The sequence below is a fragment of the Klebsiella sp. 141153 genome (assembly GCF_032601995.1).
Lineage (GTDB): Bacteria > Pseudomonadota > Gammaproteobacteria > Enterobacterales > Enterobacteriaceae > Klebsiella > Klebsiella aerogenes.
The window spans coordinates 171,371-227,494 of the sequence record NZ_JAQIRJ010000009.1; the positions used below are offsets into that span (position 1 = coordinate 171,371).

At 56.4% G+C, this 56,124-nt stretch carries 52 protein-coding genes, 1 other RNA gene and 3 pseudogenes (1 of these 56 running past the window's edge); 34 read left to right on the top strand and 22 right to left on the bottom strand.

The genetic code is table 11. The features are described from left to right. The 3 genes in view from PGS10_RS18025 to PGS10_RS18035 are tightly spaced (at most 38 nt apart) and all read right to left on the bottom strand, a layout consistent with a single transcriptional unit that may run on beyond the window. On the bottom strand, positions 1–269 hold the 5' portion of the coding sequence (locus PGS10_RS18025) for a RidA family protein (protein ID WP_072251454.1). 85 nt of this gene lie to the left of the window's left edge; 269 of the gene's 354 nt are visible here — the first part of the coding sequence; its start codon is at positions 267–269; the stop codon falls past the left edge of the window. Beyond that, a complete protein-coding gene (locus PGS10_RS18030) occupies positions 266–1,531 on the bottom strand; it encodes a D-amino acid dehydrogenase (RefSeq protein WP_323133878.1) in 1,266 nt (421 codons plus the stop codon). Before PGS10_RS18030 ends, PGS10_RS18025 begins: the two co-directional genes overlap by 4 nt. A 38-nt stretch (positions 1,532–1,569) precedes the next feature. Beyond that, a complete protein-coding gene (locus PGS10_RS18035; protein ID WP_045396052.1) occupies positions 1,570–2,484 on the bottom strand; it encodes a LysR family transcriptional regulator in 915 nt (304 codons plus the stop codon). A 277-nt stretch (positions 2,485–2,761) separates the two neighbouring features. On the opposite strand from PGS10_RS18035, the gene PGS10_RS18040 reads away from it, so the two are divergent. Both PGS10_RS18040 and btuC read left to right on the top strand, forming a co-directional pair. Beyond that, entirely contained in the window at positions 2,762–4,195 is a 1,434-nt protein-coding gene (locus tag PGS10_RS18040; RefSeq protein ID WP_045396055.1) for a gluconate:proton symporter, read from the top strand. A gap of 127 nt (positions 4,196–4,322) precedes the next feature. Then, complete coding sequence (btuC, locus tag PGS10_RS18045) at positions 4,323–5,309, top strand: vitamin B12 ABC transporter permease BtuC (protein WP_045362716.1); 987 nt, start codon at positions 4,323–4,325, stop codon at positions 5,307–5,309. A gap of 36 nt (positions 5,310–5,345) precedes the next feature. On the opposite strand, the gene PGS10_RS18050 is transcribed toward btuC, so the two are convergent. Next, positions 5,346–6,146 carry a MetQ/NlpA family ABC transporter substrate-binding protein gene (locus PGS10_RS18050; protein ID WP_045362713.1) on the bottom strand — a complete coding sequence of 267 codons (801 nt, stop codon included), beginning with the start codon at positions 6,144–6,146 and terminating at the stop codon, positions 5,346–5,348. A 231-nt stretch (positions 6,147–6,377) separates the two neighbouring features. Here PGS10_RS18050 and PGS10_RS18055 point away from each other — a divergent pair, with 231 nt between their 5' ends. The 4 genes from PGS10_RS18055 (at position 6,378) to selO (ending at position 9,780) form a co-directional block, all read left to right on the top strand. Then, positions 6,378–6,929 carry a glutathione peroxidase gene (locus tag PGS10_RS18055; protein WP_316423312.1) on the top strand — a complete coding sequence of 184 codons (552 nt, stop codon included), beginning with the start codon at positions 6,378–6,380 and terminating at the stop codon, positions 6,927–6,929. Further along, entirely contained in the window at positions 6,929–7,678 is a 750-nt protein-coding gene (btuD, locus tag PGS10_RS18060; protein WP_316423313.1) for a vitamin B12 ABC transporter ATP-binding protein BtuD, read from the top strand. Before PGS10_RS18055 ends, btuD begins: the two co-directional genes overlap by 1 nt. Positions 7,679–7,759: 81 nt before the next feature. Next, positions 7,760–8,224: an NlpC/P60 family protein gene (locus PGS10_RS18065; RefSeq protein WP_045396070.1), complete on the top strand. Its 465-nt coding sequence runs from the start codon at positions 7,760–7,762 to the stop codon at positions 8,222–8,224. Between the two features lie 113 nt (positions 8,225–8,337). Beyond that, positions 8,338–9,780 carry a protein adenylyltransferase SelO gene (gene selO / locus PGS10_RS18070; protein WP_316423314.1) on the top strand — a complete coding sequence of 481 codons (1,443 nt, stop codon included), beginning with the start codon at positions 8,338–8,340 and terminating at the stop codon, positions 9,778–9,780. 28 nt (positions 9,781–9,808) lie between these two features. On the opposite strand, the gene hemP is transcribed toward selO, so the two are convergent. The 3 genes from hemP to ppsR form a co-directional block, all read right to left on the bottom strand. Next, entirely contained in the window at positions 9,809–9,988 is a 180-nt protein-coding gene (gene hemP / locus PGS10_RS18075; protein WP_161799839.1) for a hemin uptake protein HemP, read from the bottom strand. Positions 9,989–10,158: 170 nt separating this feature from the next. Then, positions 10,159–11,205 carry a 3-deoxy-7-phosphoheptulonate synthase AroH gene (aroH, locus tag PGS10_RS18080; protein ID WP_316423315.1) on the bottom strand — a complete coding sequence of 349 codons (1,047 nt, stop codon included), beginning with the start codon at positions 11,203–11,205 and terminating at the stop codon, positions 10,159–10,161. A gap of 154 nt (positions 11,206–11,359) precedes the next feature. Further along, positions 11,360–12,193, bottom strand: coding sequence for a posphoenolpyruvate synthetase regulatory kinase/phosphorylase PpsR (gene ppsR, locus PGS10_RS18085; RefSeq protein WP_015367027.1), 834 nt, complete (start codon positions 12,191–12,193; stop codon positions 11,360–11,362). 330 nt (positions 12,194–12,523) lie between these two features. On the opposite strand from ppsR, the gene ppsA reads away from it, so the two are divergent. Then, entirely contained in the window at positions 12,524–14,902 is a 2,379-nt protein-coding gene (gene ppsA / locus PGS10_RS18090; RefSeq protein ID WP_047078779.1) for a phosphoenolpyruvate synthase, read from the top strand. An 82-nt stretch (positions 14,903–14,984) separates the two neighbouring features. Here the strand turns inward: ppsA and rprA are convergent. Beyond that, positions 14,985–15,092, bottom strand: an RNA gene (rprA, locus tag PGS10_RS18095) — antisense sRNA RprA. A gap of 170 nt (positions 15,093–15,262) precedes the next feature. Then, positions 15,263–16,387: an AI-2E family transporter YdiK gene (ydiK, locus tag PGS10_RS18100; protein ID WP_015367025.1), complete on the bottom strand. Its 1,125-nt coding sequence runs from the start codon at positions 16,385–16,387 to the stop codon at positions 15,263–15,265. Positions 16,388–16,605: 218 nt separating this feature from the next. On the opposite strand from ydiK, the gene ydiJ reads away from it, so the two are divergent. Both ydiJ and menI read left to right on the top strand, forming a co-directional pair. After that, positions 16,606–19,662, top strand: coding sequence for a D-2-hydroxyglutarate dehydrogenase YdiJ (ydiJ, locus tag PGS10_RS18105; RefSeq protein WP_316423316.1), 3,057 nt, complete (start codon positions 16,606–16,608; stop codon positions 19,660–19,662). Continuing rightward, on the top strand, positions 19,659–20,069 hold the full coding sequence (menI, locus tag PGS10_RS18110; RefSeq protein WP_045396082.1) for a 1,4-dihydroxy-2-naphthoyl-CoA hydrolase: 411 nt from the start codon (positions 19,659–19,661) through the stop codon (positions 20,067–20,069). The genes ydiJ and menI overlap by 4 nt, the downstream gene beginning before the upstream one ends. Positions 20,070–20,115: 46 nt before the next feature. On the opposite strand, the gene PGS10_RS18115 is transcribed toward menI, so the two are convergent. Then, entirely contained in the window at positions 20,116–20,304 is a 189-nt protein-coding gene (locus PGS10_RS18115; protein ID WP_045396087.1) for a YegP family protein, read from the bottom strand. Between the two features lie 167 nt (positions 20,305–20,471). Between PGS10_RS18115 and PGS10_RS18120 the strand changes: the two genes are divergently transcribed. Then, entirely contained in the window at positions 20,472–20,720 is a 249-nt protein-coding gene (locus PGS10_RS18120) for a GlsB/YeaQ/YmgE family stress response membrane protein (RefSeq protein WP_020079088.1), read from the top strand. A 522-nt stretch (positions 20,721–21,242) separates the two neighbouring features. Here PGS10_RS18120 and PGS10_RS18125 read toward each other — a convergent pair. Further along, positions 21,243–21,839 (bottom strand): hypothetical protein, encoded by a 597-nt coding sequence (locus tag PGS10_RS18125; protein ID WP_047046943.1) that lies wholly within the window; start codon positions 21,837–21,839, stop codon positions 21,243–21,245. Between the two features lie 177 nt (positions 21,840–22,016). Here PGS10_RS18125 and PGS10_RS18130 point away from each other — a divergent pair. Continuing rightward, a pseudogene (locus PGS10_RS18130) lies at positions 22,017–22,825 on the top strand (MBL fold metallo-hydrolase). A 93-nt stretch (positions 22,826–22,918) separates the two neighbouring features. Continuing rightward, positions 22,919–23,092 (top strand): hypothetical protein, encoded by a 174-nt coding sequence (locus PGS10_RS18135; protein WP_155958895.1) that lies wholly within the window; start codon positions 22,919–22,921, stop codon positions 23,090–23,092. Between the two features lie 148 nt (positions 23,093–23,240). Here the strand turns inward: PGS10_RS18135 and PGS10_RS18140 are convergent, their stop codons facing one another. Then, positions 23,241–23,360, bottom strand: coding sequence for a small membrane protein (locus PGS10_RS18140; protein WP_152906392.1), 120 nt, complete (start codon positions 23,358–23,360; stop codon positions 23,241–23,243). Between the two features lie 553 nt (positions 23,361–23,913). Between PGS10_RS18140 and sufA the strand changes: the two genes are divergently transcribed. The 7 genes from sufA (at position 23,914) to ldtE (ending at position 30,522) form a co-directional block, all read left to right on the top strand. Continuing rightward, positions 23,914–24,291 (top strand): Fe-S cluster assembly scaffold SufA, encoded by a 378-nt coding sequence (gene sufA / locus PGS10_RS18145; protein ID WP_045396094.1) that lies wholly within the window; start codon positions 23,914–23,916, stop codon positions 24,289–24,291. 2 nt (positions 24,292–24,293) lie between these two features. Further along, entirely contained in the window at positions 24,294–25,781 is a 1,488-nt protein-coding gene (gene sufB, locus PGS10_RS18150; protein ID WP_045396097.1) for a Fe-S cluster assembly protein SufB, read from the top strand. Between the two features lie 16 nt (positions 25,782–25,797). Next, positions 25,798–26,544, top strand: a complete 747-nt coding sequence (gene sufC, locus PGS10_RS18155) for a Fe-S cluster assembly ATPase SufC (RefSeq protein ID WP_045396098.1) — start codon at positions 25,798–25,800, stop codon at positions 26,542–26,544. Then, positions 26,519–27,790 (top strand): Fe-S cluster assembly protein SufD, encoded by a 1,272-nt coding sequence (gene sufD / locus PGS10_RS18160; RefSeq protein WP_045396101.1) that lies wholly within the window; start codon positions 26,519–26,521, stop codon positions 27,788–27,790. Before sufC ends, sufD begins: the two co-directional genes overlap by 26 nt. Next, entirely contained in the window at positions 27,787–29,007 is a 1,221-nt protein-coding gene (gene sufS, locus PGS10_RS18165; protein ID WP_047050186.1) for a cysteine desulfurase SufS, read from the top strand. The genes sufD and sufS overlap by 4 nt, the downstream gene beginning before the upstream one ends. Positions 29,008–29,018: 11 nt before the next feature. Beyond that, a complete protein-coding gene (gene sufE, locus PGS10_RS18170) occupies positions 29,019–29,435 on the top strand; it encodes a cysteine desulfuration protein SufE (protein ID WP_047046681.1) in 417 nt (138 codons plus the stop codon). 100 nt (positions 29,436–29,535) lie between these two features. Then, on the top strand, positions 29,536–30,522 hold the full coding sequence (gene ldtE, locus PGS10_RS18175) for a L,D-transpeptidase LdtE (RefSeq protein WP_315710114.1): 987 nt from the start codon (positions 29,536–29,538) through the stop codon (positions 30,520–30,522). Positions 30,523–30,582: 60 nt separating this feature from the next. On the opposite strand, the gene PGS10_RS18180 is transcribed toward ldtE, so the two are convergent. The 3 genes and pseudogenes from PGS10_RS18180 to PGS10_RS25195 all read right to left on the bottom strand — a co-directional run. Further along, the gene (locus PGS10_RS18180) at positions 30,583–30,819 is read right to left on the bottom strand and encodes a major outer membrane lipoprotein (protein WP_002908860.1); all 237 of its coding nucleotides are present in this window, start codon (positions 30,817–30,819) and stop codon (positions 30,583–30,585) included. A 311-nt stretch (positions 30,820–31,130) separates the two neighbouring features. Next, the gene (gene pykF / locus PGS10_RS18185; RefSeq protein ID WP_045396113.1) at positions 31,131–32,543 is read right to left on the bottom strand and encodes a pyruvate kinase PykF; all 1,413 of its coding nucleotides are present in this window, start codon (positions 32,541–32,543) and stop codon (positions 31,131–31,133) included. Between the two features lie 7 nt (positions 32,544–32,550). Next, positions 32,551–32,685 (bottom strand): annotated as a pseudogene (locus PGS10_RS25195) (hypothetical protein); the annotation flags it as partial. On the opposite strand from PGS10_RS25195, the gene PGS10_RS18190 reads away from it, so the two are divergent. Then, positions 32,681–32,812 carry a hypothetical protein gene (locus PGS10_RS18190; RefSeq protein WP_161801916.1) on the top strand — a complete coding sequence of 44 codons (132 nt, stop codon included), beginning with the start codon at positions 32,681–32,683 and terminating at the stop codon, positions 32,810–32,812. The pseudogene PGS10_RS25195 and the gene PGS10_RS18190 sit on opposite strands and share 5 nt — an antisense overlap. A gap of 234 nt (positions 32,813–33,046) precedes the next feature. Continuing rightward, entirely contained in the window at positions 33,047–33,259 is a 213-nt protein-coding gene (fumD, locus tag PGS10_RS18195) for a fumarate hydratase FumD (protein ID WP_045396115.1), read from the top strand. Positions 33,260–33,285: 26 nt separating this feature from the next. On the opposite strand, the gene PGS10_RS18200 is transcribed toward fumD, so the two are convergent. After that, a complete protein-coding gene (locus PGS10_RS18200) occupies positions 33,286–33,924 on the bottom strand; it encodes a TetR family transcriptional regulator (RefSeq protein ID WP_045396118.1) in 639 nt (212 codons plus the stop codon). A 127-nt stretch (positions 33,925–34,051) separates the two neighbouring features. Between PGS10_RS18200 and PGS10_RS18205 the strand changes: the two genes are divergently transcribed. From PGS10_RS18205 to PGS10_RS18220, 4 genes are all read left to right on the top strand, one after another. After that, entirely contained in the window at positions 34,052–35,902 is a 1,851-nt protein-coding gene (locus tag PGS10_RS18205; protein ID WP_063415812.1) for a bifunctional sugar phosphate isomerase/epimerase/4-hydroxyphenylpyruvate dioxygenase family protein, read from the top strand. Positions 35,903–35,978: 76 nt separating this feature from the next. Further along, on the top strand, positions 35,979–37,301 hold the full coding sequence (locus tag PGS10_RS18210; protein ID WP_047046674.1) for an MFS transporter: 1,323 nt from the start codon (positions 35,979–35,981) through the stop codon (positions 37,299–37,301). 15 nt (positions 37,302–37,316) lie between these two features. Next, complete coding sequence (locus PGS10_RS18215) at positions 37,317–38,153, top strand: shikimate dehydrogenase family protein (protein ID WP_316423319.1); 837 nt, start codon at positions 37,317–37,319, stop codon at positions 38,151–38,153. Between the two features lie 55 nt (positions 38,154–38,208). Further along, positions 38,209–38,952, top strand: a complete 744-nt coding sequence (locus tag PGS10_RS18220) for a substrate-binding domain-containing protein (protein WP_316423320.1) — start codon at positions 38,209–38,211, stop codon at positions 38,950–38,952. On the opposite strand, the gene PGS10_RS18225 is transcribed toward PGS10_RS18220, so the two are convergent. The 3 genes from PGS10_RS18225 to PGS10_RS18235 are packed head-to-tail and all read right to left on the bottom strand — an operon-like array spanning position 38,936 to position 41,737. Then, positions 38,936–39,685: an ABC transporter ATP-binding protein gene (locus tag PGS10_RS18225; RefSeq protein WP_047046668.1), complete on the bottom strand. Its 750-nt coding sequence runs from the start codon at positions 39,683–39,685 to the stop codon at positions 38,936–38,938. The genes PGS10_RS18220 and PGS10_RS18225 overlap by 17 nt on opposite strands. Next, positions 39,682–40,689, bottom strand: a complete 1,008-nt coding sequence (locus tag PGS10_RS18230; protein WP_063415807.1) for a FecCD family ABC transporter permease — start codon at positions 40,687–40,689, stop codon at positions 39,682–39,684. Before PGS10_RS18230 ends, PGS10_RS18225 begins: the two co-directional genes overlap by 4 nt. Then, positions 40,679–41,737, bottom strand: a complete 1,059-nt coding sequence (locus PGS10_RS18235) for an ABC transporter substrate-binding protein (RefSeq protein ID WP_316423321.1) — start codon at positions 41,735–41,737, stop codon at positions 40,679–40,681. Before PGS10_RS18235 ends, PGS10_RS18230 begins: the two co-directional genes overlap by 11 nt. Before the next feature lie 198 nt (positions 41,738–41,935). Between PGS10_RS18235 and PGS10_RS18240 the strand changes: the two genes are divergently transcribed. Beyond that, positions 41,936–42,655, top strand: coding sequence for a polyphenol oxidase family protein (locus PGS10_RS18240; protein WP_316423322.1), 720 nt, complete (start codon positions 41,936–41,938; stop codon positions 42,653–42,655). Between the two features lie 80 nt (positions 42,656–42,735). Then, positions 42,736–44,139, top strand: a complete 1,404-nt coding sequence (locus PGS10_RS18245) for a DUF7594 domain-containing protein (protein ID WP_316423323.1) — start codon at positions 42,736–42,738, stop codon at positions 44,137–44,139. A 53-nt stretch (positions 44,140–44,192) separates the two neighbouring features. On the opposite strand, the gene PGS10_RS18250 is transcribed toward PGS10_RS18245, so the two are convergent. Together PGS10_RS18250 and PGS10_RS18255 are read right to left on the bottom strand one after the other, a co-directional pair. Continuing rightward, a complete protein-coding gene (locus PGS10_RS18250) occupies positions 44,193–45,773 on the bottom strand; it encodes a rhodanese homology domain-containing protein (RefSeq protein WP_316423324.1) in 1,581 nt (526 codons plus the stop codon). Continuing rightward, positions 45,766–46,371: a cysteine dioxygenase gene (locus PGS10_RS18255; protein WP_045396149.1), complete on the bottom strand. Its 606-nt coding sequence runs from the start codon at positions 46,369–46,371 to the stop codon at positions 45,766–45,768. Before PGS10_RS18255 ends, PGS10_RS18250 begins: the two co-directional genes overlap by 8 nt. 107 nt (positions 46,372–46,478) lie before the next feature. Here PGS10_RS18255 and PGS10_RS18260 point away from each other — a divergent pair, with 107 nt between their 5' ends. The 7 genes and pseudogenes from PGS10_RS18260 (at position 46,479) to PGS10_RS18290 (ending at position 53,511) form a co-directional block, all read left to right on the top strand. Next, a complete protein-coding gene (locus tag PGS10_RS18260) occupies positions 46,479–47,372 on the top strand; it encodes a LysR family transcriptional regulator (RefSeq protein WP_045396152.1) in 894 nt (297 codons plus the stop codon). A 145-nt stretch (positions 47,373–47,517) separates the two neighbouring features. Next, positions 47,518–48,622, top strand: a pseudogene (locus PGS10_RS18265) (LLM class flavin-dependent oxidoreductase). Next, on the top strand, positions 48,600–49,751 hold the full coding sequence (locus PGS10_RS18270; protein ID WP_316423325.1) for an acyl-CoA dehydrogenase family protein: 1,152 nt from the start codon (positions 48,600–48,602) through the stop codon (positions 49,749–49,751). The pseudogene PGS10_RS18265 and the gene PGS10_RS18270 overlap by 23 nt, the downstream one beginning before the upstream one ends. A 5-nt stretch (positions 49,752–49,756) precedes the next feature. Continuing rightward, positions 49,757–50,731, top strand: a complete 975-nt coding sequence (locus PGS10_RS18275) for an ABC transporter substrate-binding protein (RefSeq protein ID WP_047046645.1) — start codon at positions 49,757–49,759, stop codon at positions 50,729–50,731. Next, a complete protein-coding gene (locus tag PGS10_RS18280) occupies positions 50,728–51,765 on the top strand; it encodes an ABC transporter substrate-binding protein (protein WP_316423326.1) in 1,038 nt (345 codons plus the stop codon). The genes PGS10_RS18275 and PGS10_RS18280 overlap by 4 nt, the downstream gene beginning before the upstream one ends. Continuing rightward, positions 51,746–52,741: an ABC transporter permease gene (locus tag PGS10_RS18285; RefSeq protein WP_316423327.1), complete on the top strand. Its 996-nt coding sequence runs from the start codon at positions 51,746–51,748 to the stop codon at positions 52,739–52,741. Before PGS10_RS18280 ends, PGS10_RS18285 begins: the two co-directional genes overlap by 20 nt. After that, positions 52,735–53,511 (top strand): ABC transporter ATP-binding protein, encoded by a 777-nt coding sequence (locus PGS10_RS18290; RefSeq protein ID WP_047046636.1) that lies wholly within the window; start codon positions 52,735–52,737, stop codon positions 53,509–53,511. The genes PGS10_RS18285 and PGS10_RS18290 overlap by 7 nt, the downstream gene beginning before the upstream one ends. Before the next feature lie 95 nt (positions 53,512–53,606). Here PGS10_RS18290 and PGS10_RS18295 read toward each other — a convergent pair whose 3' ends face one another. Then, positions 53,607–55,679, bottom strand: a complete 2,073-nt coding sequence (locus tag PGS10_RS18295; protein ID WP_316423328.1) for a TonB-dependent siderophore receptor — start codon at positions 55,677–55,679, stop codon at positions 53,607–53,609. Positions 55,680–56,124: the final 445 nt, after the last annotated feature.

Sequence of the window (56,124 nt, forward strand, 5' to 3'; positions counted from 1 at the left end):
TGGCCTTCCGGCATCCACTTCACCCAGACCTCATTAAACGCCGCAAAATCGCGTGAGATATCTTTAAGCCAGATTTGTGCGGAAAGGATGTGCTGCTTGTCGCTATCGGCCGCGGCCAGCAGGGCGTCGATCTTCTCCAGTACTTCGCGGGTTTGCAGCGCAATATCATCAGTGCTGCTTTTCGGCGTTTGGCCGGAGAGGAACACCAGATTGCCATATTCGACGCTGGCGGAAAGTCGGGGTTGCGGATTATTACGAATAATTGTCATGCGGATTGTTTCCATGTCAGACCATCTAAAGAAATTGCCGGCGCTTCGCCGTCGAGGAGCGCTCCCAGCACCACGGCGCTGCCGGCCGCGAGCGTAAAACCAAGGCTACCCTGGCCGAGATTCATCCACAGATTCTGGTATCCGGCGCGCCCCAGCATCGGTGGGCCCGCGGGCGTCGACGGACGCATACCGGTCCAGGCCTCGGCCTCATCCAGCCCCTGCAGATCGGGAAAGCTGCTAGCGACGATTTTCTTCAGCGCCTGAACGCGGCTATCACGTAGTTCATCCCCGTCGTAGCCGATATCCACCATCGCCGCGATACGCAACTGTTCTCCCAGGCGGGCGTAAACGATTTTATGTCCGTAGTCGGTCACGCTGATATCCGGCGCGATCCCGGCCTCTTTAGGGTAGGGAAGGGTCAGGCTGTATCCCTTGAGTGCGCATAGCGGCACGCGCACGCCCAGATGACCCAGCAGCGGGCCGCTACCGTTTCCGGCGGCGACGACATAATCATCGCCGGTTATCGTACCGCGGCTGGTCTCAAGCGAACTGATGCGCCCGTCGCGTTTATTGAGCTTGAGCACCTCGCAGTGGGTGAGCAGGCTGAAGTTGCTGCTGGCATTGAGTTTGTCGAGCAGGGCGAGACAGAATTTATGGCAGTCTGCCGTTTCATCTCCCGGTGAATAAATCCCGCCCTGTAGCGAATGGCTGATGTGTTTCAGCGCCGGTTCCAGCTGCAGGCAGGCCTCGGCGCTTAGCGCATGCTGGTACTGCGGATTCATTCCTTTCGCCGCTTTATGAAAGTCATATTCCCGGCGATGGATAATAAGTTTGCCGCTACGCCGCCAGTGAAAATCGGCAAGATTATCTTCATCAAGCCACGACTGCATGACCTGACGACTGAGCAGGGATAAGCGCAAAATATGATCGCCGTTAATTTTGTTGCTTTGGCTATTGCAGGCACGCAGAAACTGCAACAGCCAGCGCCACTGCTGGAAAGACATTTGCAGGCGCATATTCAGCGGCGAATCGGCTTTGCCCATCCATTTAATTCCCTGCAGGGGGACGCCGCGGTCGGCAAGCGGCGCGACGTAGCGGTAGCTTAGCTGCCCGCCGTTGGCAAAGCTGGTGGCGCTGCCCGGCTCGGCGTTGCGCTCCAGCAGTTGAACCTGGTGTCCGCTCTTAATTAATACCCAGGCGGTGGCCAGTCCCACCACGCCGCCGCCGATAATCACAATGCGTTTTTTCATAACCTGATATATCCACCGCTGATAAATATCTTGCGGTTATGTCAAAGCATTTACCCTTGCGGCGCAATTGACTTTTTATGGTCAGGGTATAACTGCAGGTTAATTTCTTTGAGCTGTTGACGCAGCTGTCGACACAGAAAATCGACAAATTTCTGCGTGATTGGGCTGAGCGAAACATCGGCGCGACGCAGCAGGCAAAGGTTAATTTTCATCGGCGGCGTAATGGGGTGAATCATTTCCGGCGACAGATTATGCCGCGCCGAGAAAATATCGGTAATGCTGCAGCCGATGCCGCGCTTCACGAACTCGGTGGCCATGTAATAGGTCTGCACGTTAAGCCGGGTGGTGGAAAAGTCACGGCGAGTGGCGATGGCGGCAGAGAGCGAATGCGGCCCCGGCGAGATCCAGCGCTGCTGATCGATCTCCTTGATGTCCACCGCGCCTTGCCGGTAGTCGCGGTCGATATAGACCAGCGGCACTTCGGCAATCAGGGTGGTGATGATCTCCCCCTGCTGGACCGGCTGCAGCGTCAGCGCTAAATCTATTTCGCGTAGATCCAATTTCTTGACCAACGTCTCAGTATGCTCGGTGGTTAAGGTCATCACCAGATTACTGTTTTGCTGATAAAAATCGGTCACCAGCTCTGGCACCAGGCTTAATCCGAGGCTTGGTAAACAGCCTAAGGCGATCTTGGCGCGCGGGTCGCGGGCCAGATTATCGGCCAGCAGGCGCAGGTTATCGAGATCCTGATAAATGCTCTGCGCCTTTTCAAAAAGTGTGAGCGCTTCGCTACTCGGCAGCAGCTTGCCTCGTACCCGCTGAAACAGCTTAAAGCCGAGCTTAAGCTCGGCGTTTTTTAACGCTTTACTGGCGGCCGGCTGGGAGATATTCAGCGATTCCGCCGCGCGTGAGAGAGAGCCGCAAGTCATCACGGCGTAGAAGATTTCCAGATGGCGCAGTTTCATGAACAGTTAACTCAGGGTTATAGCTTGCCGATAAAAAGTCATTTTCTACTAACACTAAATTAACATAAATTTAATCGCCAATCAGCGCTTCGGTTACATATTGCGCTGCTGGTACCGTCTTCAGGCGGTCTTTTACGTTCTCAGAACCATTCCCTTTGTACCCTGCAAACCCTCAGGCCATGAAGCCAATAATGATAACGAGGGGGGATATTTTCTGAGCAGGCCCGAATACGCCAACCTGCAATTGTGGTCGGTTTTAATGGCTTTAAGGAGTTATATGAGTGACTCAACGCTCGCTGGCAATACCCTCGCCAGACGAAATATCACGAGAAAAAACGTTGTTATTGGCCTGTTATTGGTGCTTTTTGTGTTAACCGCGTGGTGGTGCCATGGCCGCCCGAGCAGTGAACTCGGCCTGTTGGGCTTTACGCCATTAGTGGCGTTAGCGGTGCTGTCGCTGGTCGGCGTCGATATTGTGTTGGCGGTGATTTCTTCGATTATCATCGCCATGATTATGACCTCGACCGGGTTGCCGGAAATGGGCACCATGCTGGCGAAATCCACCGGTTCGTTTATTGCCACCGTCGGGTTAATTATTATGCTCGGCGCCGGCGTGGGTGAAGTCGCCACCCGTACCGGCGCCGCGGTTGAGTTAGTGAAATTTGTGGTTCACCGCATCGGCCTTTCCAGCCAGACGCGGGTGAAGTTCGGCATCGTTGTATCTTCGATTTTAATCTGCGGCTCGCTGGGCACAATGGCCGGTGGTAACGCGATTATCGTCGCGGTGATCATCCCGGTGGCGGCTGCGGTACGCTTAACGCCGCCGACGGTGGCTGCGCTGATGATGACCGCCGGTTCGGTGGGGTTGTTTACCGGGCCGTTTACGCCCAGTACCGTCACCATCCTGAGCCTCGGCGGATTGAGCTATCCTGATTATCTGCTGTACGTTGGCCTGCCGATGAGCGCAGTCACGTTATTGGCCGGCTGGGTGATGGCGGGGCGGATCCAGAAGATGACCGAAGGTAAACTGCGCTATGAAGTCGATCTCACGGAGAAGCCAACAGAAGCACTGAGCGCCGCGCAGCTGCGTCGGCGTAAGCTTAGCGCGCTGGCTTTCGCGGCAACGATTATTGTAATGGCGGTCATTGGCGTGGTGATCAAAGCCGGATTCAGCTTTGCGATTATCGTGATGCTGCTGGTGGCCCTGATTACCGGGCTGGTGGGCGGCCTGCGCCCGACGCAGATCCTGCAGGCGCTGTACCACGGTTGTGGCCGTCTGGTGTGGATGTTTATTCTCTACTGGCTGTATAACCCGATCCTGGAGCTGATGGATGGCCTTCATGCCTATCAGGGGCTGCTCGACTATACCCAGCCGCTGCTGGAAGGCATTTCGCCTGCCTGGCTGTGCTTTTGCATCTTCGCTTTCAATATTATTGGTCACGTACCGGGGGCGGCGGTGGCGCAGATGACCTTCACCCACAAAATTTTCGGCCCGATGCTGATGGCCGCCGGCGTACCGCCGCAGGGAACCACTGCGGTGCTGCTGGCCTCTTCGCAGGTCGACTGGTTTGGCCCATTCCCCTCTTCGGATATGTTCGGTCAGATGGGGCTGGCGCAGTCTACCCATCTGAAATACATGCTGTATAACGGCTGGGCGATTGTGGTGGCGAATATCATTCTCTTCGCGCTACTGTTCCAGATACTGGTGTAACTTCCGTTTTCACGCAGGCGTCCTGGCGAGCACTGACGTCTGCGTGAAGATTGCTCTGCGTTTTTCCTTTTCTCCCCGCCATCGCCACCGTAAAATCAATCACCTCGCTCACTTGCCTCCGGGACTTATGCAGACCTTCGTCGATATTCAACAGCGCCATAACCGTCGTTGGCTAACCGCCTTAACGCTGATTCTGCTCGTCACATTGACTATTAGCCTGTGCGCCGGTGACCAATGGATCCCGCCGCAGGAGTGGTTTAGCGCCAAAGGCGAGCTGTTTATCTGGCAAATCCGCCTGCCGCGCACGCTGGCGGTGCTATTAGTGGGGGCGGCGCTGGCGCTTTCCGGGTCGATCATGCAGGCGCTGTTTGAAAACCCGTTGGCGGAGCCGGGTCTGCTGGGCGTTTCTAACGGTGCGGGCGTTGGGCTGATTGCCGCCGTGCTGTTAGGCCACGGCGTGTTACCCATGTGGGCGCTGGGGCTGTGCGCCATTGCCGGCGCGCTGCTGATTACCTTTATTCTGCTCCGTTTCGCCCGGCGCCACCTGTCCACCAGCCGTCTGCTGCTGGCGGGCGTGGCGCTCGGCATTATTTGTAGCGCGTTGATGACCTGGGCGGTCTATTTCTCAACCTCTTTTGACCTGCGCCAGCTGATGTACTGGATGATGGGGGGTTTTGGCGGCGTCGACTGGCAGCAGCTGTGGCTGATGCTGGCGCTAATACCGGTGCTGCTGTGGGTATGCTGGCAGTCGCAGCCGCTGAACCTACTGGCGTTGGGCGAAGTCTCGGCGCGTCAGCTCGGCCTGCCGCTGTGGTTATGGCGAAAACTACTGGTGGTGGCCACCGGCTGGCTGGTCGGCGTCAGCGTGGCGCTGGCGGGGGCGATTGGCTTTATTGGTCTGGTGATCCCGCATATTTTGCGCCTGTGCGGCCTGAGCGATCATCGGGTGCTGCTTCCCGCCTGCCTGTTAGCTGGCGCCAGCGCGCTGCTCGGCGCCGATATCATCGCCCGTCTGGCGTTATCGGCGGCGGAATTACCGATCGGCGTGGTGACGGCGACGCTGGGGGCGCCGGTGTTCATCTGGTTGCTGCTGCGTTCGGGGCGACGGGGGTAGGGAGACGCCGTCATAGTGGACGGCGTCGGGTGACGATTACCAGCCTTTGATGGCATCGCCTTTATAGACTTCCTGCGCTTTATCGGCGACTTCCCTGGTCTGGAAGGCCTCTTTCAGCTCCTGAATTTTCTTGCTGTCTTTATTATCCTCGCGCGAGACGATCGCATTCACATAAGGTGAATCCGGGCCTTCCATAAACAGGCCATCGCGGGCGGCGGATAAACCGACCTGCGCCGAGAAATTAGTGTTGATGATGGCAAGCGTAACGTTCGGATCGTCGAGCGTGCGGGTCAGCTGCGGAGTATCGACTTCAACAATCTTCAGATGCTTCGGATTATCGATGATATCCAGCGTGGTGGGCAGATAGCCGACGCCATCTTTCAGCTTGATTAATCCTTGTGCCTGTAACAGCAGCAGGCTGCGGCCGAGGGTGGTGGTTTCGTTAGAGATAGAGACGGTCGCGCCGTCAGGCAGTTCGCTGATATTTTTGATTTTGCGCGAATAGGCGGCAATCGGGAAGACGAACGTTTTACCGACGATAGCGAATTTATAGCCGCGCTCTTTCGACTGCGCCTCGAGATAGGGCAGCGTCTGGAAGGCGTTAGCATCGACATCTTTATTATTTAACGCTTCATTCGGCAACACGTAATCATTGAAAGAGATAACTTCAACGTCAAGGTTATATTTGTCTTTTGCTACCTGCTCCACGACTTTCCAGATAGCTTCATCCGGGCCGGTATTGATCGCGACTTTAACCTTATTGTTATCGTCCGGAGAGCAGGCGGATAACAGCGCCACCGATGTGGCGATTAACACCGAGCTTAATAACTTCTTCATCTCTAAAAACTCTCATAAATTAACAAGTAACGAAACACTATTACATACTTTTCACACTGTACACTGATTTGTCCGCTGCGGATATTGAGAGGAATTCATGTTGTCGTCGGCAAGCGCAGCGCTGTCACATCAAGCGACATTTGCCCGCGAATCAAAGTAGAATCAAGCGCGTTGAATCCGCTACAGTAGATAGGGATCTCCTTAACCTGCATTATTGACTGAGGGAAGGCTATGCAACACGACATTCTTAATACCGAAGTGACGACCATCGATGGCGAAAAAACCACCCTGGCGGCGTACGCCGGAAAGGTGCTGCTGATCGTCAACGTGGCCTCAAAATGCGGCCTCACGCCGCAGTATGAGCAACTGGAAGCGCTGCAAGAAGAGTTTGCCCCGCAGGGATTTAGCGTCCTTGGCTTCCCTTGTAACCAGTTTCTCGGCCAGGAGCCGGGCAGCGAAGAAGAGATTAAAACGTTCTGCAGCGTGACCTACGGCGTCACCTTCCCGCTGTTCAGTAAAATTGACGTCAACGGCGAAGATCGCGCGCCGCTGTATCAAAAATTGATTGCCGCCGCGCCGAAGGCCGTCGCGCCGGAAGGGAGCGGTTTTTATGAGCGGATGGCCAGTAAAGGCCGCGCGCCGCTGTACGTTGACGATATCCTGTGGAACTTTGAAAAATTCCTCGTGGGCCGCGATGGTCAGGTGATTCAGCGTTTCTCGCCGGATATGACGCCGGACGACCCGCAACTGCTGGCTGCGGTAAAAGGAGCGCTAGCGCAATAATGCCGTTTTTGATGCAGCTACAGGATGTAGCGGAAGCGGGGCGGCTGTCGCCGTTTACCGCTGACGTTCGGCCCGGAGAGATAGTCCATCTGGTAGGGCCGAACGGCGCGGGCAAAAGTACCCTGCTGGCGCGGATGGCCGGGCTGACCGCCGGCCCTGGTCTGATTACGCTTAACCAGCGGGCGCTGGAACAGTGGCCCGCGGCGGAACTTGCCCGCCATCGCGCCTATTTGAATCAGCAGCAGCTCCCGCCCTTTGCGATGCCGGTCTGGCACTATCTGTCATTACATATGCAAGACAGCGCCCCGCAGGAGTTGCTCAACGAGATAGCCGGGCAACTGGGGTTAAGCGATAAGCTGGGGCGCCAGGTCAACCAGATCTCCGGCGGCGAGTGGCAGCGGGTGCGTCTGGCGGCGGTGATCCTGCAGATTCACCGCCGCGCGAATCCTGCCGGGCAGCTGTTATTGTTAGATGAACCGATGAACAGCCTCGATGTCGCGCAGCAGGCGGCGCTGGATAGCGTGCTGGCGTCGCTGAGCGCGCTGGGGATCGCTATCGTGATGAGCAGCCACGATCTCAACCATACGCTGCGTCATGCGCAGAGGGCGTGGCTCATTTGTGAGGGGCGGATGATTTCCTGCGGGGAAACGTATGAGGTGTTAAGTGAAGAGAATTTGACCGCCGCTTATCATATCGCGTTTCAGCGGGTGGAAGTCGCTGGTCATCTAATGCTCGTGGCGTCACAGTAGCGGTTAAGGATCTTGCCTGTAAGCCGCTAAACAGGCTAAATTATTTCAATAACAGGACAGGGAACAGAGGAATCGTCTGAGATGCGTGTGTGGTTCATTTTTATTGCGGCGATGGTGCTGGCAGGCTGTAGCAGCCACCGGGCGCCGCCGCCGAATCCACGGCTGGCTGATTCCATTACCGTGGTAGCGAATCTCAATGAGCAATTGCGTAACTGGCGTGGGGCGCCGTACCGCTATGGCGGCATGACGCCGCGCGGCGTCGACTGCTCTGGCTTTGTGGTACGCACGTTCCGCGATAAATTCGCCATGCAGCTGCCGCGGGAAACTCGTGAGCAGGCGGAAATCGGCACCCGCATTGATAAAAGCGATCTGTTGCCCGGCGATCTGGTGTTCTTCAAAACCGGCTCCGGCGAAAGCGGCCTGCACGTCGGTATCTATGATACCGACAATCAATTTATTCACGCCTCCACCAGCCAGGGCGTTACCCGCTCGTCGCTGGACAACGTCTACTGGAACAAGAAATTCTGGCAGGCGAGGCGCATTTAACCCGCATTCGGCGAAAAAAGGGAGCGATGGCTCCCTTTTTTAATTGCCATAACCCTGCAGTTCGCCCGTGTTAATCCCCTGTTTAAGGCACTACACTGGCGGCAGGAGGAACCATGACCCTGTCTTTTACTACTCACTGGCGCGATCGGCTGCCGGGTTTTTACACATCGCTGGCGCCCACGCCGCTGGATAACGCGCGTCTCATCTGGCGCAACACCGCTTTAGCGCAAACGCTGGGCGTCCCGGAGACGTTATTTAAACCGCAACATGGGGCGGGCGTCTGGGGCGGCGAAGCGTTGCTGCCGGGAATGTCGCCGCTGGCGCAGGTCTATAGCGGCCATCAGTTCGGCGCCTGGGCCGGCCAGCTTGGCGATGGACGCGGCATTTTGCTTGGCGAGCAGCAGTTGCCGAATGGTCAACGTTTTGACTGGCATCTTAAAGGCGCGGGTTTGACGCCCTATTCGAGAATGGGCGATGGCCGGGCGGTATTGCGCTCGACTATCCGCGAAAGCCTTGCCAGTGAAGCAATGCATGCGCTGGGCATTCCCACTACCCGCGCGCTGGCGATGGTGACCAGCGACACGCCGGTTTACCGCGAACGCGAAGAACGCGGCACGATGCTGATGCGTATCGCCGAAAGCCACGTACGCTTTGGCCATTTCGAACATTTTTATTATCGTCGCGAAGCGGAAAAAGTGCAGCAGCTGGCAGATTATGTGATTGACCACCACTGGCCGCAGCTGCAGCAGGAGGCGGAAAAGTATATTCTCTGGTTCCGTGACGTTGTCACGCGCACCGCGGAGATGATAGCCAGTTGGCAGACCGTTGGCTTTGCCCACGGGGTGATGAATACCGATAATATGTCGATTCTTGGCCTGACCATGGATTATGGTCCGTATGGTTTCCTCGATGATTTCCAGCCCGGGTTTATCTGTAACCACTCTGATTACCAGGGGCGCTACAGCTTTGATAACCAACCGGCGGTAGGGTTGTGGAACCTGCAGCGTCTGGCCCAGTCGCTCTCGCCGTTTATCAGCGCCGACTCGCTGAACGCGGTGCTGGATGACTATCAGCATGCCTTATTGACCGCCTACGGCCGCCGCATGCGCGACAAACTCGGCTTCTATACTCAGCAAACCGGCGATAACACACTGCTTGATGGACTGTTCAGCCTGATGGAGCGTGAAGGGAGTGACTACACCCGTACCTTCCGGATGCTGAGCCAAAGCGAGCAGCACAGCGCGGCATCGCCGCTGCGCGATGAATTTATCGACCGCGCGGCGTTTGATAGCTGGTTTGCCGACTACCGGGCGCGGCTGCGCGATGAACAGATCGACGATAGCGAACGCCAGCAGCGGATGCAGGGCGTCAACCCGGCGGTGGTGCTACGTAACTGGCTGGCGCAGCGGGCGATAGAACAGGCCGAAGCTGGCGATATGCGCGAGCTGGAACGTCTGCATGAAGCCCTCGCGCAGCCGTTCGCCGATCGTACTGATGATTACGCCAGCCGCCCGCCTGATTGGGGAAAACATCTGGAAGTGAGCTGCTCCAGCTAACCGTAAAGCCTCGCCATCGCGCGGGGTTTTATTTGGTCAAAATTAGCTTACCGGCGTGGGTCTGGCGCAGCAGATAGCGCTGGCCGTCATGTTCGATCACCACGCGTCCTTCCGGGCCTAACAGCGTCCGGCTGCTGATTTGGCGATCGCTGGCAATAGGATAGGGAGCATTGTCTTTTGTTTTCTCTGCTGTGGCAGTGTTATCCATACGCGTCATAGCACCAAAATAAAAATAAAAGAAACAATGATAATCATTATCAGTAATGTTAATTTTCACGGCAAGCCTTTTTTGTCGTGGCTTACCATTTCAGGTAGCTATTGCGCAGAGGATGAACGGCGAGCGGTGAAAACCCGCCGCGAGCGCGGCGGGGGAAGGGATTACAACCGTGTAGCGGTGGCTGCAGCCAGTTCAGCGAGCATTTTTTCGCTATCTTCCCAGCTCAGGCACGGGTCGGTAATCGACTGGCCCCAGGTCAGCGGCTGACCTGGGATCACTTTTTGCGTTCCTTCGGCGAGGAAGCTCTCCGCCATGATCCCGGCAATGGCGGTGGATCCATCGCGGATCTGCTGGCAGATATTGGCGCACACTTCCAACTGACGGCGATGCTGCTTCTGACAATTGCCGTGGCTGAAGTCGACGACCAGTTGCTCAGGGAGATCGAATTCCCGTAGCGCTTCACCGGCGGCGGCGATATCCGCTGCATGATAATTCGGCCGTTTACCGCCGCGCATAATGATATGGCCGTACGGGTTACCGCTGGTCTGGTAGATGGTCATCTGGCCCTGTTTATCCGGCGACAGGAACATATGGCTGGCGCGCGAGGCGCGTATCGCGTCGACCGCGATGCGGGTGTTGCCATCGGTACCGTTTTTAAAACCAACCGGGCAGGAGAGCGCCGAGGCCATCTCGCGGTGAATTTGGCTTTCGGTGGTGCGCGCGCCGATGGCGCCCCAGCTAATCAGATCGGCAATAAACTGCCCGGTCACCATATCCAGAAATTCGGTGGCGGTGGGGATACCCAGCTCGTTGACCTGCAGCAGCAGACGACGCGCCAGTTCAATGCCGTGGTTGACCCGGTACCTGCCGTTGAGGTCAGGGTCGGAAATGAGTCCTTTCCAGCCCACGACGGTGCGCGGTTTTTCGAAATAGGTGCGCATGACAATTTCCAGCTGCGGCTGGTAACGTTCGCGCATGCCCTGCAGGCGGCGCGCATATTCCAGCGCCGCTTCGGGGTCGTGAATGGAGCAGGGGCCGATAATCACCAGCAGGCGGCGGTCTTCGCCGTTGAGGATCTTTTCAATCCGCCGGCGGGAAGCGGAGACGTGGGCGGCAACCTCGGCCGACACGGGATGGCGCTGCGCCAGTTCCGCGGGCGTTACCAGGCTTTCAATGCGCGCGGTACGCAATTCGTCTGTTTTATTCATTGGGGTCTCAAAAATCTGTTTCTTCCGCGGCGAAAATGCCGGGAAGTGATGCGCATCACGATAAACCAATCCCTGCTTATTGCAAGAGCAGGGCATGATCCTGTATAGGCCACGAGCGATAGCATAAACAAATTTTCAATAATGTACTAGTGTATTAGTACATTCTGCGATTCAGCCCCATGATATCCATGATTTTGGTGGCAATTTCCTCTACCGAATAGTTGGTACTGTTAAGGCAGGGGATCTTGTTTTTGCGATATAGCGCTTCGACTTCAGTTACTTCCATGCGGCATTGGCGCAATGAGGCGTAGCGGCTGTTTTCGCGGCGCTCTTCGCGGATTGCCGCCAGGCGCTCCGGGTTAATCGTCAGGCCGAACATCTTGTGCTGCAGCGGCTTTAACGAGGCCGGGAGAACCAGATTGTCCATATCGTCGGCGATAAAAGGGTAGTTAGCTGCGCGAATACCATACTGCATGGCCAGGTACAGGCTGGTCGGTGTTTTACCGCAGCGCGAAACGCCGAGCAGGATCACCTGCGCCTGATCGAGATTACGCAGCGAAATGCCGTCGTCATGGGCGAGCGTGTAATCGATGGCGGCGATACGCGCATCATATTTAATCAGGTTACCGGGATTCAGGCCGTGGGTGCGGTGAGCCACCGGCGTGGGATCCAGATGTAATTCTTGCTGCAGCGGGGCTACCAGCGCCTGCACGATATCCTGACAAAAACCCTCGCTTTGCAAAATTATGTCGCGAATTTCGGGGATAACGATGGAATAGAAGACCAGCGGACGGATGCCGGTTTGTTGAAAAATGGCATCGATTTGCTCTTTTACCGCCCGGGCGCGACTGACATTTTCGACGAACGGCAATGTCACGCTACTGATGGCCACCGGGAATTGCGACATTACCGCATGGCCTAAAACTTCCGCCGTAATAGCGGTACCGTCAGAAATATAAAATACGTGGCGATCTACAGCACTGTCCATTTTGACCATCCGGTATAATTATCTAAAAGCAGAGTAAATTTAAGCACAGAGCTTTAACCTTTGTCTCACTTAAAAAAATGAAACGCTATTTTTGTTTTTAATGAAATGGCAGGTTCAGTTTCTGTTTTTGCACACTATTTGTATCAAATATCAATAGAATCCATTTTAATCATATAGTTAGGGAATTCCGGAAAACAATCCTAAAAACAGAAAATTAATTTGCTTGAACGATTCACCGTTTTTTTCAGCGGCATAAATATGTCAGGATGAATACCGTAGTCGATCGTGTGTTTTCTATAATTTGTATTAAATCACAAAAGGATTGTCTCGATGTCCAACAATGGCTCGTCACCGCTGGTGCTTTGGTATAACCAACTCGGCATGAATGATGTAGACAGAGTTGGGGGCAAAAATGCCTCCCTTGGTGAAATGATTACTAACCTGTCCGGTATGGGTGTCTCCGTGCCAAACGGGTTCGCCACCACCGCTGATGCTTTCGATCAGTTCCTGGACCAAAGCGGCGTTAACCAGCGCATTTATGCACTGCTGGATGAAACCGACATTGACGACGTTTCCGCATTAGCGAAAGCGGGCGCGCAGATCCGTCAGTGGATCATCGACACCCCCTTCCAGAGCGAACTGGAAAACGCGATTCGCGAAGCTTATGACCTGCTGTCCGCCGATGACGCCGAGGCCTCGTTTGCCGTGCGTTCTTCGGCGACGGCGGAAGATATGCCGGATGCCTCCTTCGCCGGCCAACAAGAGACATTCCTCAACGTGCAGGGCTTTGACGCCGTGCTCGTTGCCGTGAAGCACGTATTTGCTTCACTGTTTAACGATCGCGCGATCTCCTATCGCGTGCATCAGGGTTACGATCACCGCGGCGTGGCGCTATCCGCCGGGGTGCAGAGGATGGTGCGCTCCGACCTGGCCTCCTCCGGCGTGATGTTCTCCATCGATACCGAGTCCGGTTTCGACCAGGTGGTGTTTATCACCTCGGCGTGGGGGCTTGGCGAGATGGTGGTGCAGGGCGCGGTGAACCCGGACGAATTTTACGTTCACAAACCGACCCTGGCGGCTAACCGCCCGGCTATCGTGCGCCGTACCATGGGGTCGAAAAAAATCCGCATGGTGTACGCGCCGACTCAGGAACACGGCAAGCAGGTGCGGATTGAAGATGTGCCCCAGACGCAGCGCGATGTTTTCTCGTTAACCAACGAGGAAGTGGAAGAGCTGGCGAAGCAGGCGGTGCAGATCGAGAAGCATTACGGCCGTCCGATGGATATCGAGTGGGCGAAAGATGGCCACACCGGTAAGTTGTTTATCGTCCAGGCGCGCCCGGAAACCGTCCGTTCGCGCGGTCAGGTGATGGAGCGTTATACCCTGCATGCCCAGGGGCAGATCATCGCCGAAGGTCGAGCTATCGGCCACCGTATCGGCGCCGGCCCGGTCAAGGTTATCCACGATATCAGTGAGATGAACCGCATCGAGCCCGGCGACGTGCTGGTCACCGACATGACCGACCCGGATTGGGAACCGATCATGAAGAAAGCCTCGGCGATCGTCACCAACCGCGGCGGACGTACCTGTCACGCGGCGATTATCGCCCGTGAGCTGGGGATCCCGGCGGTGGTCGGCTGCGGCGATGCGACCGACCGTATCCAGGAAAACCAGAATGTCACCGTTTCCTGCGCCGAAGGCGACACCGGCTACGTCTACGCAGAGTTACTGGACTTCAGCGTGAAGAGCTCCAGCGTCGGCGAGATGCCGAACCTGCCGCTGAAGGTGATGATGAACGTCGGCAACCCGGATCGCGCCTTTGACTTCGCCTGCCTGCCGAATGAAGGCGTGGGGCTGGCGCGTCTGGAATTTATCATTAACCGCATGATTGGCGTTCACCCGCGCGCGCTGCTGGAGTTTGACGACCAGGAACCGGGCCTGCAGAACGAAATCCGCGAGCTGATGAAAGGCTACGACTCACCGAGAGAGTTCTACGTTGGCCGCCTGACCGAAGGGATCGCTACCCTTGGCGCCGCCTTCTACCCGAAACGCGTCATCGTGCGTTTGTCCGACTTTAAATCTAACGAATACGCCAACCTGGTGGGCGGCGAGCGTTACGAGCCGGAAGAAGAGAACCCGATGCTTGGCTTCCGCGGCGCCGGACGCTACGTTTCAGAAAGCTTCCGCGATTGCTTCGCGCTGGAGTGTGAAGCGATGAAACGCGTGCGTAACGACATGGGGCTGACCAACGTGGAAGTGATGGTGCCGTTCGTACGTACCGTCGCGCAGGCGAAAGCGGTGGTCGAAGAGCTGGAGCGTCAGGGGCTCAAGCGCGGCGAAAACGGGCTGAAGATCATCATGATGTGTGAAATCCCGTCGAACGCGCTGCTGGCGGAGCAGTTCCTCGAGTACTTCGATGGCTTCTCGATCGGTTCGAACGATATGACGCAACTGGCGCTGGGCCTTGACCGCGACTCCGGCGTCGTGTCTGAGCTGTTTGATGAGCGCAACGACGCGGTGAAAGCGCTGCTGTCGATGGCCATCCGCGCGGCGAAAAAACAGGGCAAATACGTGGGCATCTGCGGCCAGGGGCCGTCCGACCATGAAGACTTTGCCGCCTGGCTGATGGAAGAGGGGATCGATAGCCTGTCCCTGAACCCGGATACCGTGGTGCAAACCTGGTTAGGTCTGGCTGAACTGAATAAATAAGTTCAACGCGGCTAGCACAATCCCTGGCAGAGTGCCGGGGATTTTTTTTGCCTTCAGCAACGTTTCGCTATTTGATTTTGACGTAAAAAAAAGCCCATCGTGGGAGATGGGCAAAGACTACACACAGCAATTCGTTGTTTCACTCAGGGGATTTCCATGCTTATAAATCAATATCTTGATCTATAACCGTGGGCTAATAGTAGGCATCAGGGCTGTTGGCGTCGATCGGATTCTTCTCAATAGTTAAATCAGTGTGAAGAATATGAGAGGTAAATATCGAGCTGGAACATGAATATGCCGGAAGTGGCGAGGGATTGATAAATTTAGCTTAAGTTTAAGGCGGGTTTCCCCGCCTTTCTGTTACTTTTCGCTTTTGTTATGGCTGGCATTAAGCTCGGCGAGTTCCGCCAGAACCAGATCGGGGTCCAGCGGCGGCGGCGGTACTTCTTGCACCCAGGCGTCGTAAAGACGCCAGGAGACGGCCAGCAGCACCGGGCCGATAAACAGGCCAATCATGCCGAAGGCGATCAGGCCGCCGATAACGCCGGAGAGGATCAGAATCATCGGCAGGTCGGCGCCCATGCGAATTAGCACCGGGCGAATCACGTTATCCATCGTACCCACCACGCAGCTCCACACCAGCAACACCGTGCCCCAGGTCGTATCGCCGGTCCAGTACAGCCAGATAATCGAGGGCACCAGCACGATAAGCGGCCCCAGTTGTACCAGACAGGTGAAAATCATCACCACGGTCAACAGCGCGGCGTAAGGTACGCCGCTTATCGCCAGCCCGATACCGCCGAGAACCGCCTGCGCCAGCGCGGTGACAACCACGCCCAGCGCCACGGCGCGTACCGCCTGTCCGGCAAGGACCACCGCAGCATCGCCACGCTTTGAGGCCAGACGGGTAGCGAAGTAGCGGAAACCATAGGCGACGCGCTCGCCGCGCCAGTAAAGCAGGGCGCTGAACAACAGCATCAGTCCGCAGTAAACCAGCAGTTTACCAATATGCGCCGCCTGGCCGACAAACCAGGTGGTGGTGGCGCCGATATAAGGGCGAACCTTAGCCATAATCGCCGCGCCGCCCATCTCCAGCAGGCTATGCCAGGCGGAATAGAGTTTATCGCCGATCAGCGGAATCGAGTTCAGCCAGGCGAAATCCGGCAGCGTTACCTGGCCGGTGCTGACGATTTTGATCAGCGGGGCGCTATTATCGACCAGGCTATTCACCAGTAAGGCGATAGGAATAACGAACAGTAAAAACAGCAGCAGCGTCATCACCAGCACCGCCAGCGAGCGCTTGCCAAACAGCAGCTTTTGCAGACGCAGCAGCACCGGCCAGGTGGCGATGACCACGGTGCCGGCCCAGGCAAAAGAGAGAATAAATGGTTGCACAACCCACAGGCAGGAAATAATTATCAGGGACAAAAACAGCACCGACAGCAGAATTTGCGGTATGTCCCGGGGCTGATGTTGGTTAATCATAGAGAAAATTTACCTTTCCAGTCGCGTCTCAATGCTGACGCAGCGTAATTCCATGTACAGATAATAATATCAATAATTTCGCGCGCCTGATTTTGCCCGTAAATCTCGTGGGCGGATATGAAAAAAATGTGATAAAAAGTTGAGTGCGCCACGCAAACGTTTAATTTGCGCATTATTACATCATCTAAACACAACATATTCAGGCAGGGTCAAGCGTCATGATCCCACAGATTTCTCAAGCGCCGGGCGTCGTTCAACTGGTGCTGAATTTTTTGCAGGTACTGGAGCAACAAGGATTCACCGGCGATACCGCCACCAGCTATGCCGACCGGCTCACCATGGCGACCGATAACAGCGTCTATCAGCTGTTGCCGGACGCCATTCTGTTTCCCCGTTCCACCGCGGACGTCGCTTTACTGGCGCGGCTGGCGGCGGAACCGCGCTTTCAATCGCTGATTTTTACCCCACGCGGCGGCGGTACCGGCACCAATGGTCAAGCGCTGAATGCGGGGATCATCGTCGATATGTCGCGCTATATGAACCGTATTATCGAAATCAATCCTGAAGAGGGGTGGGTGCGGGTCGAAGCCGGGGTAATCAAAGACCAGCTCAACCAGTTTCTTAAGCCCTACGGCTACTTCTTCGCGCCGGAACTGTCGACCAGTAACCGCGCGACGCTCGGCGGAATGATCAATACCGATGCTTCCGGACAGGGTTCATTGGTTTACGGTAAAACCTCCGATCATGTGCTTGGGGTGCGATCGGTACTGATGGGCGGCGATATCCTTGATACCTTGCCTATTCCCGCCGCGCTGGCGGAAACGCTGGGGCGAGAGCAGTCAGCGATTGGCCGCATCTATCGTACCGTCTATCAGCGCTGTAAAGCGCAGCGTCAGCTGATCATCGATAAATTCCCGAAATTGAACCGCTTCCTGACCGGCTACGATCTGCGTCATGTCTTTAATGATGAGATGAGCGAGTTCGACCTGACGCGCATTCTGACCGGCTCCGAAGGCACGCTGGCATTTATCACCGAAGCGCGGCTCGATATTACGCGTCTGCCGAAAGTGCGCCGCTTGGTCAACGTCAAGTATGACTCCTTTGATTCGGCGCTGCGTAACGCGCCCTTTATGGTTGAAGCGAAGGCGCTGTCGGTGGAGACCGTCGACTCGAAGGTGCTTAATCTGGCCCGCGAAGATATCGTCTGGCACTCGGTAAGCGAACTGATCGCCGATGTGCCGGATAAAGAGATGCTGGGTCTCAATATCGTTGAGTTTGCCGGGGATGATGCTGAATTAATCGACGGCCAGGTAACCACCCTGTGTCAGCGTCTTGATGAACTCATGTCGCAGGGCGCCGCGGGAGTCATTGGCTGGCAGGTCTGTCATGAACTGGATGGCGTCGAGCGCATCTATGCCATGCGTAAAAAGGCGGTTGGTCTGCTGGGCAACGCTAAAGGCGCAGCTAAACCGATTCCTTTTGCTGAAGATACCTGCGTGCCGCCGGAGCATTTGGCGGATTACATCACCGAGTTTCGTGCTTTACTCGACGGGCATGGCCTGAGCTACGGCATGTTTGGACACGTCGATGCCGGGGTGCTGCACGTTCGTCCGGCGTTGGATATGTGCGACCCGCAGCAGGAGGTGCTGATGAAGCAGATCTCCGATGAGGTGGTGGCGCTGACGGCCAAATATGGCGGCCTGCTGTGGGGCGAACATGGTAAAGGGTTCCGCGCCGAGTACAGTCCGGCCTTTTTTGGCGAGGAGTTATATAACGAACTGCGTAAAGTGAAAACGGCATTTGATCCGGACAACCGATTGAATCCGGGGAAAATTTGCCCACCGGAAGGCGTCGATGCGCCGATGATGAAAGTCGATGCGGTAAAGCGCGGCACCTACGATCGTCAAATTCCCATTGCCGTGCGTAGCGCCTGGCGTGGCGCGATGGAGTGTAACGGTAACGGTCTGTGCTTTAACTTCGATGTAAAAAGCCCGATGTGTCCGTCAATGAAGGTCAGTAATCAGCGCATTCATTCGCCGAAAGGCCGCGCGACGCTGGTGCGTGAATGGTTACGTCTGCTGGCCGACCGCGGGATAGACCCGAACAAACTGGAGCAAGAACTTCCGGAAAAAGGTGTGAGCCTGCGCGCCCTGATCGAGCGTACCCGCAATAGCTGGCATGCGCGTAAAGGCGAATATGATTTCTCGCATGAAGTGAAAGAGGCGATGTCCGGCTGCCTGGCCTGTAAGGCCTGTTCAACCCAGTGCCCGATTAAGATCGACGTGCCGGAATTCCGCTCCCGCTTCCTGCAGCTGTATCACAGCCGCTACCTGCGCCCGGTACGCGATCATCTGGTGGCGACGGTCGAATCGTACGCGCCGCTGATGGCCCAGGCGCCGAAAACATTCAACTTCTTTATCAATCAGCCATGGATGCGCAAGCTGTCGGAAAAACACATCGGCATGGTCGATCTGCCGCTGCTCTCCGTACCGTCGCTCAAGCAGCAGCTGGCAGGCCATCGCTCCGCCAATACCACGCTTGAGGATCTGGAAGCAATGAGCGTCGAACAGCGTGCGAAGAGAGTGCTGGTGGTGCAGGATCCGTTTACCAGCTACTACGAAGCGCAGGTGGTGGCTGACTTTGTCCGCCTGATTGAAAAAGTCGGCTATCAGCCGGTACTGTTGCCGTTCTCACCGAACGGTAAAGCGCAGCATATCAAGGGGTTCCTGACGCGCTTCGCGCGCACGGCGCAGAAAACCGCTGATTTCCTCAACCGCGTAGCGCAGCTGGATATACCGATGGTTGGCGTCGACCCGGCGCTGGTGCTTTGCTATCGCGATGAATATAACCAGACGCTGGGCGAGAAACGCGGCGATTTTCGCGTGATGCTGGTGCATGAATGGCTGACCGAGGCGATAGCGCCTTCAGCCGGGAGGGACAACAGCGGCGAACCCTGGTACCTGTTTGGCCATTGCACCGAAGTGACGGCGCTACCGGCCGCGCCCAAACAGTGGGCAGAGATCTTTGCCCGTTGCGGGGCGAAAATGGAGTACATCAGTACGGGTTGCTGCGGCATGGCTGGCACCTACGGCCACGAAGTGAAAAACCACGCCAACTCGCTGGCGATTTACGCGCTTTCCTGGCAGCAGGCGATGGCGCGTTTACCGCGCGGTCGCTGTCTGGCCACCGGCTATTCCTGCCGAAGCCAGGTGAAGCGTATCGAAGGTAGCGGGGTACGTCACCCGCTGCAGGCTCTGCTGGAGATTATGGGATGATTTGGAAACGTCAGGCTTCGCTGCCGCAGCTTAACGCGATGGGCGAGGGAAACATGGTTGGCCTGTTGGATATTCACTTTGTGTCCATCAGCGATAACGCGATTGAAGCGACGATGCCGGTGGATCACCGTACACATCAGCCTTTTGGTCTGCTACACGGCGGCGCATCGGTGGTTCTGGCTGAAACCCTTGGCTCGGTCGCGGGCTATCTGTGTACCGAAGGAGAACAAAAAGTGGTCGGCCTGGAAGTCAATGCCAACCATATTCGTTCGGTGCGCAGCGGGCGGGTGCGAGGGGTTTGTACCGCGTTGCATGTTGGGTCTCGCCATCAGGTGTGGCAAATCGATATCACCGATGAGCAGGGGCGACTGTGCTGCTCCTCACGACTGACCACCGCCGTGGTGTAACGGTCGCCACATTATTTTAAGGGGATGCGCTTGCATCCCCTTCTTGTTATTGCGTTTCGTCCTTGATGACCTCGCTGGCGCCGTTTTTCTGCACCGAGGCGATACCCTTTTTAGCCGCATCTTTCGACGAGTACATCTCGCTGGTGGCGATGGTCTCATGGTTGTCAGCCTTCAGCAGAAAATACCACGGCTGTGAGACACTCTTTTCAGACTTTTTCAGTACGTAATATCCCATTTCTCACTCCTTCGGCGTTAACGAGCACTGAATAATCTGTAGACCATGGCTAACGGCACGGCAAGCAATCATCTAATAAATATATATTTGTTAAATCATTCGTTGTAATTATGCTACTATTTTAATTACGAATTACATTCACGGTAACAAAGAGGACGGAGTTAACCATGGGTATCATTTCCTGGATCATTTTTGGTTTGATCGCTGGTATTTTGGCTAAGTGGATTATGCCGGGCAAAGACGGCGGTGGATTTATTGTCACCGTGATCCTCGGTATTATCGGTGCGGTAGTCGGTGGCTGGATCAGTACGTTATTCGGCTTTGGCAAAGTTGACGGTTTTAACTTCGGTAGCTTTGTCGTGGCGGTAATTGGCGCACTTGTGGTGCTGTTTATCTACCGTAAAGTGAAGAGCTAATACGCCGAGCGCCTATTCACGCTGAGACAGCAAACCGCCGTGAATCACGGCGGTTTTTTTTGTGCTCATGATAGCCGCAAGCAAACAAAAAAAGCCCGCTGGATACCCGCGGGCGAACCCATTTTGGCAAATTTTTCGGATGCTTCCTTACAAAGGGCGTAAACACCGTTTTGCCGGATGTTAAGGCGCAGCCCGACCGCTTCCCGGCTGGAGAAGCGGCTGGGAAATTTTATGCCCAATTCAGCGGTAAAATAAGCTAACAAAAACGGTAGGGGAAGGGGGGAATGGTTACTCCAGTAACACGCTCATCACCAGCAGCACTACCATGCACATCGACATAATACTGATATCAATCATCCTGTAAGACACAAGCTCCCGTAAATAATAGCCCAGCGTTGCTCCGGCAAGTATTCATCAACGACGTCAATTGTACATGAGTAAACGCAGACTTAACCAACCCTGCTTTTAAGAATTAACTCACTTCATCACAAAATTGAATCGTCCTGCAAAGAAGGCTTGCTATTAATTGCCAGCAGCGTCGATTGGCGCTTTGGGGAAAATCTGTAGTCGGGCTTCGGATGTGTAAAATGGAATCAGCAGAAAAGCTAAACCTGCACCACCGGTTGCATACTGCACTGCCAGATCGGCGCTGCGGGTGATAAATATTTGATGACCTCCCCAACTACAAGCCACGCTCATATCCGGCGTACAGTTTTTCCATTTGCTCAGTAACTCGCCACTTTTTGTCAGGTATAAGTACTTCTTGTCCGAACCCGATGGCGGCGCCGCGGATTCGGCTAACAGGATGAACGTTTGAGTGCTTACTACTTTCCCTTGTCCGTCTAACGATGAGGCCTGTAGCGTTGCGGTAGGGTAGTTGAAGCGTAATTCAACGGTTGCGGCATTTTTATCACTGACGTAAAAAACCTGCGTTAAATTATCCGCGCCCCAATACTTTCCGCCGCTGGATTGAAGCGGTTTGATCTTAAATCGATATACGTTCTGCGTGCGTATATCCTGGCGCTGGGAGTATTCGGCATTGTATTGCGCGCTTTGCGGCGCGTTAACCGAGCAGCCGGTAAGTAACCCCATTAATATTAATGCTGAAAATTTGCGCATGCCTTCCCCGTCCATCATTCATCTATTGCCGCCGGTTGATTATGCCCGTTAAGCCAAACGATAAAAAACGCAGAACGCTACCAAACTCGGTAGGTCGTTGCATCACGCGCCATCTGACATATAGTTAAAATAAGTGGCGGCACGCTTGTTATTGCATCATGGAACAGAGAGGGAGATATGACAATTACGCTGTGCAAAGCTTGCGGTACCTCCTATGAATTTAGCGAAGTCCCTACACAACAACATTGCCCGATCTGCGAAGACGAGCGTCAATTTGTTCCTGTGGGCGGGCAGCAGTGGATTACGTTAAATAAGCTTACCGCATCGCATAACAATAAATGGCAGCAGCATAACAGTGGGCTTTTTAGCATTCGCACCATCCCCAGTTTTGCCATTAACCAGCGTGCATTTCTGCTGCGTACGCCGCAGGGCAATATTCTGTGGGACTGCATCGCCAACCTCGATGAGGCGACAAAAACGCTGGTTTCCGCGCTGGGTGGGCTGAAAGCCATCGCTATCTCACATCCGCATTACTACAGTTGTATGCAGGATTGGGCGGCGGAGTTCAAGGCGCCAATCTATCTGCATGGGGATGACCGCCAGTGGGTCAGCGCGACAGCCCGTGGATTACCTTCTGGGAGGGCGATAGCCTGCAACTAACGGCTGATGCCAGTCTGATCCGCCTTGGTGGGCATTTTGCTGGTGGCTGCGTCCTGCACTGGGCGCAGGGCGACGGCCTGCTATTATCCGGCGATATAGTCCAGGTTGCGCCGGGAGCTAACGCCGTTTCTTTCATGTGGAGTTATCCCAATATGCTGCCGCTGTCGGCTGCCGCGGTGAGTGATATCCTCCGACGTCTCGACGGGGTGAAGTTTAGTCAAATCTACGGCGCGTTTGAAGGGCGGGAAATTCTGGTTAATGCCCAAGAAATCGTACGTCAATCGGGGAAAAAGTATGTGGCATGTTTGGCCAGACATAGCGTCTAGTTATGCCGGGCTCTCTTTAGGACGAAAAAAAACTGAATCGGAAGTATTCTTGAACCAGTAATATGCCCGGCGAAAGTTCATGAGGAATTGGCCATGAATATTTCTGGTCTTAAGCGACACTTATTATTTTGTGTCAATGTTTCTGGTTTATTTACCACAAAAATGATAATCGATAGTCTGCTTTGGGCATTGCTTGTAGCGGTTTTTTACAATGGGGTTTATATCATTGTTTTCTTCGCCAGCGAGTCACTTACCGTGGTGCAATAAATATTCTATGGAAAGTCACTAAAGGCATGACGAAGAGCGTCAGCGTGGGGGACGTTTCTTGTTGTGTCTGTACGCCCCTGTGACGGGGCATGATTGAAAATTATAATAGAAAGTCTTTTGATAGAAGTAGGGAATAATATTTGAGTTATTAATATTTCTTTTTGAATGTGTTTTTTTGTTTTTTTCGATCCTTGATATAGGAGATGAAAACAGCAACGGCAAGTAACAAAAGAATTATCACAATAATAACGAAAAATAAATTTTCCATTTGAGATATCCTCAGGAATGAAGATCGGCGATTTTATTGTTATGGCGAAGAATCTACCTCTCTACCAGGAAAAATCCTAGTAAAAAATACGCGTCGGATAACAAAAAGTATAACCGAATGATGGTTCATAATAGAGGTGGCATTAAATTCCGAATTCCAGCGGCAGAAACGCTATTTTCTATAGCTAATTACTATTATTTTCACTTTGATGACATCCTGAAGGCACAGGCGTTCTCAATCCTGGCGCTGGCTAGGAAGCTACCTGTGGCCACCACATAGACGGGCCTTTTTCCTATTCAATAAATAGGTATTTTCGATACATCTTTCTTCATTGCCGCTTTATATACGCGCTTATCCTAATAACTTATTATTTATCAATCTATTAATTGCAAAAAATGCGGTCTGATAACCTCTCGACCAGGGTCTATGCTTATAGAAAAGCGTAAAAAGGGGCGAAATGGCCGAATACCCCTGTTCCCGCAGGGTTGAAGTGATAATCATTATCACTAACATGAGGGTAGGGCCCGATAGCGGCAATCGATGAGGTAGAGCGATGGAATTACAAACAAGCACCTTTAATCCCGACGATTTTAACTGGCAGGGGCTGACGATGACCCCCGCGGCGGCGGCCCATATCCGCGAACTGATGCATAAACAGCCGGACAAGCAGGGGCTACGTCTGGGAATCAAAACCAGCGGCTGCGCCGGTTTTGGCTACGTGCTGGAGATGATTGCCGAACCGGCGGACGACGACCTGCTGTTTGAGCGCGACGGCGCGAAGCTGTTTGCGCCGCTGCAGGCGATGCCGTTTATTGATGGCACCGAACTGGATTATGTTCGCGAAGGCTTAAATGAAATATTCAAGTTTCATAACCCGAAAGCGCAGCACGAATGCGGCTGCGGCGAAAGCTTCGGGGTGCAGGCGGAGTAACTATGTCTCGAAATACTGAAGCAACTGACGATGTCAAAAGCTGGACCGGCGGCCCGCTCAACTATAAAGAAGGCTTCTTTACTCAGCTACAAACCGATGAGCTGGCCAAAGGCATCAACGAAGAGGTGGTTCGCGCGATTTCCGCGCGTCGTAATGAACCGGATTGGATGCTCGAATTTCGTCTCAACGCTTTTAAGGCGTGGCAGGAGATGGAAGAGCCGCACTGGCTGAAAGCGCATTACGATAAGCTCAATTATCAGGATTACAGCTACTACTCGGCGCCATCCTGCGGTAACTGCGATGATACCTGCGCCTCGGAACCCGGCGCGGTACAGCAAACCGGGGCGAATACCTTCCTGACGAATGAAGTCGAGGAAGCCTTTAACCTGCTTGGCGTACCGGTGCGTGAAGGCAAAGAAGTGGCGGTGGACGCCATTTTCGACTCGGTATCTGTGGCGACCACCTACCGCGAGAAGCTGGCGGAGCAGGGGATCATTTTCTGCTCCTTTGGCGAAGCGATTCACGATCATCCGGAACTGGTGAAAAAGTACCTTGGTACCGTAGTGCCGGGCAACGACAACTTTTTTGCCGCGCTGAACGCCGCCGTCGCCTCTGATGGCACCTTTATCTACGTGCCGAAAGGCGTGCGCTGCCCGATGGAACTGTCGACCTATTTCCGTATTAACGCCGAGAAAACCGGCCAGTTTGAACGTACGATTCTGGTCGCCGACGAAGGTAGCTATGTGAGCTATATCGAAGGCTGCTCGGCGCCGGTACGCGACAGCTATCAGCTGCACGCGGCGGTGGTGGAAGTCATCATTCATAAAGATGCGGAAGTGAAGTACTCCACCGTGCAGAACTGGTTCCCCGGCGATAACAATACCGGCGGCATCCTTAACTTCGTCACCAAGCGCGCGCTGTGCGAAGGCGAAAACAGCAAGATGTCGTGGACCCAGTCGGAAACCGGTTCGGCCATTACCTGGAAATACCCGAGCTGCATTCTGCGCGGCGATAACTCGATCGGCGAATTCTTCTCGGTGGCGCTGACCAGCGGCCATCAGCAGGCGGATACCGGGACCAAAATGATTCATATCGGCAAGAACACCCGCTCGACCATTATCTCAAAAGGGATCTCCGCCGGACACAGCCAGAACAGCTATCGCGGGCTGGTCAAAATTATGCCGACCGCCACTAACGCCCGTAACTTCACCCAGTGCGATTCGATGCTGATCGGCCCGGACTGCGGGGCGCATACCTTCCCCTATGTCGAATGCCGCAATAACAGCGCCCAGCTGGAACACGAAGCCACCACCTCGCGTATTGGCGAAGATCAGCTGTTCTACTGTCTGCAGCGCGGCATTAGCGAAGATGATGCGATCTCGATGATCGTCAATGGATTCTGTAAAGACGTGTTCTCAGAATTGCCGCTGGAGTTCGCCGTCGAAGCGCAAAAATTGCTGGCTATTAGCCTTGAACATAGCGTCGGCTGATAATTAAGGAAAAAAGATGTTAAGTATTAAAGATTTGCAAGTCGCCGTAGAAGACAAAGAGATCCTGCGCGGGCTGAACCTTGAGGTGCGCCCCGGCGAAGTGCACGCGATCATGGGCCCTAACGGCTCAGGGAAAAGTACGCTCTCGGCTACGCTCGCCGGACGGGAAGATTACGAAGTCACCGGCGGCAGCGTCGAGTTTAAGGGCAAAAACCTGCTCGAATTAGCTCCGGAGGATCGCGCCGGGGAAGGCATTTTTATGGCTTTTCAGTACCCGGTGGAAATTCCCGGCGTCAGTAATCAATTTTTCCTGCAAACCGCGCTCAATGCGGTGCGCGGCTATCGCGGCCTGGAAGCGCTGGATCGTTTCGATTTCCAGGATTTAATGGAAGAGAAGATCAAACTGCTGAAGATGCCGGAAGATCTGCTAACTCGTTCGGTGAACGTCGGTTTCTCCGGCGGCGAGAAAAAACGCAACGATATTCTGCAAATGGCGGTGCTTGAGCCTGAGTTGTGTATCCTGGATGAATCGGATTCCGGGCTGGATATAGATGCCCTGAAGATTGTCTCGGAGGGGGTTAACTCGCTGCGCGACGGCAAACGCGCCTTTATTATCGTCACCCACTATCAGCGTATCCTCGATTACATCAAACCGGATTACGTCCACGTGCTGTATCAGGGGCGGATCGTCAAGTCAGGCGATTTTACTCTGGTTAAACAACTGGAGGAGCAGGGCTATGGCTGGCTTAGCGAACAGCAGTAACGCGCTGCAGCAGTGGCATCATCTGTTTGAAGCGCAGGGCGAGGCGCGCACGCCGCAGGCCAATCAGCATCTGCAGCAGCTGTTGCGCCTGGGACTGCCGACGCGCAAACATGAAAACTGGAAATATACCCCGCTGGATACGCTGCTAAGCGGCACTTTTGTTGCAAGTCCGGCGACGCTCGGCGTGGCGCAGCGCGACGCGCTGGCGCTCAATCTCGACGCCTGGCGGATGGTGTTTGTCGATGGCCGCTTCAGCCCGGCGCTCAGTGACGATCTCGCCGCTAGCGGTTTTGACGTCAGCGTTGATAACCAGCGCCAGCATCTGCCGGAAGCGGTACAGCCGGAAGTGTTTCTGCATCTCACCGAAAGCCTGGCGCAGACGGTGACTCGCATCAGCGTGAAGCGCAACCAGCGCCCGGAAAAGCCGCTGCTGCTGATGCATATCACCAGCGGTCTGGCCGGCGACGAGCTTAATACCGCCCACTATCGTCATCATCTGGCGCTGGAGAGCGGGGCGCAGGCGACCATCATCGAACACTATACTAGCCTTGATGAGCAGCGGCATTTCACCGGCGGACGCCTGACCATGTCTGTCGCCGACAATGCCCATCTGCAGCATATCAAGCTGGCATTTGAAAATGGGCAAAGCTATCACTTCGCCCATAACGATCTGCTGCTTGGCCGCGATGCTTCGGCTTTCAGCAGCAGCTTCCTGCTGGGCGGCGCGGTGTTACGACACCATACCAGCACCCGTCTGGCTGGTGAAAACAGCAATCTGCGTATTAACTCGCTGGCGATGCCGGTGAAAAACGAGGTCTGCGACAGCCGCACCTGGCTCGATCACCGCGTTGGCTACTGCAACAGCCGTCAACTACACAAAACCATCGTCAGCGATAAGGGGCGGGCGGTGTTTAATGGCCTGATTAACGTCGCGAAACACGCGCTGAAAACCGATGGCCAGATGACCAATAACAATCTGTTGTTGGGAAGGCTGGCGGAAGTCGATACCAAACCACAGCTGGAAATTTACGCCGACGACGTCAAATGCAGCCACGGCGCTACCGTCGGGCGCATTGATGACGAACAGCTGTTTTATTTGCGCTCGCGTGGTATCGATCAACAGGCGGCGCAGCAGATGATCCTTTACGCCTTCGCCGCCGAGCTCACTGAAGCTATTAGCGATGATGCGCTGAAACAACAGGTGTTGGCGCGTATAGGCAAGCGCCTGCCGGGAGGAGATGCATGACATTTTCAGTGGAACGCCTGCGCGCCGATTTCCCGGTGCTGAGCCGCGAGGTTAATGGTCAGCCGCTGGTCTATCTCGATAGCGCCGCCAGCGCGCAGAAACCGGAAGCGGTGATTAATGCCGAAGCCGAGTTTTATCGCCACGGTTACGCTGCCGTCCATCGTGGTATCCATACCCTGAGCGCCGAAGCGACGGCGCGGATGGAGCAGGTACGCCAACAGGCGGCCGCTTTCCTTAATGCCCGTTCGCCGGAAGAGCTGGTGTTCGTACGCGGTACCACCGAAGGCATCAATCTGGTGGCCAATAGCTGGGGCGGGGCTAACGTCGGGGCCGGCGATAATATTATCGTCAGCGAGATGGAACACCACGCCAATATCGTGCCGTGGCAGATGCTCTGCGCCCGCGTCGGCGCCGAGCTAAGAGTGATCCCCCTCAACCAGGATGGCACCCTACAGCTCGACGTTATCCCCGGCCTGTTTGACGACCGTACCCGACTGCTGGCGATAACCCAGGTGTCGAACGTGCTGGGGACGGAAAATCCGCTATCGGCGCTGATCCCGCTGGCGCATCAGCATGGCGCTAAGGTGCTGGTGGATGGCGCGCAGGCGGTGATGCATCACCCGGTGGATGTGCAGGCGCTGGACTGCGATTTTTACGTCTTCTCGGCGCATAAGCTGTACGGGCCGACCGGTATCGGCGTGTTGTACGCCAAAGAAGCATTGCTGCAGGAGATGCCGCCGTGGGAAGGCGGCGGGTCGATGATTGCCACCGTCAGCCTGAAGGAGGGCACCACTTGGGCGAAGGCGCCGTGGCGCTTTGAAGCCGGTACGCCGAATACCGGCGGAATTATTGGCCTCGGCGCGGCGCTGGACTATGTCAGCCAGATTGGGCTTGAGCAGATTGGCGAATATGAGCAGACGCTGATGCGCTATGCTCTCGAGGAGCTGAAAAAGGTGCCGGACTTGACGCTTTATGGCCCGCAACATCGGTTGGGCGTCATCGCTTTTAACCTCGGGAAACATCATGCCTACGATGTCGGCAGTTTTCTCGATAACTACGGGATCGCGGTGCGCACCGGACACCACTGCGCGATGCCGCTGATGGCGTTCTACCAGGTTCCGGCGATGTGCCGGGCATCGCTGGCGATGTACAATACGATGGAAGAGGTGGATCGGCTGGTGGCCGGGCTACAGCGGATCCACAAATTACTTGGTTAAAGGACGCGACTATGGCGGCATTACCAGACAAAGACAAATTGCTGCGCAACTTTACCCGCTGCGCCAACTGGGAAGAGAAGTATCTCTACATCATTGAACTCGGCCAGCGCCTGGCGCCGCTCAGCGCGGAAGAACACATCGCGCAGAACATTATTCAGGGCTGCCAAAGCCAGGTGTGGATCGTGATGGAGCAGGAGCCATCCGGCGTGATTACCCTGCGCGGTGATAGCGATGCGGCCATCGTCAAAGGGCTGATTGCGGTGGTCTTCATCCTTTACGACCGCATGACCGCGCAGGATATTAGCGAATTCGATGTGCGCCCGTGGTTTGAAAAAATGGCGCTGACCCAGCATCTTACCCCCTCCCGCTCGCAGGGCCTTGAAGCGATGATCCGCGCAATTCGCGCGAAAGCTGCAAATCTTAGCTAGAATAAACAGGTAGATTTCATTCTGTTACGTGCGACGAAGGCGAGTGCTTTCGTCGCCGCGCAGATCCTGGCGTTTTATCAGCGAAAGAAGGAATCTCAGTATGAAACGCGCGTCTCTCATCACGATGACCCTTCTCGCAGCTCTGAGCGCGCAGCACGGCGCCTGGGCTGTCGATTATCCACTTCCCCCTGCCAACAGCCGTTTGATTGGCCAAAACCAATACTGGACGGTACAGGAAGGGGATCGCAACCTGCAGGCTATCGCCCGCCACTTCGACACGGCGGCGATGCTGATTCTTGAAGCCAACGATACGATTGCGCCGGTGCAGCCGAAGCCGGGCACCCGGGTCTTAATCCCATCGCAGATGCTGCTGCCGGATGTGCCGCGTGAAGGCATTGTCGTCAATCTGGCCGAGCTGCGGCTGTACTATTTCCCGCCGGGGCAAAATCAGGTGCAGGTCTATCCCCTCGGCATTGGCCAGTTGGGGCTGGAAACGCCGGAGATGACTACCCGCGTCGGGCAGAAAATCCCTAACCCGACCTGGACGCCAACTGCCGGTATTCGCGCGCGCTCGCTGGAGAAGGGCATTAAGCTGCCGCCGGTGATCCCCGCCGGGCCTAATAATCCATTAGGCCGTTACGCCCTGCGGTTGGCCTACGGTAACGGCGAATATCTGATCCACGGTACCAACGCCCCTGATAGCGTCGGGCTACGGGTGAGCTCCGGCTGTATGCGGATGAATGCCGATGACATTAAGGCGCTGTTCAGCCAGGTGCGCGCCGGGACGCCGGTGCGGATTATCAATCAGCCGGTGAAGTTCGCGGTAGAACCCGATGGTAAACGCTACGTAGAGGTCCACAGGCCGCTTTCGCAAACCGAAGGGGAAAATACCCGGACAATCTCTTACACGCTTCCTGCCGCGTTTCAGGCCTTTTCTGACGATAAAGCGGTGGATGATCTGCAGCTGAAAAAAGCGCTGTCGCGTAGAGCAGGGTATCCGGTGGTGGTTTCGGAAGGGGCGGGCAGCGCGACGACGGAGCTGTCGGCGCAGAATAGCCAGCACAACGACGCTAAGCTGACGCAGTAGGGTAAAACGACAGGCAAAAAAAATGGCGCACAATGTGCGCCATTTTTATTACCAGAACTCTTACTTACGGTAAGAGTGAGCCTGGTTGTCCAGACGCTGGTTAGCGCGAGCTGCGTCGTCTTTAGCAGCCTGAACGTCAGAACGCATTGCGTTCACGTCGTTGCTCAGCTGGTCAACTTTAGCGTTCAGAGTCTGAACGTCAGAAGACAGCTGATCGATTTTAGCATTGCTGGAGCAACCAGCCAGCAGAGTAGAACCCAGGATTACCGCGCCCAGTACCAGTTTAGTACGATTCATTATTAATACCCTCTAGATTGAGTTAATCTCCATGTAGCGTTACAAGTATTACACAAACTTTTTTGGGATGAGAATATTTTTTTTATCCGAATGCACTTATTTTTGATCGTTCGCTCAAAGAAGCATCGAATTCGTCGATCTGGTTTAAAAAGCGCTGTGAAAACAGAAGGCTTCCATCGGATTCATCTTAGATAATCTCTTATTAAATAGTAAAATCCGATTTGCATTTTTATTAAGAACAGCTAGGGAATGAATAAAAAAAAGCGCCCCAGAGGGACGCTTTAAAAAAAGATAAAATAACCTGTAAATTATTACAGCACGTGCACGGAGGCTGTGTTAGTGGTGCCGCTTGGAACCAGCGCGCCGGAAACCATCACAACCACGTCGCCTTTACGCGCCAGGCCGCTCTGCAGCGCCAGCTCTTTACCCAGGTGGTAGAAATCATCAGTAGAGGCGATCTCTTTCACCAGTTGCGGTACCACGCCTTTGCTGAGAACTAACTGACGAGCGGTGGTTTCGTTGGTGGTCAACGCAAGGATAGTGGCGTCCGGGAAGTATTTACGCACTGCGCGCGCAGATTTACCGCCCTGGGTGGCGACGACGATCAGCGGCGCTTCCAGTTTCTCAGCGGTTTCAACAGCGCCGCGGCAAACCGCTTCGGTAATGCGCAGTTTACGGTTGTCGTTGTTGTAATCCAGACGGCTGGTCATCACGCGGTCGGTACGCTCGCAGATGGTCGCCATAATGGTAACGGCTTCCAGCGGGTATTTACCTTTCGCGGATTCGCCGGACAGCATAACGGCATCGGTGCCGTCGAGGATGGCGTTAGCGACGTCGCCTGCTTCAGCGCGGGTCGGGCGCGGGTTTTTGATCATGGAATCCAGCATCTGGGTCGCGGTGATAACGACTTTGCGCGCGCGGATACATTTTTCGATGATCATCTTCTGCGCGAAGATAACTTCTTCAACCGGGATTTCAACGCCCATATCGCCGCGAGCAACCATGATGCCGTCAGAAGCTTCGAGGATTTCGTCGAAGTTGTTCAGACCTTCCTGGTTTTCGATTTTGGAGATGATCTGGATGTTTTCGCCGCCGTGCGCCTTCAGGTGCTCGCGGATTTCAACGACGTCAGAACGTTTACGGATAAAGGAAGCCGCAACGAAATCAACGCCTTGCTCACAACCGAAGATCAGGTCCTGCTTGTCTTTGTCAGCCAGCGCCGGCAGAGCGATGGAAACGCCCGGCAGGTTAACGCCTTTGTTCTCGCCGAGGTCGCCGTTGTTCAGCACTTTACAGATAACTTTGTTACCTTCGATAGCGGTCACTTCCATGCCGATCAGACCATCGTCGACCAGCACGGTGTTGCCGACGCTCAGGTCGGTGGTGAAGCCTTCGTAGGTCACCGCAACGATTTCATTGTTGCCGACCACGGACTTGTCAGTGGTAAAGGTAAAGGTCTGGCCCGCTTTCAGGGAGACGTCGTTGCCGCCTTCCAGCTTAATGGTGCGGATTTCCGGCCCTTTGGTATCCAGCAGGATTGCGGCTTTCTTACCGGTTTTGTTCATCACATTGCGCAGGTTCTGGATGCGCTGACCGTGTTCCGCATAGTCGCCGTGAGAGAAGTTCAGACGCATGACGTTCATGCCCGCGTCCAGCATTTTGGTCAACATCTCTTCGGATTCGGTTTTCGGACCGATGGTGCAAACAATTTTGGTCTTTTTCATGACAGTCTTAGTCTTTAAGTTGTGAAGGATATGGAAATCTCGCTCCGGGGGCGCACTGCCGCGGAGTCAAACCTGTGTTACGAAAGTTGCAATGCCACGCTCTAAGGATAGGTGACAACAAAAGAGCGTGCAGAAGAATGTGTGCTGGCGGTTCAGCCCATGAAAAGTGGCAATGTTTTGTACGTTTTTTTGTGCAGTCCAATGCGCTGAAACCATTCAAGAAAGAATCGAGGCGCATTATACGCTGCCGAAACCAAAAAGGAAAATAAAAACGGCGTTTCATTTTTAGTGTGATTAATGTAACAAAATTCACACGATTTGCTCGCGAACCTGCAACACACTTTTGCCGCAGCGGATCAGATTAAACGGTGTTTTATCATATTTACTAACCGATTAAAGGCAGTAAAACGCCTCATTGAACGAAAAAAATAGCGCAGTTTGCTTTATTATAAAATCGTATCAATAATGAATTGATTGATAATGATAATTTAAGAGTCTTAATAATGGGAAATAAAGCGAAAGACGACGAGCTCTATCAGGAAATGTGCCGCGTAGTGGGTAAGGTGGTATTGGAAATGCGCGATCTTGGCCAGCAGCCAAAACATATTGTTATTGCCGGTGTCGTACGCACCGCGCTGGCAAATAGCAAAATTGAACGTTCCGCGCTAACCCGCGAGGCGATGGAAAGGGTGATTCACGCGTTATCGGGGCACTAATCGCCGCGCCCCGACATAAGTAATGCTTAAGAGATAACGAACCGAATCACCGCTTTCACCGCAATCTCGCAGTGGTGTGAAACCATTGCTTCGTCGTCGATTTCAGGCAGCGGATCGTCGAGGTACAGGCTACTGAAGGTATAAAAATTCGATACCTGATAGAAGCTGAAGCTGCTAATCAGCCGGTGCACGTCGCGCGCCTGCAGACCGGCCTGGAAAATCCCCTGTTGCTGGCCGCGTTGTAAAATATCCTCGATTATCGACAACGCGGTACGGTTCAGCGGCTTCAGCTCCTCTGAACCCTTGAGCCACTTCCCGCGCTGCATGTTTTCCATGCAGATAACCCGCATATAGTCGGCATGCGTGGCGTGATAGCGCACGCTCCATTTCACCAGTTGCGCCAGCGCCTCTACCGGCGGCAGATGCTCCAGCCCCAGCTGTTGTTCCGTTTCACGGATCTGCGCATACACATGTTGCAGTACCGCCTGGTACAGCTGCTCTTTGCTCTTGAAGTAGTAGACCACCATACGCTTGGTAGTTTGCGCCTCGATGGCGATCTGCTCCATACGCGCGCCGGGAAGGCCATATTCGGCGAACACGGTAATGGCGGCGGCGAAGATGCGCTCTTTCAGGGATTGTGCTTCATCATGAGCAACGAGGGACATAACGACTCCTTTTTCTGTGGAGAGAAAAAATACACATAATGATCACAATTCAGCAACCAAATCTGGCGCCTGTGAACCAAATGATACATAGTCAGTGCTCATGTCGAATGATGACCCGAGGACTCTTATGTTGCGTTCCATCGCTACCGTTTCGATATCCGGTACTTTACCTGAAAAGCTGCACGCTATCGCCGCGGCCGGTTATCAGGGCGTTGAAATCTTTGAAAACGATCTGCTCTATTATACGGGCACGCCGCGCGATATTCGCAACCTTGCCGCTGAATTAGGGCTAAAAATCACGCTTTTTCAACCCTTTCGTGATTTCGAGGGCGCCAGCCGCGCGCAGTTTGCCGCTAACCTGCAGCGGGCGAAGCGGAAATTCGCCCTGATGCATGAATTAGGCTGCAACACCATGCTGCTCTGTAGCAACGTTCAGCCGGACTGTTCTGCCGATATCGAACTGCAGGTCGCCGACCTGCGCGCGCTGGCTGAGCTCGCCGAGCAGGAGGGGATTATCATCGGCTACGAGGCGCTGGCGTGGGGAACCCACGTCAACCGCTGGCGTCAGGCATGGGAACGGGTGCAGCGGGTGAACAGCCCGGCGATGGGCATTGTGCTTGATAGCTTCCATATTCTGTCGCTCGGGGATGATCTACAAGGCCTTGCCGCGGTGCCGGTTGAGAAAATCACCTTCCTGCAGTTGGCTGACGCGCCGTTGATGAAGATGGATGTCCTCGAATGGAGCCGTCATTTCCGCTGCTTCCCGGGCCAGGGGCAACTGCCGCTGGTGGATTTCGCCTGTGAACTGACGCGCTGCGGCTATCGCGGACCCTGGTCGCTGGAGATTTTCAATGACGGCTTTCGCGCCTCACCCAACGGCGCCACGGCAAAAGATGGCTACCGTTCATTGCTGTGGCTCGAAGAGCAGACCCGTCGGCAGCTTGCGGATAGCGACGCGGCGTTATTTTCGCCACCTGCGCTACCGCACTATGACGGTCTGGAGTTTATTGAGTTCGCCGCTAGTCCGGCGGAGTCTACCGCGCTAGGCCAGCGCCTGACGCAACTGGGCTTTAAGCTTCAGGGCAAACATCGTTCCAAGCAGGTTGCGCTCTGGCGCAATGGCGAGGCGCGGGTGATTGTTAATGCGCAGCCGCACAGCTGGGCCGACCATTTTCATCAGCGCCACGGCGTCTCATTGTGCGCGATGGCGCTACGGGTAAGCCGCAGCGCGCCGGTTGTGGAACGCGCCCGCGCCTACGGTTATGCCACCTGGCAGGGGGATGCGGGGCCAAATGAGAGTTCGATCCCGGCGGTTTGCGCTCCGGATGGTAGCCTGATCTACCTGGTCGAAGCCGGTGACGATATCTACGCCCGCGATTTTCATTTACAGGCAGCGGCGCCGCGCGACGACTACCGCGGTATTGACCATCTCGCGTTAGGCATGGAGGCCGATAGCCGCGACAACTGGATTATCTTTTTCCGTACGGTTTTCGGCTTCAGTCTCGAACATGAACAGACGTTGCCTGACCCGTATGGACTGGTGCGCAGCCTGGCGGTTCGTAGCCCGCAGGGCGATATTCGTCTGGCGCTGAATATATCGCAAAGCCGAGCCACGCAGATTGCGCGTTCGGTCGCCTGTTATCAGGGGGCCGGGCTGCAGCACGCCGCTTTTGCCTGTCGCGATTTACCCGTAACGCTCGAAAGTCTGCCGCAGGCTGCGCTGAACGCGCTGCCTATCCCGGCGAATTACTATGAGGATCTGCTGGCGCGCTTTGGCGAAGAGCCGCAGGTAGAGACATTGCAGCGCCTGCAAATTCTCTACGACCGTGACGCCCGCGGCGGCGAATTCCTGCATCTTTATACCCGTCCATTTGTGGCGGGGCGCTTCTTCTTCGAATTGACCGAACGGCGTGACGGTTACGCCCAGTACGGCGCGGTAAATGCCGCCGTCCGCCTTTCGGCCATGCAGTACAGTTAAACGTAGCAAATGGTTCACAACACAACATCGCAAACACAATAACAACATTCATCTGTACTCAAGACAGGAAACGACTATGAATTCTTATAGCCATAACCAGGCGACGGCGGCGGATACTGCGACCACCGCGCCTCGCTCCCGGCGGCGTATCGGGATCCTGGCGCTGCTGGCCGTCGGCACGATGATTAACTATCTCGACCGCACGGTGCTCGGTATCGCTGCGCCGAGACTGACCGCCGAGCTTGGCATTGATGCCGCTATTATGGGAATTGTTTTTTCGGCCTTTGCCTGGACCTATGCGCTGGCGCAAATTCCCGGCGGTATTTTCCTCGATCGTTTCGGCAATAAGGTGACCTATTTTCTCTCCCTGGCGCTGTGGTCGCTGTTCACTTTATTTCACGGTATGGCAATTGGCTTGAAAACGCTGTTGCTGTGTCGTTTTGGGCTTGGCGTCAGTGAAGCGCCCTGTTTTCCGGTCAACAGCAGGGTAGTGAGTACCTGGTTTCCGCAGCAGGAGCGCGCGAAGGCCACGGCGGTCTACACCGTCGGCGAATATCTCGGGCTGGCCTGTTTCTCGCCGCTGCTGTTCTGGATTATGGGCAGCTTCGGCTGGCGCGCGCTGTTTATCAGCGTCGGGGTTGTTGGCATCCTGTTCGCGCTGGTCTGGTGGCGTTGCTACCGTGAACCCCATCAGGATAGCCGCCTGAGCGACAGTGAACGCGAACATATTCTTCGCGGCGGCGGACTGGCTAGCGCGCAGCAGCAGCAAAACGCTTTTAGCTGGCCGCTGGTGCGCCAGCTGTTGGCAAAACGACAGGTGATTGGTGCCAGCGTCGGTCAATTCGCCGGTAATACCGTGCTGGTCTTCTTTCTGACCTGGTTTCCAACGTACCTGGCGACCGAGCGCCACATGGCGTGGTTGAAAGTAGGCTTCTTCGCCATCTTGCCGTTTCTCGCCGCAGCGGGTGGCGTGCTGTTTGGCGGCTGGCTCTCCGACAAGCTGTTGAAAGCCACCGGTTCGGCCAATCTGGCGCGTAAGCTGCCTATCGTCGTCGGGCTGATGATGGCCAGCAGCATTATTTCCGCCAACTGGCTGCCGAGCGACCTGGCGGTGATCCTGATGATGTCATTTGCCTTCTTTGGCCAGGGAATGGTCGGCCTCGGCTGGACGTTAATTTCCGATATTGCGCCGCAGGGGATGGGCGGGATAACCGCCGGCATCTTTAATTTTTGCACCAATCTGGCGGGGATCCTCACGCCGCTGATTATCGGTTTTATCGTTGCCGCTTCCGGTAGTTTTTTCTACGCGCTGGTCTATATCGGCGGCGCGGCGCTGCTTGGCGTGGTGGCATATCTCTTTATTCTTGGCGATGTCAAACGCATCGAACTTTCGCAGTAACGACAGGAGTAGGGCATGATCATTAGTGGTCATACGCGGCTGATAGCGCATCTTGGTTATCCGACCGCCAGTTTTAAAGCGCCGATGATTTATAACCCATGGCTGGCCCATTGCGGGGCGGACGTCAAAGTGGTGCCGATGGGGGTGAGGCCGGAGGATTACGCGGCGCTGGTGCCAGCGCTGTTTTCCATGACCAACATCGTCGGCGCGCTGGTCACCATGCCGCATAAAATGGCGACCTGCGGGTTGGTCGACCAGCTGAGCCCGACGGCGGCAATCGCCGGCGCCTGCAATGCCATCCGCCGCGAAGCCGACGGCAGCCTGCGCGGCGATATGTTCGATGGCGCAGGCTTTGTGCTGGGGATTACGCGCAAAGGCTTTCAACCACAAGGGGCGAGGGCGCAGGTGTTCGGCTGCGGCGGCGTCGGCTCGGCGATTGCCGCATCGCTGGCGGGCGCCGGGGTCAGTACCTTGACGCTGTTCGACACCTGTGTAGCCGCCGCCGAGGCGCTGGCGCAGCGGCTGCATCAGCACTATCCACGTCTGGAGATCGTTCTGATGCAGCGCGATCCCGCCGCGCAGGATCTGGTGGTCAACGCCACGCCGCTGGGCATGAAAGCGGATGATCCGCTACCGCTGGATGTTTCGCGCCTGTCGCCGCGTACCTGGGTCGGCGAGGTGGTGATGAGCGTTGAATATACTCCGCTACTGCGGGCGGCGCAGGCGCTGGGGTGCCCGATTCAGCGCGGTACCGATATGCTGTTCGAGATGATCCCGGCCTATCTCGAGTTCTTCCAACTGCCGGTGGCGACGCCGGAACAGCTGCGCGAACGGGCGGAAATTCGCTACTGAATCAGCAAAAAAGGCGTTACCCTAGCGCTATATTCTCATCTTTATAGCGATTGTTGTGATGACCACTTCATTGACGCTGTTGGCGGCGGGAAGCCTGAAAAGCGCTTTCCTCCCGCTGCTGGCGCGATTTCAGCAGCTTAGCGGCATTCTGGTCGAGGCGCAGTTCGGCCCGGCTGGTCTGCTGCGCGAACGCATTGAAGGCGGCGAACGCTGCTCGCTGTTCGCCAGTGCGAATACCGAACACCCTCAGGCGCTGCTGCAGGCCGGGCTTGCGATAAACTGCTGTTCGTTTGCCGCTAACCGACTGATGCTGACCGTGCGCCGCACGCCTGATACCGATCGCGCTGACTGGCTGGCGTTACTGCACGATTCTCGGCTGCGGCTGGCGACCTCGACGCCGGGCTGCGATCCTTCCGGCGATTACACCTGGCAGCTTTTTGCCCGTCTTGAAGCCGGCTATCCGGGCCTCGGTCGGGCGTTGATGTCCCGGGCGCAGCAGCTGGTCGGCGGTCGGGCGTCGCTGACTGTACCGTCTGGCACGAGCGCAGGAGAGTGGCTGATTGGCGAAGACTTTGCCGACCTGTTTATCGGCTACGCCCACTATGCGGTTCAGATGACGGAGAGCGCGCAGTTTCGCACGCTACTGATTCCCGAGCCGTGGAACATTCGCTGCGAGTATCAACTGGCGCAAATTGAGGAGAGCGCTGCCGCGCGGCAGCTACGGCGCTATATAACCGCAGAAGAAGGGCAGAATTTTCTGCGCGCGGCAGGATTTTTGACCGTTAGCGATGGATCGTAAACTGCGGCGCCAGTAACGGCACTGCGCTACCGGGATGGTCGATTTTGTGAACCGGCAGGCCGTAGGCACGCTGCAGGTTCGCTTCGCTGAGTACCGCGAACGACTCTCCCGCCAGCCATTCGCCGCCGGGCAACAGCAGCAGGGTGTGGCTGGCTATCTGCAGAGCATGAGTCGGGTCATGGGTGGTGAATACCACGGTGCGCCTCTGCCGATGAGCAAGATTGCTAATCAGCTGTAATACAACCTGTTGATTAGCCAGATCCAGCGCCGAACAGGGTTCGTCTAACAGAATATTTTGACTGGCGCCGACCAGCGCGCGGGCAATGAGCACCAACTGCTGCTGGCCGCCGGACAGAGCGCGAAACACCTGATTGGCCAATGCGGCGATCCCCAGCAGCGCCAGCGCCTGTTGAACCTCCCGCTCATCTTCCGGCCCCGGCTGCGCGAACAGATCGACGAGTCGCGCGCGGCCCATCAGCACCACATCGCGTACCCGCCAGCCAAACGCCGGGCGGAACGATTGCGGCACGATGGCGATGCCGCCTTCTACGTTAAACTGCCCGCCGAGCGGCGGCAGGACGCCGGTCAGGGTATCCAGTAGCGTACTTTTGCCGCGACCGTTGGCGCCCAGTATCGCCCAGATTTCCCCGTGACGGCACTGCATGGACAGCGGGGCGAAGAGCGGCTGACGATGGCCGTAGCGCAGGGCGTTCAGTGATAATGAAATGTTCATTGGGCCACACCGCGGCGTTGGGACTGAATCAGTAAAAGGGTAAACAGCGGCGCGCCGAGCAGGGCGGTAATAATGCCAATCGGAATCTCCGCCTGGGTTAACGTGCGCGCCAGGTCGTCCACCACCACCATAAACGCGCCGCCTAGCCAGAATGCCGTTGGCAGCAGGCGGCGGTGATCGGCGCCGACAAGCAGTCGCGCCAGATGCGGAATAACCAGCCCGACCCAGGCGATGCTGCCGCTGACCGCGACCTGGGCGGCGACCAGCACCGCGCAGCAGACCAACACTCCGCGGCGCAACTTGACCACCGAAACGCCAAGACCGCGCGCATCTTTATCCTCCAGCGCCAGCAGGTTGATACGCCAGCGCAGCTTTAGCAGGATAACGGCGGCGACGGCGACCGGCAGCGCCATGGACAGCACTTTATGCCAGTTGGCGGTGGCAAAGCTGCCGAGCAGCCAGAAAACGATATTCGGCAGGGTTTCTTCCGTATCGGCAAGGTACTGCATCAGGCTGACCAGCGCGGCAAAGAAACCGCTGAGAATAATGCCGGAAAGGATCAGCGCCAGCGTGTTTTCACGCCCCTGCAGCGTGGCGATGAGATAAACCAGCGCCAGCGCGGCGAGGCCGAAGAAGAAGGTGCAACCCATCATCGATACGATGTCGAAGCCCAGCAGGATAGCAAGCGTGCCGCCGAAGGCGGAGCCGGAGGTTACCCCGATGATATGCGGGTCGACCAGCGGGTTATGGAATACGCCCTGTAACGTCGCACCGCATAGCCCCAGCGAGCCGCCGGCCAGCAGCGCCATCGCTACCCTGGGAAGTCTGACTGACCAGACGATCTGCCCGGCGACGCCGCTGCCGGGCGCGCCATGGGTAAGCTCATGAAGGACCTCATTCAGGCTGAGGTGGTACTGCCCCAGGCATAGTGAGGCGATAGCGATAAATAGCGTCGCCGCCGCCAGCCCGCCGTGCAGCAGCGCCCAGTGAAGGTTACTGCGCATTCGGCGTCCATTTCACGCGGTAGAAGCGTTGATAGTAATCCTGCGCTTTGGCATCGACATCGACATTCCGGTAGCGGGAAGGATTGAGCTTTTTCGCCATCCACAGCTCGCCTATCGCCAACGCCTCCGGCATCGGATAGCCCCAGGCCTTGGCGTATTCCGGCATCAGCCATACGCGGTGGTTTTTCACCGCGTCTATCGCTTGCCATTGCGGGTCGTTTTCAATCTGTTTGACCACCTGCGGATAGCGGTCCTGGACGAAGATAACCTCAGGGTTCCATTGCAGAATCTGTTCCAGCGAGACCTGGCGTGCGCCCTTGACCGTGGCGGCGGCGACGTTTAGCGCTCCGGCATGCTTCATCATCAGCCCGGTATATTTGCCGGAACCGTAGGTGTTGAGGTCCGGGTTGGCCATGTACACGCGCACCCGCTGGCTGTCAGGGATAGCGGCGACCGGGGCGTTAGCTTCTGCCCGCGCCGCGAAGGTGTAATCAATCAGCGCTTCGGCCTGGCTTTGGCGTTCGACCACTTCGCCAATCAGGCGGATCCCCTGTTTAAGGCCGTCGTTATAGGCCTGTTCTTCATTGGCCATTGTCGGGTTCATTTTGTTTTTCTCACCCGCCGCGTCCTGACGCAGGGATATCGTGACGACCGGAACCCCGGCGTTTTGGATCTGCTGGATCATCGCCTGCGGCGCGTAGTTAGCGACGAACACCACCTGCGGATGCAGCGCCAGCAGGCTTTCGATATTGACCTGAGTTAAATCGCCCGGCGTCGGCAGCTTTTCAATAGTGGGCATAAAGCGGACAAACTGCGGCCCGAGCTGTTTTTTCCAGCTGCTTAACACGCCGACGATATCGTCGCCGGCATTCAACTGGACCAGGAGATTAAGCGTCTGGTGCTGCAGGACGACCGCGCGGGTGATGTGATCCGGCAGCGTAACCTGGCGGCCCAGCTGGTCGGTGACGGTGCGCTCGGCAAAAGCCTGGCTGGTGAACAGGCTGGCGCTGCACAACGTCAGCGCCAAAAGTAAACGGTGTGGTGACATGGATTGACCTGGTTGGATAAGAATAATCGATGTATATTAAATTATATAGCGGTGCCGGGTGCAAATAATTACTGCGTTCCCACCTTGTTATGGCTGGCAGCGAGCTTGAGGTCCCGCCGGGAACAAAGCATCCACATCTTGCGTATCGATGGGCTTTGGCCTACGGTAAATCCACCACCAATTTATTTACGCGCCGTTATGTCTTATCCATCCCGCTTATTAAGTGATATCCCCGGTATTCGCTACGCTTTTCTTGATGTGCACGAAACCGCCGCCTTTCCGTACAGCGAAATGGCGCCGGTGAAGTTGGTGCACGGCAATGTGGTTCATCACTATCAGGGGCCGCAGGCAGAGCGGCCGCACGCCGATGCGGTGTTTACGGCCCTGCGTGGGCAAAAGGTCGGCGTGGTGACCGCCGACTGTTTACCGTTATTGATGGCCTCGCGGGATGGGCGCTATGTTTGCAGCGTGCATGCCGGCTGGCGCGGAGCGGCGAGCGGCATTATTGAAAACAGCCTGGCGCTGTTTCACCAGCATCAGGTGGCGCCAGAAGAAATAGTGGTGGTCTGCGGGCCGCATATTCACGCCTGCTGCTATGAGGTTTCGGCCGAGTTTTATCAAACGCTGTTGACCATGCCGGCGGGCGAATTGATACGACGCTACAGCGACGAGCTCTTTCATCAGCGCCTCGCTCCGCCAGAAGCGGGGCAAGCGCGGGCTAGCGGTAGCGATAATCTGTGGTTCGATCTCCGCGCGCTGGCGCAACGGGTGCTGCAACAGGCCGGGGTGGCGGCGGAAAATACCGAATGGCTGGGGAGCTGTACCTACTGCACGCCGCAGGCGCTCGGCTCCTACCGTCGGCGCACCCATTTTCCGGCGGCCAAAACCTTCCAGTACTCATGGATTATGCGCGAATGAGATAAAATGATGTTTGCTGATGTGTAACATCGGCGCCGGTTTGCTATCTCTACGGTCCTTCAAACAAGGAGGATCGTAAAATGAAAGCTAACTCAGTTGTACTGGCCCTGACTCCGCTGTTGGCCGCCAGCGCTTTTTCCGCCCATGCAGGACCGCAAGCCCAGGCGGTATGCGGCTACAGCCACACCCTTGGCGACGACGCGATTATGATGTTCGGTATGACAAACCAGGCGATGTGGCATGATTTCTTCGGCAATACCCACACCGATGCCGTTTCTACCTATCAAACCCTGCGCGCGCAGCCGGAAACCACCTGTGATAACAAGGCCGACAGTTCTGCATACTGGGCGCCGTCAATGAAATTACCGGATGGACAGATAGTCACTCCTGCTTATCAGAAAACCTATTATCAGGCGACGAAAGTGGATCGCTATCCGCTACATCCTTTCCCGTCGGGGCTGGAGCTGCTGGCTGGCGACCACCACGGTTCCGCCCCAAGCTCGCGGATTACCTTCCTGTGCGCCAACGGTAAAGGCTATAGCAACAAGGCCGGTGAGGTTTGCGGCCTGCGTAAAGCGGGAGATGCGGTGCAGTTTAATATCGGTATTCAGTTCCCCAACTGCTGGGATGGCGTCAACCTGAAACCGAGCCATGACCACAGCAACGCCGCTTATGATGTCAACGGCGCCTGCCCGGCCGACTATCCGGTAAAAATCCCGACGGTCAATATGAATATCGCCTACGTACTGCCGCAGATTACGTCTCTGGACACGGCGAAAATTGAGCTGTCGATGGATCCGGTCATGAAGGGCGATAAACGTGAAGAGAAGTGGGGCAGTATCTATACCGCCCATGCAGATTTCATGAACGGCTGGACGGTAGAGGGCGCGCACTTCATGACCGAACACTGTATGAATGAAGGCATGGATTGCGGTACCAACGTGCCTTATAGCTTCTCGCTGGCGGAAGAAAACGCGGTGGTTGAGAGCGCGCAGCCGAATGTTAACTTCGGCGCGCCCGAAGCGCTGCAAATTTCCGATAACTGGAAGAACGGCGGCCGCACCAGCAACCCGGAAACCCTCACCCTGGTGAAGTTTAAAATCCCGGCGCTGCCGAAAGATCAGGATGCGTCGCTGTTTAAATATCGCCTGCGTCTGTATGGCGGCAAGGTTGAAACCAACGGCGCGGATCAGATTTTCTTCTATCCGGCCAGCAACAGCTGGAGCGCGTCAAGCGTGACCTGGAAGCATCGCCCGACCTGCAGCTACAATTCAGATGCTCAACTGTATCTCAATTCATCTCGTGAGTATCGGATGGTGGATATCGATAAAGCGGTACGTAAAGCGCTGGCGGAAGGGAAAACCGAGATCTCCTGGTACATCGGCGGCGATCGTCAGGGTAACCACTATCAGTTTGACGCCGCATCGGCGCAGAAGCAGCCGATCCTGATGCTGGTTGGTTTTAAAACCACTCCGGAAATTTAATTCACAATAAAGGTAAGTTATTCCCGGTGGCCCTGTTGCCACCGGGTTTTAACCTACAACACCTTAAAGCCGTGGGTGCCATCGCGCGCTAGCTGTTCCACCAGGCCATACTCCCAGTCAAGATAAGCCTGCATCGCCGCTGCGGTGTTATCGGTTCCTTCATATGGCCGTCGGTAGCGATCGCTGCGCGGCGTTGCCAGATGCGTCTCGCCCTGTTCCAGCGCCAGCCCGGCATCAATCCACACCAGCGTCCCGCCGCTTAACAGTTGTACCGGCTTACCGGTCAATGCCGCGACTTCAGGTACGGCATAGCGGGCCAGCAGACTGCTGCCGCAGGTGACAACGTAACGTTTTGCGGGAGGGATGAGCTCAAGCGCCTGACGCAGCTGTGAACGCGCCAGCCACCAGGCGCCGGGGATATGCCGCGCGACATAGTTCGCGCTGGTGGTGAAATCCAGTACCACGGTGCCGGGTTCGCGCAATTGTTCCGCCAGTTGCAGGGGGGCAATCTCCTCAACCTGCGGCGCAGGCGGTACGCTGGCGGGCGGAAGGCCGCGTTCGCTCAATTGCTCCACGCGGACATCGCGTAAAACCGCCACTTCCCAGCCCATCTGCGCTAACCAGGACGCTGCTATCGGCGCGCGTATCTCATCATCGGCGACCAGCACAATCCGCGCTCCGCGTACGCTGGCGTAATGATCGGTTTCCTGCACCAGCTGGCCGCCGGGGGCATTCACGCTGTGCGGCAGATGGCCTGCGGCATACTCCTCGGGGCTGCGAACATCAAACAGATAGGTGGTGCGGCTCGGCTGCTGTTGCCAGCGGGCTAAAGTAGGGGCATCAATGAAGGCCACGCCAGCGCGCTCGGCCAACTGCGTCACTGCAGCCACGCGTTGCGCTGAGGCGCGGAAATCGGCGTCGTAGCGCCGCTGCTGGCCGTGCTCGAGCTCCAGTCCGGCTAAGGTCCAGCCGATGGTGCCGTTGCGCAGCGCGTAAACCGGATTGGCTAAACCGGCATTACGTAGCGATTGGCTGCCGATAATGCTGCGGGTACGGCCGGCGCAATTAACGATAACCGGCGTTTGCTGCGATGGCAGCAGGCCTTCGATGCGTAACGCCAGCTCGCCGCCGGGCACGCTAATGCTGCCGGGAATATTCATCGTTTGATATTCATCAAAACGACGCGCATCGACCACCACGACTGGCTGTGGACCCTCGATCAGCGCCTTCACTTCCTCGGCGCTCAACGAGGGCGTCTGGCGCTCGCTCTCTACCAGCTCGCCGAACGCTTTGCTCGGTGAGTTAACGTCCTGAAAGAGCTCGCCGCCGCTACGCTGCCAGCCCGTCAGGCCGCCTGCCAGTAGCGCAACATCCTGATAGCCCCAGCGTTGCAGCCGCTTAACGGCCTGCTCCGCGAGACCTTCGCCATTGTCGTAGAGGGTAATCGGCGTCGTCAGGCGCGGTACGCGGCGAAAAATCTCCAGCTCCAGCTTGCTCAGCGGCAAATTAGCGGCAAACAGCGGATGGTTAGTGGCAAATGCGGCCTCTTCGCGAACGTCGATGAGCGCCACTTCCGCGCCATCGATCAGCGCCTGGCGCACCTCGGCTGGCTGGCGGTAATTGTAATCAGGCATATGAATTATCCTTTGAGAGATCCCAGATATTGGGCAAGTGACGGTTGGAGTAACCGGAGACGAATGGTTTGGCGATCCCATCCGCGCTATAAACCGCACGCCTGACGCCGCCGATGTTAGCGCCATAGACGTGAATACTGATTGAGACGTGGTCCGCGAGCGCGTTACTCACCCGATGAATATCGCCATCGCGGGAAGAGACTTTTTCTACTTTGCCGGCAGAAAGCCGTTCAGCAGGACCATTGGCTATCGGTAAACCGCGCTCGTCGAGTCGATAGCGCTGATTTTCCTCCGCGCCGCGCAACATACCGATGGCCCCCCATACCCGATGGTCGTGGATAGGCGTCGATTGCCCCGGTCCCCAGACGAAGCTGACAATCGAAAAGCGTTGGCCGGAATCGACATGCAGCAAATACTGCTGATAGTGGTGGGGATGCGGCAGGGTGTACTCTTCCGGCAACCAGTCATCTTTTTGCACCAGCGAAGCCAGGCGCACGGCGACGGCGTCGAGCAGGGTGGCCTCATCGGTAAACTGGCGATGCAGGGCATCAAGGTCTTGAATGAACTGGCGTAATTTTTCCACTCGCGGTGCGGTCATGGTGATTTCCTGTTGTCGGGACTGGTCATTACGCTAGCAAAGGCGTTAATATAATTAAAATGCAATTTCCGTATATATTAATATGCAAAAATCACATTAAGGATTGTATGCGTATCGATGACATTGATGCTCTGCTGGCTACCGTGCAGTTTTCCTCTCTGAATCAGGCGGCGGAATACCTTGGCATTACCCAATCGGCGATTACCCGTCGGCTTCAGCGTCTGGAGCAAACCCTCAATGTGACGCTGCTGGAGCGCCAGACCCGGCCCCTGACGCTCACCGCCGCCGGACATCGGGTGTATGAGCAGTGCCTGAGCATCAAGCGGGAAACCAAAAAGCTGTACGGGCTGCTCGATCCGGAGGCGGAGCCGCAGGGCGTTCTGCGTCTCGGCGTGCCGCAGAGCGTGGCGGAAATCGCCCTCCAGCCGGCGCTGAGCGCGCTACGCCAGCAGTTCCCGGCCCTTGAGCCGCAGGTGACCTGCGGCTGGAGCGGGCTGCTGCAAAAACGGCTGGAGAGCGTCGAACTGGATGGCGTGCTGGCGATGGGACCACAACAGCAGCGCTTTGCTGACGGCTACAGCGGGAGACTGCTGTGTCCGCTGGATATCGTGGTCATCGCGGCGAAAAGCTGGCGACTGCACGCCGGAGCGCTGCGCGACTGTGCGCAGCGAGGCTGGATACTCAATCCCGACGGCTGCGGCCTGCGGGCCGGGCTAATCCGCGAACTGCACTCGCAGGGGCTGCGGCTGGCGCTGAACGTCGAGACCGCCGGCGCCCAGTTGCAAATCAGCCTGGTGGCGCAGGGGCTGGGGCTTGGCCTGGTGCCTCGCGCCGCGCTGGCCGCCAGCCCGTGGCGCGATGAAGTGTCCACGCTTGCGCTCGCGGATTTTCAGCCGCAAGTGCATCTGTGGCTGGTACAGGCGCAGAATCTGGCTAACCTCAGCCAGCCGCTGACTTTTTTCGCCGGTAAAGTGGTCCAGCAACTTAATGCATCTGACTGATACATATATGTTATTTTTATAAATGCTTATCTTGCATATTAAGTTATGATAAAAATGCATTTTGCTCATTAAGAGCCTGTGTATAGGGTAATGAAAACGCGCCGCCGCCGCGGCCCATTCATTACCTTACTACCAGGAGTTCTGTATGAGCATTCAGTTTCTCGGCATGATCGGCCACCGCCTGTCGTCGGAAACCATCGCCCCGGTAGGGCCGATTTTTGACCGTGATTATATTGTGCGCTTCGCGCAAACACATGAAGCCGCGGGTTTTGACCGCCTGCTGGTGGGGCACTGGTCCGATCAACCCGACGGCTTTTTGGTGACCGCGCTGGCGGGGTTGTCGACGCAAAAGATAGCTTTCCTGCTGGCGCACCGTCCCGGTTTTGTCTCGCCAACTCTCGCCGCGCGTAAATTCGCCACCCTTGAACATCTGCTTGGCGGCCGGCTGGCGGTACATATCATCAGCGGCGGCAATGACGCCGAGCAGCGCCGTGACGGCGATTATCTCGACCACGACCAGCGCTATGCGCGCACCGACGCCTTCCTCGATACCATCCGCCAGGTCTGGACCGCCGAACAGCCGGTGGACATCGACAATGATTTTTATCAGGCGCAACAGGCCTGGTCAGCTATTCGCCCGCTGCAGAAACCGCATATTCCCCTCTATTTCGGCGGTTCGTCGGAAGCGGCGATTACGGTGGCCGGTAAACACGCTAACGTCTTCGCGCTATGGGGGGAGTCGCTGGCGCAAACGGCGGAAACTATCCAGCGGGTACGGGCGGAAGCGGCAAAACATCAGCGCGAGATCGATTTCAGCGTGTCGTTCCGGCCGATTATCGCAGATAGCGAAGCGGAAGCCTGGGAGAAGGCCGAGCATATTCTGCATGTCGCCACCGAGCGGGCGGCGCAGAGTGAGGGGGGCTTTAAAGCCAAGCCCGATAGCGTTGGCGCGCAGCGTCTGCGAGCCACGGCGGCGCAGGGTAAGGTGGTGGATAAACGCCTGTGGACCGGCATCGCGCAGCTGGTGGGCGGCGGCCACAATTCCACCGCGCTGGTCGGCACGCCGGAACAGGTGGCCGATGCGCTGCTCGACTACTACGACCTCGGCGTACGTAACTTCCTGATCCGCGGATTCGACCCGCTGAACGATGCGCAGGAGTATGGCAAAGCGCTGCTGCCGATCACCCGCGAAAAAGCCGCGCTGCGCGCCGTGGCGGAGCGCGCATCATGAGGCCTCACCCCAGCGATGACTGGGTGCGGCAGCTCGCGGAGATCCGCCATCTGATGACGGAGGAGGCGGCCAGCCTTGATGCCAGCGGCGATTTTCCCCATCGCAATATTGACGTTCTGCGCCGACGCGGGTTTTTAAGCCTTGCCGTACCGCAGCAGTACGGCGGACCAGTCGCCAGTTTAGCCAAGCTGCAACAGGCCATTGCCGCCATCGCCTGGGGCGAACCGGCGACCGCGCTGATTGTCTGCATGCAGTACCTGCATCATCTGCGGCTGGCGGAAAATGTCCATTGGGCTGAGCCGCTACGCCAGCGCGTGTTTGATGATGCGCTCACAAACGGCGGGTTGATGAATAGCCTGCGCGTCGAGCCGGATCTGGGCTCTCCGGCGCGCGGCGGTCTGCCGCAAACGATAGCCAGCCGGAACAGCCGGGGCTGGCTGATTAACGGTCACAAAATTTATACCACCGGGATCGAAGGGTTGAGCTGGCTGGCGCTGTGGGCGCGTAGCGACGACAATCCGCCGCTGGTCGGTAGCTGGCTGGTTCCTGCCGACAGCGAGGGCATCAGCGTAGTGAAAAGCTGGGATCACGTCGGCATGCGGGCCACCGGCAGCCACGAGGTGGTGCTGAAAAACGTGCAGGTGTCCGCCGGGCATGCGGTTGATGTTTGGCGCGCCGACGAGCCGCCCGCGGCGGACGCCGAACAGTTTCGTCTGTTTGCCAACCGTCATACGGCGTTGCTGGCGGCGATTTACGATAGCGTGGCCCGCGCGGCGCGCGACTGGCTTGTCGCGTGGCTGGGTGCGCGGGTCCCCGTCAATCTTGGACAACCGCTTTCCAGTCTGCCGCGGGTACAGGAAAAAGTGGGTCAGATAGAGGGGCTGCTGCTGGTTAACCGCGCGCTGCTGGAGAATGCCGCGGAGCTGGGCTTTTCCGCTATTGAGGCCAATCTGGCGAAAGTCACTATCACCGATAACGCCATTCAGGCGGTCAATCTGGCGCTTGAACTCACCGGCAATCATGGTTTAAGCCGGCAAAATCCTCTGGAACGCCACTATCGCAACGTCCTGTGCGGGCGGGTACATACGCCGCAGAACGACAGCGCGTGGCAGGCGGCGGGTAAACACGCTTTTCAACAACAAGGATAATTCAGATGCGCATACCTCATTTTACCCGCATAGCCGGGGCGCTAATGCTATTGACGCTGAGCGGCTATGTTGCGGCTCAGGAAAGAATCACCCTGCGAATTGCCGATCAAAAAGGCGGCATGCGGTCGCAACTGGAAGCTGCTAACGCCTTGCAAAACCTCGCTTACGATATTAAATGGGCCGAGTTTCCTGCCGCCGCGCCGCTGGCTGAAGCGCTCAACGCCGGCGCGGTTGACGTGGGGATTATCGGCGATGCGCCGCTGCTGTTCGCGCTGGCGAACGGCGCGCCGGTAAAAGCGATTGCCGTCGATAAGAGCAACCCGGCGGGGACCGCCGTGCTGGTGCCGCCCGGCAGCGCGTTAAAAAGCGCGTCGGATCTAAAAGGTAAACGCATTGCCACCGGTAAAGGATCAATTGGCCATTTTGTGGCGCTGAAAGCGCTGGAGCAGGCGGGGATTTCGCCGAAGGATGTGCAGTGGGTATTCCTTGGCCCGGTGGATGCGAAAGTCGCGCTGCTTAACGGTTCGGTAGATGCCTGGGCGACCTGGGAGCCCTATACCACGCAGTTGGTGAAAACCGCCGAAGGGCAGATTCTGGTGAGCGGCAAAGGGCTGCTGCCGGGTAATACCTTCCTGGCCGCCACCGATAATGCGCTGAAGGATCCACAAAAGCGCGCGGCGCTTCAGGATTATCTCACCCGACTGGCCGGCGCCGAGCGTTGGGCTTATGCCAATCTCGATAGCTATGGCAAAACGCTGGGGGAGATCATTCGCTTCCCGGCGGAGATCGCCCGCGCGCAGTTTGCCAACCGCCAGTCGCAGTGGCAGCGGCTGGACGCGCCGACGGTCGCCCAGCAGCAGTCGACGGCGGACTTTTATCTTGCCAACGGCCTCATTCGCGCAAAGCTCGATGTAACGCCGACATTTGATAACGGCTTCAGCGTGCCCGTCGCGCCGGTTCATGCGGAGGCGGCGCCATGATGACCACACGTTTTACCCGTCGTCGTTTCTTACAGTTTACCGGCGGTCTGGCGCTGGCCGGGGCGTCTGCGCCGCTATGGGCTCACGATATGGCGGAGATGGCAAGCGGCGATGAACATCCGGCGCTGCGTCTGGCGCAGCCTTACAAAATCAAGCTGGCGATCAACAAAAGCGCGGTGTGCCTGGCGCCGGTCGCCGTCGCGGAGCAGCAGAAGATTTTTAGTAAATATAATCTCGACGTTGAGTTTGTTAACTTCGGTAACTCGACGGATGTCCTGCTGGAAGCGATTGCCACCGGCAAGGCCGACGCCGGGGTCGGCATGGCGCTACGCTGGCTGAAGGCGCTGGAGCAGGGCTTTGATGTCAAGCTCACCGCCGGGACGCACGGCGGCTGCCTGAATCTGCTGACGGCCAAAAACTCGCCTTTTAGCGCGCTGGAGAGTCTGAAAGGGCAAACCATTGGCGTCACCGATATGGCCGGGCCGGATAAAAACTTCTTCGCCATCTTGCTGAAACGCCACGGTATCGACCCGATTAGCGATGTGCAGTGGAAAGTCTATCCGGCCGACCTGCTCAGCGTGGCGCTGGATAAACGCGAAATCGCCGCCATCAGCGGCAGCGAACCCTTCAGCTATCGCCTGCTGGAAACCGGCAAATATCAGCTAATCGCCAGCAATATGACCGGCGATTACGCCAACCTTAGCTGCTGCGTGCTGGGCGTCAGCGGCTCCCTTGCGCGCGATCATAAACCGGCGGCGGCCGCGCTTACCCAGGCGATTCTGGAAGCGCACAGTTATGCCGCCGCGCATCCGGAAAGCGTGGCGCAATCTTTTCTCGCCCATGCGCTAAACACTAACGAAGCGGAGGTGAGCGGCATTCTTCACGGCCAGGGGCACGGCCATCATGCGGTGGGCGAGGCTTTTGTTAAAGAGCTGACGCAGTATGCCGTGGATCTGCAGCGGGTACAGGTCATCAAACCGAGAACCGATCCTCATCAGTTTGCGGAGAGTATTTATGTCAACGTTTTCGCCTGATCGCGCGCTCGCCCGCCCGGGGCCCAGCGCTCTGCTATGGACGGAGGGCGGGCTTGCCGCCGTGCTATGGCTGCTGGGCGGCCTGTTCACGCAGGCCTGGCCCGATGCCGGGCGGCGTTGGCCCTTTAGCGAAGAGTGGGCGCTGGCGCAGTTCACTCTCGGCGGCTGCCTGCTGTTACTGACGCTGAGTTACCGTTACTGGCGGCAGCGGGGGGCGCGTTTGCAGCGTGCCGGGAAATGGCTGGCGCTGCTGCCGGTGCTCTTCGCGCTATGGGAAGGGCTGACGGCCAAAACAGCGTTTTTGCCGGTGCCGTTTTTCGCTCCGCCGCAGGCGCTGGTTGAAGTGCTGCACGATGACTGGCCGCGGCTGCTTGATAGCCTGTTGCATTCGCTGGGGCTACTCGGGCTCGGAGTGCTGCTTGGCACCAGCTGCGGGTTTATCAGCGGGCTGGCGATTGGCTGGTCTCAGCGTATTGGTTATTGGGTGCATCCGATTTTACGCCTGCTGGGGCCGGTGCCTTCCACCGCGCTGCTGCCGCTATGCCTGTTTATCTTTCCTTCAAGCTTCGGCGCCAGCGTGTTTTTGATTGCGCTCAGCACCTGGTTCCCGGTCACGGTATTGACCTGGTCCGGGGTCATCGGTATCGATAAAGCGTGGTATGACGTGGCGCGAACGCTGGGAGCCAGCCAGCGATTTCTGATCCTGCACGTGGCGATCCCCGCCGCGCTGCCGAACGTGTTTGTCGGCTTGTTTATGGGGCTTGGCGCGTCGTTTTCGGTGCTGATTGTCGCCGAAATGGTCGGCGTCAAATCCGGGATCGGTTTTTATCTACAGTGGGCGCAGGGCTGGGCGGCCTATCCGAATATGTACGCGGCGCTATTCGTGATGGCGTTGTTATGTTCCGGCCTGATTAGCGGGCTATTTATGATTCGCGATCGGCTGCTGAGCTGGCAGCGCGGAGGGATGCAATGGTAAGTGCCCAGACAATTTCGACCGGCGCGGCGGTGGCGGTAGGTCATCTTCATCATGCGTTTACGTTGGGCAAACAGACGGTGCCGGTGCTGGAAAATATCAGCCTGCAGCTGCGGCCAGGCGAGAGCGTTGCGCTGCTTGGCCCTTCAGGATGCGGTAAATCGACGCTGCTGCGCCTGCTGGCGGGGCTGGAGCCACAGCAAAGCGGGTATATTGAGATTGACGATGCGGCGATGGGCGGACCGGGGCCGGAACGGATCCTCGTTTTCCAGGACCCGACGCTTTATCCGTGGCTGACGGTGCGGCAGAACGTGCTGCTGGGGCCGCAGGCGCAGGGGAAAAAGGGGCTGGAGCCGAAGGCCGACGCGCTGATTTCGCGCATCGGGCTGCAGGCGTTCAGCGAGGCGTGGCCGCGGCAGCTTTCCGGCGGGATGGCGCAGCGTGCGGCGCTGGCGCGCGCGTTGCTCAATGAACCGCGTTTACTGCTGCTTGATGAGCCGCTGGGTAAGCTGGATTCGCTCACCCGCATCAGCATGCAGCGCGAACTGATTGCGCTATGGCAGCAGCAGGGTTATACCAGCCTGCTGGTCACTCATGATATCGAAGAAGCGCTGCTGCTATGCGAGAGAGTGCTGGTGATGTCGCCGCGGCCGGGGCGCATTATCGCTGAGTTTACGCTGCCGCTGGCGTTTCCCCGCCATCGCGACAATCCGCTGTTATTGCAGCATCGGCAGGATATTTTGCGTATCCTCGGCCAGGAAGAGGATTGGTAAGCCAGGTGCGTTGTCCGGTATTTCCCCGCAGCAGGGGTTGGGGAGAAGTAGCCCGGATAAGGCGCAGCGCGCCGCTATCCGGGGCAGGGCAAGGTTTAAAAATCCATTTTCACCGTAAACTGCACTTCACGCGGGTCGCCAATCTGGTTGCCGAGATTATTGGTGCCGATTGACGAGGTGTAATAGGTCTTATCAAACAGGTTCTTCACATTCACCTGTAGCGTTACCGGATACTGCAGCTTCATTTTGTAAGCCGCGAAGACGTCGGCCACCGCATAGCCCTGCAGATAATAATCCGCGCCGTTGGTGCCGGACCGTTTGCTGACCGCGTGGCCGCCGCCGCCAACGGTCAGGGTGTTGCTGTTATAGACGTTATGAATGTCATAGGTCAGGAACAGCGAACCGGTATGTTTTGGCACGTTCGGTAGCGGTTTACCGGCATAATCAGGATCTTCCAGCACTTTAGCATCGGTATAGCCGTAGCTGGCGATGATGCTGAGGTTATCGGTGAGCGAGCCCGCCAGATCCACCTCCACGCCGCGCGAGCGAACCTTACCCGCGGTCTTCGCCACCGTCTCGTCGCCGATACTTTCGGTATACAGCACGTTACGTTTATGAATATCAAATAATGCGATATTGGCGGTAATACCCTCTAACAGGTCGAATTTGGCGCCGACTTCGTAAGAGGTGGACTCTTCCGGCGGCAGTTCGCCGATGTAGCTGGCAATCGACGACTGCGGCATAAACGACTGGGCGACGTTAGCAAACAGCGACACGTTTGGCGTTACCTTGTAGACCAGGCCTGCCTTCGGCGTCCATTTCTCATCGCGGCTATCGGTATTGACGTTAAACGGTCGGCCTTTCCCGGCATACTGGGTGTAATACTGGTAGCGTACGCCGGCCACGGCAATCCAGTTGTCGGTCAGATATAGGGCGTCCTGCAGATAGGTTGCGTAGCTCTCCTGCTTGATACGCTGATCGCTATCGGCAGCGGAGACGGTATTACAGGTATCGAGAGTGCCGTAAACCGGATGATAAATATTAAAGCCTTTCACGTTCTTACAACGCAGCATATCGGTACGCAGCAGATCGTAATTCTCATAGGCGACGCCGGTCAGCAGTTCATTATAAAAGCCGCCGATGACCACATTGCCTTGTAGATCGGCGCGGGTGGAATGCATCTTTTGCGTCGAGCCGTGCGTGCCGTCGACCCGGCGGGTCAGGTTGCCGGTCGCAGAATCATAGGCCATCACCCTGGCCTGATTATCGTTGTAGTGATCCTGGCTGTAGCTGTAATCAAAGCGCGCGGTCCAGGCACTGTTAAGTCGATACTCGGCATTCAATTGGGCAATATCGGAATAACCATCGGTGATATTAAAGGCTTCATCGAAACGGGTTTTACGGTCGACGTTGACCGCGTGGCCAGTATTGAGATCGAAAATGGTGCCGCGGTCAAAAGGAGCGCTGTAATCGCGATGTGAATACGAAGCGGTAATAGTCGCGCTATCGCCAAACCAGCTCAGGGAAGGGGCGATAAAGCTGCTTTTGTTCTTGCCGAAATTACGCCAGTAATCTTCATTTTGATATTCGCCGATCAGTCGATAGGCCAGACGAGTCCCTTCTATCGGACCGGTCACGTCGAAGCTACCCGTGCCGCCGCCAAAACTGCTGGAGGTGGCGGAAACCGAACCAGAGAACTGGCGCTCGGGGCGTTTGGTGACAACGTTAATCAGTCCGCCGGGGTCGAGAATACCGTACAGCGTCGAGGCCGGGCCTTTCAGAACTTCCACCCGTTCGGTCGCGGCGTTAAAGCTGCGCGGCAGAACGGTGCGCAGGCCGTTGGTCATGATAGAACCGTCGCGATTGGCGCCAAAGCCGCGGCGGGTAAAGGCATCCTGGGTACCGCCGAGGGTATTGGTCTGCACCACGTTGGCGACGTTATACAACGCTTCATCCAACGAGGTGGCGTGCTGATCTTCCAGCACCCGGTCGCTGACGGTATTCACCACCTGCGGAATATCCAACAGCGGCATTGAGGTCAATGTCGCCGTAGACGAACTCAGTGGCTGATAGCCGCTGGTGGCGTTCTGCTGGCGGCCGTCAGCCACCACGGTAATGGTGTCCTCGGCGTCTTTTGTATTATTTGCCGCGTTATTTTCTGCGGCCATTAATCCCGGTGAGGCTAAAAAAAGAAGCGAAAAAAGCGCGCGCCCTTGCAACGTCCTGCAGGCGACATGGGGTTGAGTCATTATCTGTTTCTCGTGAACGAATCTGCCTTTGCGGTCAGATAAAGCCAATAAAATCATTGCCCTGAAAATAAAACCTATCTGTTAAGCGTCTGAACGCGCCTTCAGATATGTAATTGAGAATCATTCAAACACGAAGAAATGTAGTAGTAAATGTTATGTAAGATAAAAAATCGTCGCAGAAGAAAAGCGCGATTTCGCAGCCTGTCGTAGGTAGTGAGATGCTTTTATTTTATTGATTATAAATACTATTCATAAAATTCATTTTGTGTCGCCGCGGGGTAGTGAACGTAACGATAACAACATGAAGCACAGTATTGACTACTACATTCATCCCCTTCATGATCAAAAGAGAATGAGATTTATT

Bases quoted from the DNA above. Each gene is read 5' to 3' on its own strand.
- PGS10_RS18250 (WP_316423324.1), bottom strand. From the start codon at position 45,773: ATGCCTGATTACAATTACCGCCAGCCAGCCGAGGTGCGCCAGGCGCTG.
- PGS10_RS18280 (WP_316423326.1), top strand. From the start codon at position 50,728: ATGATGACCACACGTTTTACCCGTCGTCGTTTCTTACAGTTTACCGGC.
- PGS10_RS18275 (WP_047046645.1), top strand. From the start codon at position 49,757: ATGCGCATACCTCATTTTACCCGCATAGCCGGGGCGCTAATGCTATTG.
- PGS10_RS18270 (WP_316423325.1), top strand. From the start codon at position 48,600: ATGAGGCCTCACCCCAGCGATGACTGGGTGCGGCAGCTCGCGGAGATC.
- sufE (WP_047046681.1), top strand. From the start codon at position 29,019: ATGGCGGCATTACCAGACAAAGACAAATTGCTGCGCAACTTTACCCGC.
- sufD (WP_045396101.1), top strand. From the start codon at position 26,519: ATGGCTGGCTTAGCGAACAGCAGTAACGCGCTGCAGCAGTGGCATCAT.
- sufA (WP_045396094.1), top strand. From the start codon at position 23,914: ATGGAATTACAAACAAGCACCTTTAATCCCGACGATTTTAACTGGCAG.
- sufB (WP_045396097.1), top strand. From the start codon at position 24,294: ATGTCTCGAAATACTGAAGCAACTGACGATGTCAAAAGCTGGACCGGC.
- aroH (WP_316423315.1), bottom strand. From the start codon at position 11,205: ATGAATAAAACAGACGAATTGCGTACCGCGCGCATTGAAAGCCTGGTA.
- PGS10_RS18235 (WP_316423321.1), bottom strand. From the start codon at position 41,737: ATGTCACCACACCGTTTACTTTTGGCGCTGACGTTGTGCAGCGCCAGC.
- PGS10_RS18230 (WP_063415807.1), bottom strand. From the start codon at position 40,689: ATGCGCAGTAACCTTCACTGGGCGCTGCTGCACGGCGGGCTGGCGGCG.
- ldtE (WP_315710114.1), top strand. From the start codon at position 29,536: ATGAAACGCGCGTCTCTCATCACGATGACCCTTCTCGCAGCTCTGAGC.
- ppsR (WP_015367027.1), bottom strand. From the start codon at position 12,193: ATGGACAGTGCTGTAGATCGCCACGTATTTTATATTTCTGACGGTACC.
- PGS10_RS18210 (WP_047046674.1), top strand. From the start codon at position 35,979: ATGAATTCTTATAGCCATAACCAGGCGACGGCGGCGGATACTGCGACC.
- PGS10_RS18205 (WP_063415812.1), top strand. From the start codon at position 34,052: ATGTTGCGTTCCATCGCTACCGTTTCGATATCCGGTACTTTACCTGAA.
- PGS10_RS18035 (WP_045396052.1), bottom strand. From the start codon at position 2,484: ATGAAACTGCGCCATCTGGAAATCTTCTACGCCGTGATGACTTGCGGC.
- PGS10_RS18135 (WP_155958895.1), top strand. From the start codon at position 22,919: ATGAATATTTCTGGTCTTAAGCGACACTTATTATTTTGTGTCAATGTT.
- pykF (WP_045396113.1), bottom strand. From the start codon at position 32,543: ATGAAAAAGACCAAAATTGTTTGCACCATCGGTCCGAAAACCGAATCC.
- PGS10_RS18260 (WP_045396152.1), top strand. From the start codon at position 46,479: ATGCGTATCGATGACATTGATGCTCTGCTGGCTACCGTGCAGTTTTCC.
- btuD (WP_316423313.1), top strand. From the start codon at position 6,929: ATGCCGTTTTTGATGCAGCTACAGGATGTAGCGGAAGCGGGGCGGCTG.
- PGS10_RS18120 (WP_020079088.1), top strand. From the start codon at position 20,472: ATGGGTATCATTTCCTGGATCATTTTTGGTTTGATCGCTGGTATTTTG.
- PGS10_RS18255 (WP_045396149.1), bottom strand. From the start codon at position 46,371: ATGACCGCACCGCGAGTGGAAAAATTACGCCAGTTCATTCAAGACCTT.
- PGS10_RS18040 (WP_045396055.1), top strand. From the start codon at position 2,762: ATGAGTGACTCAACGCTCGCTGGCAATACCCTCGCCAGACGAAATATC.
- PGS10_RS18050 (WP_045362713.1), bottom strand. From the start codon at position 6,146: ATGAAGAAGTTATTAAGCTCGGTGTTAATCGCCACATCGGTGGCGCTG.
- sufS (WP_047050186.1), top strand. From the start codon at position 27,787: ATGACATTTTCAGTGGAACGCCTGCGCGCCGATTTCCCGGTGCTGAGC.
- PGS10_RS18215 (WP_316423319.1), top strand. From the start codon at position 37,317: ATGATCATTAGTGGTCATACGCGGCTGATAGCGCATCTTGGTTATCCG.
- PGS10_RS18140 (WP_152906392.1), bottom strand. From the start codon at position 23,360: ATGGAAAATTTATTTTTCGTTATTATTGTGATAATTCTTTTGTTACTT.
- PGS10_RS18190 (WP_161801916.1), top strand. From the start codon at position 32,681: ATGTGTGCTGGCGGTTCAGCCCATGAAAAGTGGCAATGTTTTGTACGT.
- PGS10_RS18180 (WP_002908860.1), bottom strand. From the start codon at position 30,819: ATGAATCGTACTAAACTGGTACTGGGCGCGGTAATCCTGGGTTCTACT.
- PGS10_RS18245 (WP_316423323.1), top strand. From the start codon at position 42,736: ATGAAAGCTAACTCAGTTGTACTGGCCCTGACTCCGCTGTTGGCCGCC.
- menI (WP_045396082.1), top strand. From the start codon at position 19,659: ATGATTTGGAAACGTCAGGCTTCGCTGCCGCAGCTTAACGCGATGGGC.
- hemP (WP_161799839.1), bottom strand. From the start codon at position 9,988: ATGGATAACACTGCCACAGCAGAGAAAACAAAAGACAATGCTCCCTAT.
- PGS10_RS18200 (WP_045396118.1), bottom strand. From the start codon at position 33,924: ATGTCCCTCGTTGCTCATGATGAAGCACAATCCCTGAAAGAGCGCATC.
- PGS10_RS18115 (WP_045396087.1), bottom strand. From the start codon at position 20,304: ATGGGATATTACGTACTGAAAAAGTCTGAAAAGAGTGTCTCACAGCCG.
- sufC (WP_045396098.1), top strand. From the start codon at position 25,798: ATGTTAAGTATTAAAGATTTGCAAGTCGCCGTAGAAGACAAAGAGATC.
- ydiK (WP_015367025.1), bottom strand. From the start codon at position 16,387: ATGATTAACCAACATCAGCCCCGGGACATACCGCAAATTCTGCTGTCG.
- PGS10_RS18295 (WP_316423328.1), bottom strand. From the start codon at position 55,679: ATGGCCGCAGAAAATAACGCGGCAAATAATACAAAAGACGCCGAGGAC.
- PGS10_RS18055 (WP_316423312.1), top strand. From the start codon at position 6,378: ATGCAACACGACATTCTTAATACCGAAGTGACGACCATCGATGGCGAA.
- fumD (WP_045396115.1), top strand. From the start codon at position 33,047: ATGGGAAATAAAGCGAAAGACGACGAGCTCTATCAGGAAATGTGCCGC.
- btuC (WP_045362716.1), top strand. From the start codon at position 4,323: ATGCAGACCTTCGTCGATATTCAACAGCGCCATAACCGTCGTTGGCTA.
- PGS10_RS18225 (WP_047046668.1), bottom strand. From the start codon at position 39,685: ATGAACATTTCATTATCACTGAACGCCCTGCGCTACGGCCATCGTCAG.
- ydiJ (WP_316423316.1), top strand. From the start codon at position 16,606: ATGATCCCACAGATTTCTCAAGCGCCGGGCGTCGTTCAACTGGTGCTG.
- PGS10_RS18065 (WP_045396070.1), top strand. From the start codon at position 7,760: ATGCGTGTGTGGTTCATTTTTATTGCGGCGATGGTGCTGGCAGGCTGT.
- PGS10_RS18285 (WP_316423327.1), top strand. From the start codon at position 51,746: ATGTCAACGTTTTCGCCTGATCGCGCGCTCGCCCGCCCGGGGCCCAGC.
- PGS10_RS18125 (WP_047046943.1), bottom strand. From the start codon at position 21,839: ATGCGCAAATTTTCAGCATTAATATTAATGGGGTTACTTACCGGCTGC.
- selO (WP_316423314.1), top strand. From the start codon at position 8,338: ATGACCCTGTCTTTTACTACTCACTGGCGCGATCGGCTGCCGGGTTTT.
- ppsA (WP_047078779.1), top strand. From the start codon at position 12,524: ATGTCCAACAATGGCTCGTCACCGCTGGTGCTTTGGTATAACCAACTC.
- PGS10_RS18240 (WP_316423322.1), top strand. From the start codon at position 41,936: ATGTCTTATCCATCCCGCTTATTAAGTGATATCCCCGGTATTCGCTAC.
- PGS10_RS18290 (WP_047046636.1), top strand. From the start codon at position 52,735: ATGGTAAGTGCCCAGACAATTTCGACCGGCGCGGCGGTGGCGGTAGGT.